Consider the following 42,657-nt stretch of genomic DNA (forward strand, 5'->3'; position numbering starts at 1 on the left):
CCCCCCCCCCGCCCCCCCTCCGGCGGGGGGGGGGCGGGCGGCTAACGCGTCAGTTTGCGGTACTTGATGCGGTGCGGCGTGTCGGCATCCTTGCCGAGCCGCTTTTTACGGTCTTCTTCGTAGTCCGTATAGTTGCCTTCATAAAACACCACGCTGGAATCGCCTTCAAAGGCCATGATGTGCGTGGCCACGCGGTCGAGGAACCAGCGGTCATGGCTGATGACCAGCACGCAACCGGCAAAGTTGTCCAGTGCGTCTTCGAGGGCGCGCATGGTGTTTACGTCAATATCGTTGGTGGGTTCGTCAAGCAGCAGCACGTTGGCGCCAGACTTGAGCATGCAGGCCAGGTGCACGCGGTTGCGTTCACCGCCCGAAAGCACGTCCACTTTCTTCTGCTGGTCTGCACCGTGGAAGTTGAAGCGCGTGCAGTAGGCGCGTGCGTTGACTTCACGGCCGCCCAGCTTGATGGTTTCAGCACCGTCGCTGATGACCTCATACACGGTCTTGCCGGGCGTGAGCGATTCGCGCCCCTGATCCACATAGGCAAACTGCACGGTTTCGCCCACCTTGAGCGTACCGGTGTCGGGCTTTTCCTGCCCCACAAGCATCTTGAACAGGGTGGTCTTACCCGCGCCGTTGGGGCCGATAATACCCACAATGGCGCCGGGGGGAATGATGGCGTTGACGTTTTCCATCAGTTCCCTGTCGCCCATGCCCTTGCTGACCCCCTCAAGCTCAAAGACAACCTTGCCCAGACGCTGCCCCGGCGGAATGTAGATTTCCAGATCGGGCGCGCGCTTTTCGCTTTCGTGCGAAAGCATGGCTTCGTAGGCGTTCAGGCGGGCCTTACCCTTGGCGTGACGGCCCTTGGGCGACATGCGCACCCATTCCAGTTCGCGCTGAAGGGTCTTCTGCCGGTCGGCTTCGGTTCTTTCTTCGTTGGCAAGACGCTTCTGCTTCTGTTCAAGCCAGGAGGAATAGTTGCCCTTCCACGGAATACCCCGGCCACGGTCCAGTTCCAGAATCCAGCCCGCCACGTTGTCGAGGAAGTAACGGTCATGGGTAACGGCGATGACGGTACCGGGGAAGGTGGAAAGAAAGCGTTCGAGCCAGGCCACCGATTCGGCGTCAAGGTGGTTGGTGGGTTCGTCGAGCAGCAGAATGTCGGGCGATTCCAGCAGCAGGCGGCACAGGGCCACGCGGCGGCGTTCACCACCAGAAATCTGCGGAACCGGCATGTCGCCGGGCGGGCAACGCAGGGCGTCCATGGCCATTTCAAGGCGCGAATCCAGATCCCAGACGTTTTTGGCGTCCATGAGTTCCTGCACTTCGGCCTGACGGGTGATCAGCGCGTCCATTTCGTCCGCTTCCATAGGCTCGGCGAACTTGGCGTTGATTTCTTCAAATTCGCGGGCGATGGCGGTGAGTTCACTCACGCCGTCTTCAACAACCTCGCGCACGGTGCGGGTTTCGTCCTTCAGCGGCTCCTGCTCAAGGTAGCCGATGGTGTAGCCGGGGGCCAGCACGGTTTTGCCGTCAAAGGCCTGATCCACACCCGCCAGAATGCGCAGCAGGCTGGATTTACCCGCGCCGTTCAGACCAAGCACGCCGATTTTGGCCCCGTAGAAATAGGAAAGCGAAATATCTTTCAGCACTTCCTTCTGGCCATGGCGCTTGGTGACGCGGATCATGGAATAAATAATCTTGTCCGGTTCGTTGCTCATGATGCTCCTCAAAATTTGGTGACGCTTCCTGCCCTGCTGTGTTTGAGATCAAGCGGGAAGAAGCGCGCGCCAAATGGGCGCGCTGGTAGTGATAACAAACCTGCGGTCAGCAGACCCCAGACTTGCGCCGCCAGAAGGCTGCGCCTCAAGGCGGAAAACACGAACATCCCGTACCAGCGAACCGGCAGAGCCCCCTGCGGAATGCAGGGCGCCGTTTGCTGGGTGCGGCTTGCAAGGTGCTGTCAGCAGGTTAGTGCGTGGGCGGGGTCTTTGGCAAACCATAAGGCCCGCTGGTGCATGGGGCGTGCGTGTAATATATGAGCCTATCCGTTAGCGGATTCTTTTTCAAGTGGCCTTGCGTTGGGGCAAGGAGGCGACAATGCAGACGCGCTCAACCGAGCGCCGCTTGCAAGGGGCCGAGCTCTCTGCCAGTATGCGCACCATCCAGCGCGGAAACAGCCGCGCCACAGGAGGTTGCGTTGACCAGTCTTATACTGCGTGTTGCCAGTACCATCACCCGCTATATGGGCGTGCTCATACTTGTCTGCTCTGCCCTTGCACTGTGGAAGCCCGAACTATTCCGGTGGGTAGCCCCCTACGTGACGCCGCTTCTGGGCTGCATCATGTTTGGCATGGGCATGACGCTGCGCCTCAAGGACTTCAGCCTTGTGTTCTCCCAGCCCCGCGCCCTGCTGCTGGGCCTGATGGCCCAGTTTGTGTGCATGCCCCTGCTGGCCTTTGCGCTTTGCAACATTTTCTCTCTGCCGCCCGATCTTGCCATGGGCGTCATACTGGTGGGCACTGCCCCCGGCGGCACAGCTTCAAACGTGCTTACTTTCATAGCAAAGGGCGACGTGCCGTATTCCGTTGCGCTCACATCGCTTACCACGGTGGTCGCCCTGGTGCTGATGCCCGTGCTCACATGGCTGCTTGGCGGCGTGTGGGTTCCTGTGGATATGGCGGGCCTGTTTATTTCCATTCTCAAGATCGTGGTCATTCCCGTGCTGCTGGGCATTGTGGCGCACCGCTATCTTGCGGGGCTGACCAACAGCGCCCTGCCCTTTTTGCCCCCACTTTCCGCGCTTACCATCACTCTGGTGGTGGCGGGCATTATTGCCATCAACGCGCACAGCATCCTCGGGGCCAGCGTTTCCATTTTTCTGGTGGTTGTGTGCCACAACCTGCTGGGCATGGCCTTTGGTTATGCAGCCGGACGCATGTGGAAGTTTGACGAGGCCCGTTGCCGAGCTCTCTGTTTTGAGGTGGGCACGCAAAATTCCGGTCTTGCCACGGCCCTTGCACTGGCGCACTTTTCGCCCGTTTCAGCCATAGCCGGGGCGCTCTTCAGCGTGTGGCAGAATATTTCGGGTGCGCTGGTTTCCAACTACTTTCACGGCTCAGAAATCAGGCAGAACAAGCCCTGAACGAATCCCCCCTGCCCGCGCAGCCATGCTGACCATGCCGTAACGGCACGGCGGCTTTGACTCTGGCGCGGGCCTGTGCCAGTTTGTTTACAACGCTGGCCAGCACACGCCCATGGGCGATGGCAGCGCACAAAGTTTTTACGTTCAACCACTTACCCACAAGATGGATGAAGGAAGCGCCATGAGCAAGGAAGTCATAAGCACCAGCAATGCCCCCGGAGCGGTGGGCCCCTACAGTCAGGGCATCAAAACCGGCAACCTGTTCTTTTTCTCCGGCCAGATTCCCATTGACCCCGCCGTCGGCAAGATGGTGGAGGACGACGTGACTGCCCAGGCCGAACAGGCCTGCAAAAATGTTATGGCACTGCTTGAATCGCAGGGCCTCACCGCCGACAACGTGGTCAAGAGCACCGTGTTCATTACCGATATGGGCACATTTGCCGCTGTGAACGAAGTGTACAAAAAGTATTTTACGGCTCCCTGCCCCGCGCGTTCGTGCGTGGAGGTCAGCAAGCTGCCCCTTGGCGCTCAGGTTGAAATCGAGGTCATTGCCTCCCTGTAATCTCCAGACCTTGCCTGCGGCGGCAACTCCGCGCGTCAGTCAAACGCGGCCCCTTACTACAGGAGGCCGCGTTGTTTTTTTGCAACGCGGCCTCCAGCACGGGGGCTGGCAGACCTGCGCCGTGCGCTTGTGAGCCGGGGCTTTGCCGATTTACAGAATCTATAAAATAGTGGATTATGCAAAGGATAAACAACAGATGCGAGGCGCACGGCATGGATGACCAACAAGCGGATACAGCAGGGCAGTTTACCCTGCAAATGCAAAAGCTGCTTTTGCAGCACAGCATTGCCGCCTGGCCGCGCCGGGGGCGCACGCTGCTTGAGATAAACTGCGGCAGGGGCGACTTTTTGCCCTTGCTGTGGGAGTGCGGCTTTGACATGACCGCCACCGAATCAGACCCCGACCTGCGGGCCGAAGCTGACCGCATGGCCGACCGGGCCGAAGTTCTGGCCGCTGCAGACGACCACCTGCCCTTTGACGATGGTGAATTTGACTGGGTTGTGCTGCACCTTGTGTCGCACGGGACCCAAAACGCGCTCAATGCCATGGCCGAAGCGCTGCGCGTGGCCTCTGCCGGCGTTGCCCTTACCTTCTGGAACGCGGCTTCGCTGCCCTATATGCTGCACCGCGTCACCAACCGCAAAAATCCGTGGCACGGCCCGGTCTTTTGCTGGTGGCAGGTATGGCGGGCGCTCAGAAGTCTTGCCGCGGGCAGCATCAGCGGCGCAAGTGTGCTTGCGGGGCCGCAGGGAACGTGGAACGCCCAGTGCGTGCTCTCGCGCTGCAACAGGGTTTTGCCCTGGCTGCCCATGGGCGCGTGGGGAATCATTCGCATTGATCTGAACAAGTCGCGCCCGGTTACACCACTGCCCTTACGGCTTGGCCGCAGGCGCATGCGCCGCCCCGAGCCTGTGATGGAATGCGGCCACAAATCACAGACCAAAGCCGTCAACACTGAAAGGTAAGCGCCATGAGTCTGCCCGTCGTTGCCTCAATTGTTGCCTTTATCCGCAAGCACACCTTTGTGCTGGCGGCCATTCTGCTTGTCGTGCTTGCCGCTGTGGGTGGCTACAGCGGCTGGCGGCATTACCAGTACCGCCAGACAGCCGAATTTGCCTTTACGCAGATCAAGGATGCCCTGCACCCCACCAAACCCGCAGATCTGGCGCAACGCATAGATTTCAGCGCCATCACCAGACCGCTGGTGCAGGCTGTGGCGCAGCACTACCCCAATCTCAAAAAAGGTCCCAACCAGCTGCGCGACCTGAGCGACATAATTCAGATTGGCCTGCTCAAGCAGGCCCGTTCCAAGGAAGAACCCGCCAAGGAAGAAACAGACGAGCTCGCGCGCCTCAAAACGCCCCTCTATGTTTTGCCGCCCACCTTTTACACACAGCTTGCGGCAACGCTGACCCTGCAAAACCCCACGGAAACCACGGCCCTTATCGCAGCCAGGGTACGGCACCCGGTACTGAACAAGGAATTTTCGCTTTTGCTGCGCATGGACAAGACCGTCGAAGGCTGGAAGGTTGACGACTTTGTCAACGCCGAAGAAGTGGTGCGCCAGTTCCGCGAGTACCAGGTCGAGCGCATGACAGCACAACGGCAGATCATTCTTGACAAAAATGCCAAGATAAAGACACGCATGGAAGAGATGCTTCCCATAAAGTCCTGCACGGTGAGCGCGGGGCTGATTTCTGACGGCAAAACACTGCTGGTCGTGGTAAATGCCAAGGGCAAAAATACCGGCACGGTCATGATCAACAATATGGACCTTTCGGCAAAAATCTGCACACCTGATGGAACAGAACTGCTGCACCGCTTTCTGAATGCCGTGCAGCCCACGGTTCCCGGCGAAGATTTTGAACGCAACTGGACCATTGAAATGGACGGCGAAAGTGCCCAGGGCAAGGCTATTCTGTCAGGGCGCAAGCTCACCTGCGAGGCCTCGTGGAAAACCCTGGGCCTTGCCAACGGCGAAATATTGCACTTTACCGTGGCGCCCGCCCTGCTGGAAGAATTTCAGTAATTTTCACAGTAACCTGCCCACTATGCCCTTTTCTCGCGCAGGCTAATATGTAATAGTGACACGGTTGGCGGGCCGGGCAAAGCGACCCGTGCCAACCGCACATAAACTCAAGGAGCCGCAAAATGTCGGGCCTCAGCCGTTCCATACACCTTACGGTGCATATCCATAAAGACCCCGCAGCCATGGCCGAACGCGCCGCCCACATTCTGGCGGCTGCCTGCGAAGAAGCCATTGCTGACAGGGGTGTTTTCCGCATTGCCCTTTCTGGCGGGCAAACCCCCACGCCGCTCTTTCGCCTGCTGGCGGGCAAAGACTGGGCCGACCGCCTGCCCTGGGACAAAATGACTTTTTACTGGGTGGACGAGCGCTGCGTTGGCCCCGATCACCCGGACAGCAACTACGGCCTCGCCCGCCGCGAACTGCTCAGCATGGTTCCGGCCACCCACTTTTTCCGCATGCGCGGCGAAGAAGACCCCGTTGAAGCCGCCGTCAAGTACGAGCAGCAGATCAGGGCCGAATTCAATCTTGGTCACCACGAACTGCCCCGCTTCGACTTTATGCTGCTGGGCATGGGCGAAGACGGCCACACCGGTTCCATCTTCCCCAATTCGCCCGCCCTGGCCGAGCGCAAACGCCTTGTGATCGACCAGTACGTGCCCGAACGCAAGGCCGACCGCCTTACGCTCACCCTGCCCGTCATCAACAACGCGCGTTGCTGCATGTTTCTGGTGACCGGCAAGGAAAAGCACGATGTGCTCTCACGCGCGCTGAACCTGCTGGCAGAGCCCACCCTGCCCGCGCAGAAGGTGCGCCCCGGCTTTGGCGAACTTATCTGGGTTGTGGACGAAGCCGCCGCCAGAGGCGAATAGCTGCCGCGCGTCCAGCCAGCCTGTTTGCAACGACAAGCCCCTCTTTCGAGGGGCTTGTTCTGTTTGCGCAACACAATTTGCCAAGCCTGCACACAAAGCAGCGTGCCGTAGCTCTAGGGAGCCGCAGGCGCGCCAGCCGCTTCTGGCTGGGGCAGACCAGCTGGTCTGGTCGCAGCAGAATCCAGTGTTTTGTCCGCTGACTTGGATTCTGGCCTTGCCGCCGATTTGTCTGTCGGTTTAACCACCGGGGCAAGGCTCTGCCCCGCCGACTGTGCCGCGGCATCAGCGCCCGGCAAATGCTCCTGCCCTTGCAGCACGCGAGCCTTGCAGATTATTTCGGGTCTGTATTCAAAATGCATCAGGTCATATTCGTGCCACTTGCCACCCCAGATGAAGCCCTCGTTTTCAAAGGCCGCCACAATGGATGCGGGATAGCTTTTTTGCAGGGGGTGCGGGCGCAGCTTGCTCCACCGCCAGTAGGTGGCGATACCGGGGCTGATATCAAAGGCTATGCCAAAAGCATGGGGGCTCAGCCGGTTTTCGCCCGCAATGCGCCGCCACGCAAAACCACCGTCCATCTTGAGCAGGGTTTTGAGACGCGGCTCGTGGGCAACCTGCGGGGCAAGAACGGCATCGGCGCGATTCATGGCCTGTGCGGCAGCAGGCGAAAGATGCAGATGCTGACCATTCAGCCGGGCCTGCACAAGATGGCTACCCACGGCCTTGGGACTTGCGCCGTAGAGGGTTTGCAGCAGGTCGTATGACCGCCGCCGCCCCGGCGATACGCCAAGCGGGGTTTCGGGTCTTTCCGGTTCAAGAGGGTAGGGCTCGGCCATGCTGACCCGCACGCTCACCACCCACTCCGATTCCTGACCGCTGGCTTCCTGCCCTGCGGCTGCCGCGTACAACACACGACGACCATCGGTAAATACCAGCCACTGGCCCTGTGCATCGGCTACCATGCCCGTAATCTGGGGGTAGGCCCGGCGCAGGCAGTACAAATCCATGCGCCCGGTGTCGTCCAGATCCGCTGGCAGGTCGGCCAGAGAATTGGCCGGGGCATTGGCCGGGCCGTTCATCTGGCCATTTACCTGGGCAGACGCCCCCTGAACCGCCGGGCTTGCAGCAGATGAAGCCCCGGAAACACCGTTAACGGACATGTTTGGGGCCATAGCCGGTTGGGCATGCGCGCCGGAAGCACTGCACAAAAAAATAAAGAGCAATAATATTGGCATGAAGACAGCCTAGCCGCCCCCGGCTTGTCAAGGCAAGAGCTTTTGCGTACATCTGCGCCATGTCTGCCTGGAAATTCTATTTGGTCACCTTTGGCTGCAAGGTCAATCAGTACGAAACCCAATCCCTGCGCGAAGCCTGGCTTGCACAGGGTGGTGTGGAATGTAACGCCCCCGCGCTGGCGGATGTGGTGTGCGTAAACAGTTGCGCCATCACCTCCAAGGGCGAAAGAGACGCGCGTAACGCTGTTTTCAGACTGCGCAGGGAGGCCCCGACCGCGCGCCTTATTCTTACTGGCTGCGCGGCACGGCTTTTTGCCGATTACAAACCCCGCCCCGGTGCCATATGGGCCGCGCCCGACCTTCTGGTTCCACAGGAGGAAAAAAGCCGCCTGCTCAATGGCCCCTGGACAGATCTGGACGGCGACCTTGATGGCGACTGCGCACCCCAGCCCCATGCCGGGCCTCTTGCGGGGACAGCGTCAGCGGCGGATGCAGCTTCCGCATCTGCGCAGGCGGCCTTTCCGCCCTTTCAGATTTCTGCATTCAAGCGGGCGCGTCCCGTGCTTAAGGTGCAGGATGGCTGTGCCCACCGCTGCACGTATTGTATTGTTCCCTCCACGCGGGGCAAGCCACGCAGTCGCCCGGTGGACGAAATTGTTTCCGAGGCGCTCCGCCTGCTTCAGGCCGGGCATACGGAAATCATGGTTTCTGGCATCAATCTGGGCCAGTATGGCCGTGGTACGGATATGGGCGATTTCTGGAGCCTGCTGCGCACGCTCGATGCCGCCCTTGCGCCAGAATTTGCCGGTCAGGCCCGCCTGCGCATCAGCTCGCTTGAGCCCGGCCAGCTTGACCAGCAGGGGCTGGACGCCCTTATGGCCTGCCGCATGCTTTGCCCGCACCTGCACATATCCTTGCAGCACGGCAGTCAGGCGGTGCTCAAGCGCATGGGCCGCGGCCACTACACCCCCGCCATGCTTGAAAGTGCCGTTTCGGCCCTCTCTGCCCACTGGCCTGTCATGGGTCTGGGGGCGGATATTATAGCGGGTTTCCCCGGCGAGACCGAAGACGACATGCGCCAGTTGCTGGAGCTGATCGAACGCCTGCCCATGAGCTACGCGCATGTGTTCCCGTATTCCCGGCGACCCGGCACCGCGGCAAACCGCTTTGACGGGCAGATTCCGCATAGCCTCAAGCTTGAGCGGGCAGCCCGCCTGCGCGAGGCCGTGGCCCGCAAGCAGCAGGCCTTTCTGACAGAGCAGCTCAAGTTGTCACGCGTGCTGGTAGCGGCAGACAACCCGCAGGCATTTGCAGAGCCCGCCACCGATGTGGCTGCTGCAGACGTGACCGATGCCCCCGCAGATGTTACCGCTGCCAAGCCCAAAAAGAATACCATCAAGGGCGTCAACGAATACTACGCAGCCTGCTCCATACGCATGCCCGCGCAAGGTAAGCGCCCCGGCGCAGATGCGGGGCTTTTGCCCGCCCGACCCGTGGCGGTTACCGAAAAAGGACTGGTGGTGGAGCTTATGCCCGCCGAATAACGGCCCCCACCTGCGACAGGGATGATAAATAAAATAAGGAAAGGAAACCGCTGGCTTCCTTTCCTTATTGTTTAATGTGCAAATGCACAGGCTGGCGGGGAGCCCTTCTGTGCTGCTAGATGCTGATCTTTGCGCCCAGCAGTTTGACAAATTCTGCGATCAGGGCGGGGTGGGCGGGCCAGGCGGGGGCGGTTACAAGGTTGCCGTCCACCGTGGCGCTGGAGAGTGTGGCATTAAAGTCACACCAGGTAGCCCCGGCGTCCACCACATCGGGCTTGACCGCCGGGTAGGCGGTGCAGCTGCGGTTTTTCAGCACGCCAGCGGTAACGAGAATCTGGGGGCCGTGGCATACGGCGGCAATGGGCTTTTTGGCGTCGTTGAATTCGCGCACAATTTCAAGAATACGCTGATTCAGGCGCAGATATTCGGGGGCACGGCCACCGGGAATAACCAGGCCTGCATAGTCGGCGGTTTTAACCTGGTCAAAGTCGTAGTTGATGCCAAAATTGTGGCCGCGTTTTTCAGAATAGGTCTGGTCGCCCTCAAAATCATGGATGGCAGTGCGCACGCTGTCACCAGGCTTTTTGCCCGGGCAAACGGCGTGAACTTCATAACCCAGCATTTGCAGCATCTGGAAAGGAACCATGATCTCGTAGTCTTCAACATAATCGCCAGCCAGCACAAGAATTTTCTTCATATGTTCCTCCAAACGGGTTGCTGCCCGTTAACTCGGTCGTCATGACCGATTGTTGCACGGCGGTGGGCGGCAAAACACCACCCTTGCCTTGACCGTATATATACTTATATATGCACACAAAGCATGTGGGCAAGCCCCAGGGCTGCCCGTACCCGGCACGCGCGCTACGCCTGAAAGCGCACGATAAACCTGCGCGCGCCAGCTGCGAGCGTATCAAATAACGCTGTTCTGTTACGGTATGACGCCGCAACCGACACAGTACGGTAATGATTGAGGAGAAAAACCATGCCCATGTATGATTTTGTCTGCACTGCCTGCGGCAACAAATTTGAAGACCTTGTTTTTGGCGACGAAGTTCCCGCCTGCCCCAAGTGCAACTCTACCGCCACAGAAAAGCAGATGTGCGTGCCAAGCCCCCTGAAAACAGGTGCCTTTCCTTACAAGCCCGGGCCGGTGCGCCCCATGGGCAAGGGCATGCCGCCCTCTTGCGCCGCTGGCGGCGGCTGCGGCGGCTGCGGTGGAAATACTGGCGGATCAGACGCTTAACGCGCTGATTTAAAAATAAAAAACTAACCATCCTCAGCGCCGGGCCATGGGCATTTGTTGCATTCGCAAGCCCCTTGCTCTACACTGTCGCATACTTTTAGCAGGAAGGAAGCTATGCTCCGCAGCATGACCGGCTTTGGCCGCTGCCTGGTGGAAAATGATTACACCACCCAGCAGTGGGAGGTTAAAAGCGTCAACAGCCGCCATCTTGACCTCAAGTGGCGTCTGCCCCTCTCTGTGCGCAGTCTTGAGCCACGGCTTGAAAAAGTCGTGCGCCGCTATGCCTCGCGCGGGCGTGTGGATGTAAGCCTGGTTTTGCAGTACGCACCGGGCAACACCCCAGCCATGCGCTTTGACATGGTGCAGGCCACTGCCATGCTGGACAATCTGCAGGCACTGGCCGACGCACGCGGCGACTCCTACGTGCCGGATTTCAACGCGCTGTTGCAGATTCCCTCGCTTTGGGGCGACAGCGGCGAAGAACTGGACGAGGAAATGGCCCGCTGCCTCGAGGAAGGTCTGGCGCTGGCGCTGGAAGACTGGAACGAGGCCCGCTCTGCCGAGGGCCGCTCGCTGGCAACCGACATGCACTCCCGCATTCTGCGCATGGAGGAATGGACGGGCCTGATCGCCGAACGCGCCCCCAATATCAAGGAAGAGCGTGCCAACGCCCTGCGTGAACGCCTGAGCGAAGCCCTGTCGCAAAACGGGCAGGAACTGGAAGAAGGCCGCTTTTTGCAAGAGGCTGTCATTCTGGCCGACCGGCTTGACGTGAGCGAAGAGCTCACGCGGCTCAACACGCATCTGGCACGTCTGCACGACCTGCTGCAAACCGGCGGTGATGCCGGGCGGCGGCTCGATTTTACCCTGCAGGAATGCTTCCGCGAGATCAACACCTGCGGCAACAAACTGCCCGACGTGCAGCTTTCGCGCATGGTGGTGGATTTTAAAAACGAACTGGAAAAATGCCGCGAGCAGGTCCAGAATCTGGAATAAACCATGCCTCGCGAACGTCTTATCAATATTGGTTTCGGAAACTATGTGCTGGCGGGTCGGGTTGTGGGCATTGTAAGCCCTGCATCTTCGCCCATGAAACGCCTTCGTGAAGACGCGCGGGCCGAAGGAAGACTGATTGATGCTACCCAGGGGCGCAAAACACGCTCCATTCTGGTAACAGACTCCAATCACGTAATCCTTTCCTCAATCCAGCCTGAAACAATCAGTCAGCGCTTTGCGCAAGAGGATGGAGACTGATGCCCCGCGAAGGCATAGCACTGGTGCTCAGCGCACCTTCTGGCGCTGGCAAGACCACCCTGGTCAAACGATTGCTGGCAGAGTTTCCGCACATCGGCTACTCGGTGTCGTGCACCACACGACAGCCGCGTCAGGGCGAAGTTGACGGCAAGGACTACATTTTTTTGAGCCACGAAGAATTCGAACTGCGCCGCTCACAAAAATATTTTGCCGAATGGGCCGAGGTCCACGGCAATTATTATGGCACGCCTATTGGCCCGGTAAAGGAACGCCTGCACCAGGGGCTGGACGTGCTTTTTGACATTGATGTTCAGGGTGCGGCACAGCTCAAGCTTTCGCTTTCCGAGGCCACGTTTGCCTTTATTCTGCCGCCCAGTATACAAGAACTTGAAAACCGCCTGCGCGGGCGTGGTCAGGACGACGAGCCGACCATCGCGCGGCGTCTGGTCAATGCGCATTCAGAAATTCTGCAGGCCCGCTGGTATGATTCGGTGATTGTTAACGACAATCTTGATCAGGCCTACGACTGCCTGCGCGCGGTCTATGTGACGGCCAGCCTTGCGCCAGGCCGCAACCCGCAGCTGCTTGATGAAATTCTGTCCCGCTGAGCAGAACGGGAACTGAAACAGACACAGCGCCCCATTGCCGCAAACCGCAAGGGGCAGATATATGACAGGAAGTACCATGCCAACGCCGCACCACATGCCGCAACTTGCGGTAGCCCTTGATGTACCCGAAAAACAGAGGGCTCTCGCTCTGGCCAGCCAGCTGCGCGGCACGGTTCCCTGGTGCAAGGTGGGCATGGAACTGTTTACCCATGTGGGCCCCGGCCTGCTGGAAGAGCTTTCTGCCATGGACTTCAGCGTTTTTCTCGACCTCAAGTTTTACGACATCCCCAATACTGTGGCTCAGGCTGTCAAGGCTGCGGCTGCTGTGGGCGTGAACATGCTGACCCTGCACTGTCAGGGCGGCGAGCGCATGTGCCGGGCCGCCGCAGAAGCTGCAGCCAACGCCGCCGCAGGCGTTTCTGGGGCGCGCCCCCTTCTGTTTGGCGTAACCGTGCTCACAAGTTTTGCGCCGGGTGAAATGCCCGGCATCACGGCACAGCCCTCGGACTTTGCCCTTGATCTGGCCCGTCAGGCTGGCCCGTGGGGGCTCGATGGCGTGGTGTGCTCGGGTCACGAGGCTGCGGCTATCAAGGCCAGCTGCCCTGGCCTGCGCTGCCTTTGCCCCGGCATCCGCCCCGCAGGCTCTGCGGCTGGCGACCAGCGCCGCGTCATGACGCCCGCTCTGGCCGTGGCAGCAGGAGCCGACTATCTGGTTGTGGGCCGGCCCATAACGGCCGCCGCCGACCCGCTGGCAACGGCAAAACTGATTGTGGCCGAAATGGCCTCCTCTCTCATTCAGAAGCAGAATTGAGGAAAAGTATGGCCACTCAACCCCACAACGCACAAGATTCCCACGGCAAAGCTGATGTCCGCGGGGTTTTTTCCACCCAGGAAGTCCGCAGGGTCGGCACGGGTACCACCACGCGCAAAACCGTGCAAAAGACATTCTGGTTTATTGAGCAGAACGGCAAGGATATCGACTGCCAGCCGCTCAATACCAACTATATTCCCAGTGGTCCCAAGCGCAAGATCACCATGGACGAGCTTATCGCCAAGTTTTCGCCCGAGCCGGAATTTTATCTCAACTCCGTGTTTCCCAAGATGCAGGAGATGCAGCGTAACGTTGACAACGGTGATACGCACCGCGAAAAAGGCGAAAATTTTGCCGCTGAATACGAATATTCGCGCGCCCTCAAGATTGATGAAGAAAACGTGCGGGCCAATTTTGGCATCGGCCTTACCTATCTTGAACGTGGCGACAATGCCAAGGCTCAGGATATTTTTCAGCGGCTGGTAAAACTTGAGGCCACGTTTGAACCTGAGCACAAGCACCTGTTCAACGAATTTGGCATCAACCTGCGCAAAAGCAAGATGCTGCAGGAATCGCTGGAATACTACAACAGGGCTCTGGAACTTTCGCCCAACGACGAAAACCTGTACATGAACATTGCCCGTGTGCTGCTTGAGCTCAAAGATATTTCGCAATGCGTGGACTATCTGCTCAAAGCCCTGGAACTTGCACCCCGGCACGAAACATCGCTCAAGTTTCTCGCATGGCTCATCCAGAAGCAGCTCGTGCCTGCCGACAAGCTGGAAGGGGTGCGCACCGCTCTTAAAATGGCTCAAAACGGGGCTGCCCCCAAGCCCAAAGCAGCAGGCTAACTGAGTGAAAAACTGGCTGTTCCGCGAGCCGCAGCAAAACGCCTGCCCCACGCCCCCAAGGCAATGGGCAGACGCTCTTTCTATTTCGCCCCTTTTACTGGAAATTTTATGGCGTCGTGGTCTTTCTGAAAAAGAAAGCATGGACGCCTTTTTGACCGCCCGCCTCGATTCTCTCACCCCGCCCGACCGGTGGCCTCAATTCCCGGATGCCGCGCAACTGCTGGCGACCGAACTGCTGGCGGGAAAAAGGCTTGCCGTGTGGGGCGACTACGATGTGGACGGCGTCACGGCCGCCACGCTTGTGCTCGACGTGCTTGAAAGCCACGGCATCACCGCCAGCTCGCATATCCCCGACAGACGCAGCGAGGGCTACGGCCTCAATGTTCCCCATATTGAAGCGCTGGCAGCAGAAGGCTGCGGCATACTGCTTACGGTAGATTGCGGCATTTCAGATGTGGAGGCAGTGCGTCGCGCCAGAGAACTGGGCATGACAGTGGTTGTTTCAGACCATCACCTGCCACCCGCAGAGCTGCCCCCGGCAAATGCCATCTGCAACCCCAAGGTTTGCACCACAGAAGACCTGCCCTACCCGCACCTTGCGGGGGTTGGCGTGGCCTTTTACCTCATGGGTGCCGTCAACGCGGCCCTTGCCCCGCATACGGGCAAGAGGCACAACATGGGTGACAGCCTTGACCTTGTGGCACTGGGTACGCTGGCAGACGTAATGCCGCTTACCGGAGAAAACAGGGTACTGGTACGCGGCGGCCTCGCCCGCATAACCCGCGCGCTGCGCCCCGGCATGGCTGCCCTCAAGGTTGCCAGCGGCATGAATGCAACGGCGGCCCTCAGTGCTGGCCAGGCGGTTTTTCGGCTTGCACCGCGCATCAACGCTGCCGGACGCATGGGCAAGGGCGAGCTGGCCCTGCAGCTGCTGCGCGAAAAAGATCACGCTGCGGCGGCGGTTATGGCCAAAGAGCTGGACGAGCTCAATCTGGCCCGGCGGCAGGAAGAAGAACGCATTTACGCAGAAGCCAAACAGCAGGCATCCGATCTGCTTTCACGCGGGCCGAGCACCGGCCTTGTGCTGTACGGCAAAGACTGGCACCCCGGCATTGTGGGCATTGTGGCCTCGCGCATTGTGGAAGATTACTACCGCCCCACCATCATCGTCTGCGAAGACCAGGGCAAGCTTAAAGGTTCGGGCCGCTCTGTGCGCGAATTTGACCTGCACGGCGGGCTGAACCGCGTGGCCGACTGCCTGCTGACTTTTGGCGGCCACAGGCAGGCCGCTGGCGTGCGACTTGAATCCGCGCGACTTGAAGAATTTCGCGCCCGCTTTGATGCCGTGGTAGAAGAGGCCCTTGGCCCCACCCCGCTCTTGCCCAGCCTTACACTGGAATGCGAACTGCCTTTCAGCCATGCAGGCGACCAGGGATTTCTTAAAGAACTTGAATTGTTGCAGCCCTTTGGCCCCGGCAATCCCGAGCCTGTTTTTCAGTCACCCCCGCTGCTGGTCAGAGAACGCTCATATCTTGGCCGTGGCAGGGAGCACGTGATGCTGCGCCTCACCGACAGCGCCAGCGGCATTACCCTTTCGGCCAAGGCCTGGCGCATGGCCGACAGTCTGCAAGAATCACTGGTCAACAAACACATACGCATTGCCTACACGCCGCGCCTTGATACCTATAACGGGGTTGCCTCCGTTGACATTGGCATCAAGGACTGGCGGCCAGCCTGACCATCTCCCCTGCTGTAAGTTAATAAAAAAGGGCAGCCAGACCAAACAGGTCTGGCTGCCCCTTGGGCTTTTCTGTGCAGCAGACGCGCTAGCCCAGCTTCATTTCTGCAATCAGATCGCTCAGGGCCTGAGCCTGCCGGGTAAGATCTGTCACTGCCTTGGCGGCCTCGTCCATGGCACTGGCCGTCTGGCCAGAAATATCGTTGATCTTCACAAGGGTCTGGTTGATCTCGTCACTGGTGGCCGACTGCTGCTCGCTGGCAGTGGCAATGGCGCGCACCTGATCGGCGGCCAGCTCAACACCGTTAACAATATGCACCAGCGCCTCGCCCGACTGCCCGGCAAATTCTGAGGCAACTTCCACCTGCCGCAGGGCTACTTCCATGGCCTCCACGCTCTTGGTAGTGCTGGCCTGAATGGCCGATATGGCGTTGCCCACATCATGGGTAGAGGCCATGGTTTTTTCGGCCAGTTTGCGCACCTCGTCGGCCACCACGGCAAAACCGCGTCCCGCATCGCCCGCCCGCGCAGCCTCAATGGCCGCGTTGAGCGCCAACAGGTTGGTCTGGTCAGCAATGTCTGAAATAACGCCCATGATACGGTCAATGGACTGGGCATGCGCGTTGAGCTCGGCCATGTCTTTCTTGAGCCCGTGAGAAACTTCGCGCACCTGACCAATGCTTTGCAGGGCCTTTTGCACAATCTCTGAACCGCTTTCAGCGCTATTGCGCGTTTCTTCCGAGGTGTTTGAAGCCGCGGAAGCATTACGGGCCACTTCCTGCACAGTGGCGTTCATCTGGTTCATGGCTGTGGCAGCTTCCGCAAGCCTCTGGGCAGACTCGGAAACAGCCTGTTCAGACTGCCCGATCTGATCGGAAAGACGCGTTGATGCCGAGGCAAGCACAGTGGCCACGCCTTCAAGCTGACCGGCAGCCGCAAGCATGCCTTCGCGACGGGCGCTCTCGGCCTTGCGGGCGGCTTCTTCCGCCTGCTCTGTGGCACTACGGGCCTGATCTGTGGCCTGCTGGGCAGCAGCGGTTTTTTCTTCGCTCTCGCCCAGCAAACGTTTGATATTGGCCATCATGCGTTCCATACCAAGAGAAAGTACGCTGAATTCGTCACCTCTCTGCTCGGCGGTACGCAGCAGTCTTTCTTCAGAAGAAGTACACTCAAGCCGCCCGCCGGCAATAGCCTCGGCCAGGCCAGAAAGCCCGCCAAGCAGGTGCACCATGCCCCGCACGATCAGGAAAATAACAATGCCTACCAGCAGGGCGCAACCCACGGCCACCAGAACGTTGTTGACCAGCATGGTACTGATAGGTGCGAATAGTACTTTTTTGTCCAGTTCAAGGCAGAGAATCCAACCTTCTTCCGGCATGTCTGTATAATACAGTATTTTTTCGCGCCCTTCGCTGTTAACAAATTCCAGCCTGCCCTTCCGGTTTTTGAGAACCTCGGCAATCCAGGGCGAATTTTCTTCTTTTTTGCCAATACGCTTCAGGTCGGGGTGCTGTACGATAATGCCGTTGGTATTTACCACAAAGGCCAGCCCCACATCACCCATATCAATCTTGTTGGTGGTGGCGTTAGCCAGCTTGTCGTTATCTGTGCCGCCATAAATGACGCCCACGATCTTGCCCTTGTCCATAACAGGCATGCCGATGATGGTGGTCATTTTCTGAGTGGCCACGCTCACCAGCCCGATAGAGCTGACCTGCCCCTTCAGGCCATTGATGAAATAGGCGCGCTTGGAAAAATCCTCGCCAATGGTGCTGCTGAATTTTTGGGTGTCGCCCTTCTTGCTGTGGGCAATTACCTTGCCGTCCGGGGCAATAAGCCCACAGGTGGCAATGTTGCTGTTGACCGCGGTAAAATTCTTGAGGGCATCAATGGCGTGGAGGAAAAGTTCATCGTTATGGTCAATGACCGCGTTTTTTGAATACGCCTCAAGATACAGACGAAGACGGCGGTTTTCTGCAATCTGGGCCAGGGCTTCCTTCATGGACAGGAAAACGGCATTGAGCCCCACCTCCTGCCCTTTAAGGATGGCGGCAATATCCTGCCGCGTTTGCTGCCGCAGGGCGTTCTCCGACATCTGATGGCTCACGCCCGCAACCAGACCGAGTCCCAAGAGGGATGGAATAAGGATGCACAGGCACATCTTTGTCAAAAGACCCAGCTTCATGCTTCTTCCTCCTGCGGCTATCACCCTTTGGGGGATTTAAGGGATTATCCTCAAGTATTCGTCACAAATCCGATTTTCAATAGGGTGTGGTTACTTATTTGCGACCCGAAAAAAGCGACACTTTCCTGACCATGAACAGTTCTGTCTTTCATGGCAGTGGGATGGACATTACAGGATTTAAACAAAAAAGCCCCTGCCGATGGGCAGGGGCTTGAACAGGCCAGAAACAGACGGATCTAAGGCATGGTGTACACGCGTTCGGTATTGAACACGCTGCCTTCCTTTTCCAGACCCTGGGCAGCGGCCTTGCCATACCACACGGCGGCCTCGGAGGGGTTTGTGCCCACGCCCACGCCAAATTCGTAGCATGCGCCCACATACCGCTGGGCTTGTGCAAACCCCTGATCGGCAGAGCGCTTGGCCCAGACAAAAGATTGCTCGGGATCCTTGGCAAAGCCATAGCGCCCCTGGCTGAAGTACAGTGCAATGTTGAACTGGGCTTCGGCATTGCCAGCAGCGGCGGCGCGCCCCATCAGGTCGGCCACGGCGGCCTCATTCTTGGGCACGCCAGCGCCCAGCTCGTACAGATAGGCCAGCTGCACCTGGGCTTCGGGATAATTCTGCTCGGCAGCAATGCGAAACCACTTGGCGGCGGTGTCCATGTCCTGGGGAACACCCAGGCCGTTTTCGTAGCAACGGGCAAGCAGCACCTGGGCGCGGGGGTTGCCCTCGCTGGCCAGAGGCTGCACCATCTGCACAACCTTATTATATTGTCCGATATTATACGCAGTCCAGGCTTCATCCAGCGTTTGATCTGCGGTTTTGGCGGGGGCCGCCAGCACCGTGCCAGCCATGCCCAGGCTCAGGGCAAGTATTGCAGCCAGCAGAATTGCAGAACTCATTTTTTTCATAAGGCGTCTCCTTTGCTTCCGGTTTTGATTCCGGTATGGCACGGGCAGACAGTAGTACCACCAGAGCCAGATGGCAAGCCGACACTTGACGCGGGTGCTGGCAGAAGGCACAAACACGGCAGGCGATGGGCCTGTACAAGCCTTTTTTCTGCGCCCGCGAGGAGATTTGCATGGCTGTTCCCCCACCAAGGCATGACCATTCCGATAATTCTGACCCCAACAACACTCCGGCGCTGCCCGAAAGCTCTGCCGACAAAAACAACGCCCGCGTGGTTGATGCGGAAATTGTGCACGGCAACGAAGATGAACGCCGGGAAAGGCGCGCGGATTCTGCCTGGAACGGCAATTCGCCGCTTGACGCCTCGAACCTGTTTGGCGGTGGCGCCCATGATTCACATGATGGGCAGCAGCGCTTTCGGGGCAGATTTTTTTATCGTGGCAGTTTTGGCCAGTCTGGCAACTTGGGCGGCTTCAATTTTGGCCGCGTGTGGACAGGCGGCGGTCAGGACCAGTTTGGCTGCCTGCCCCCCTGCGTGACCTTTGCCCTGTTTATGGTCTGCCTGGCCCAGTTTGGCTTTTTTGCGGGCCTGGGTTTTGTTTTTTTCCACACCATTGGCGCAGTTGTAGGCGTTGTGCGTGATTTGCGGCAGTTCAGCGCGGGCCGCGTACCCAACCCGTGGGTATGGCGGGCGGGCAACTGGGCCGTGTCCTTCTTTTTGACTGCCTGGATTTCAGGAGCCTTTCACTAACCAGACACCCTCATGAACGAACCCGCCACAGATTCCGCGCACGACTCTGAGCATGATTCTGCTCCCAACCCTGCGCCTGAAGCAGTAGCCGCCGCCAGCTGCACCACAGCAGACACAGCCACATGGCTGGTGTATCTGCTGGAGTGTGCCGATGGCACACTGTACTGCGGGGTCACCACCAACCTTGATCGCCGTCTTGGTCAGCACAACGGGCAGAACCCCGGCGGCGCGCGTTATACACGCGGAAGGCGCCCCGTGCGGCTGATTGGCAGCCGAACCTGCGACAGCAAAAGCCAGGCACTGCGGCTTGAAAAGGCCGTTAAATCGCAGGCACGAACCCACAAACTGCAATTTCTGCTTTCTGGAGATATGGTGTAATGCTGACCCCTGATGCGATGATGGCCTTTTTTGTTGCCGCTCTGCTGCTTGGCATTGCGCCGGGACCTGACAATATTTTTGTGCTCACCCAGTCTGCCCTTTTTGGCGTGGGTGCTGGCGTGGTGACCACTATGGGTCTGGTGACCGGCCTGTGCGTGCATACGGCAGCTGTGGCACTGGGCGTGGCCGCCATTTTTCAGACCTCTGCACTGGCATTTACGCTGCTTAAAACCGTGGGGGCGGGCTACCTGCTGTGGCTGGCATGGCTTTCTTTTCGCGCCGGGGCCTCCACCGAAAAAATTGCCCAAGCCGAGGGTGCCACCACTGGTGCGGCCTTTCCCGGCTACATGACGCTCTACCGGCGGGGTATAGTGATGAATGTCACCAACCCCAAGGTTTCGCTCTTTTTTCTGGCCTTCTTGCCCCAGTTCTGCGATCCATCGCGGGGCAGTGTGGCCGTGCAGGTGCTGATACTGGGCGTGCTGTTCATGCTGGCAACCATCGTGGTTTTCTGGACCGTGGCCGCTCTGGGCGGACGGCTGGCTGTGTGGTTCAACCGGTCGCAGCGCGGGCAGGTCATCATGCAGCGCGTGGCTGGCTGCGTTTTTGTGGCGCTGGCCGCCGCGCTGCTGCTCAGCAGCCGCTAATGCAAAACGCGTCGCCCTGCTTGCCGGTTCTGTCCATATTTAAGGATGCGTATGCGTAACACTACCGCCATATTCAGCTGTTCGCGCCGCCATGTTCTGGCGGCTCTGTGCGCCCTGCCGCTGAGTGTACTGCTCGAACCGCTGGCACCTGCCTCTGGCGCTGCCCCTATACAAAATGAAGCCCTGCAAAACGGGCTTGCCAGGCTGGAAGCTGCAAGCGGCGGCAGGCTTGGGGTGGCGGCACGACAGGCCGCGGGCGGTAAAATTCTGGGCTACCGGGGCGACGAACGCTTTCCCATGTGCAGCACCTTCAAGACTATGGCTGCCGCGGCCATTCTGCGCGACAAACCGCAGATACTGAACCAGCGCATCCACTATACCCGGGGCGACATCCAGCCATGGTCGCCAATTACAGAAAAGCACCTTGAAGACGGCCTGACCGTGGCCGAACTGTGCGCGGCCATGCTGCAGCACAGCGACAATACCGCCGCAAACCTCGTGCTGGCGCAGCTAGACGGCCCGCAAGGGCTCACCGCCTTTGCCCGCAGCCTCGGCGACGCAACATTTCGCCTTGACCGCTGGGAGGTAGAACTTAACTCTGCCATTGCAGGCGACGAGCGCGACACCACCACGCCCCTGGCCATGAGCAGCACCCTGCAGGGCCTGCTTTGCGGCCAGCTGCTGCCCGCGCCCGCCCGAAAGCAGCTGGTAAACTGGATGCTCGACTGCGCCACCGGGGCTGACCGCATTCCCGCTGGCGCACCCTCGGGCTGGCAGGTGGCACACAAAACCGGCAGCGGCGAAAACGGCACTGCCAATGACACGGGCCTGCTGCTGCCATCTGACAGGGCAGAAAAAAAGGAAAATCCGCTTGTTGTGACAGTCTACCTCACGGGGTCAAAGCTGCCCTCGACGGAAAACGACAAAATTATTGCCGCAGCCACGCGTTTGCTCTGCGCCGCTAATGGGCTTGATAGGCCGCACGACAATATGTATTGACATGATTAACCAGTGAAGGTATGAAGTCCGACTTTCGAGGTACCACATGCAGAACTATCGCATTTCTCTCAACGATCTTCCCCCAGAGGGCAAGGAATTTACCCTGGACGAAGCTGCCATCTGGCAGGAGCCCATGGAAGAATTCCGTCTGGATTTCCGCGTGAGCAAACCCCTGTGCGCGCGCATTCTGGTTTTGCCCATGGACGGCGGCTGGCTTGTGCGCGGCACGCTTGAGGGTGAAGTTGTTCTGCCCTGCAGCCGCTGCGCGGAAGATTCTGTTGCCGCCATTGCAGCGCGCTTTGAAGACTTTGAAAGCATGCCCGGCATGAGCGACGACGAAGCCGAAAACGACGACATCGTTGCCGCTGGCGAAATGGAAGACAGCACCGACGGACGCATTGTGTTTGAACGCAATTCGCCCATGCTTGATCTTGCCGCCATCTGCTGGGAAGAACTCATGCTGGCCCTGCCGGTAACCCCCCTTTGCCGCAATGACTGCAAGGGCCTGTGCGCCGGGTGCGGGGTTAATCTTAATGAAGGTATGTGCGCCTGCACAGAAGAGGAAGGCGACCCCCGCATGGCGGCATTGCGCGGCCTCACTCTGCACAAAAACTAGACAATCACAATTTTTTTTACTAATCTGCTGTGTCTTGCGGGCGGGGTAGTGCGCCAAGCCGCCAAACCCGCACAAACATTCCGCAAGACAGGAAAAGGAGACTACCATGGCCGTTCAGCAAAATAAGAAATCCCGTTCCCGCAAGGGCATGCGCCGTTCCCATGATCGCGTGGCCGTGCCTGCCGTTATCTACTGCTCCTGCGGCGAACCCACCGTTCCGCACAGCGTGTGCCCCAACTGCGGTACCTACAAGGGCCGCCAGGTGATCGCCAAAAGCGAAAACGAATAATGAACGAGCGCCCCATCATTGCCGTGGACGCCATGGGCGGGGACTTTGGTCCCGCTGTGGTCGTGCCGGGAGCTATTGAAGCTGCAAGGCTTTATGATCTGCATGTCCAGCTTGTGGGTGATACCCCCAAGCTGGAAGCCGAGCTTGAAAAGCTCGACCTTACCGACGTGCATTTCGACATAGTTCATGCCGATGATGTGGTGCATATGAACGAAAAGCCCTCGGACATTCTGCGCCGCAAGAAAAACGCGTCCATCCAAGTGGCCTGCCGTCAGGTCAAGGATGGCGCGGCGGATGCCGTTGTCAGCGCCGGACACTCCGGCGCTACGGTGGCTTGCGGCATGTTCATCATGGGCCGCTTGCCCGGGGTGGAGCGCCCTGCTCTCGCCACCCTGCTGCCCACGGAAAAAAACCCCGTGGTCGTGCTGGACGTGGGAGCAAACGTGGATTGCCGCCCCTACCACCTGTTCCAGTTTGGTCTCATGGGTGATGCTTTTGCCCGTGACCTTCTGGGCTATGCCTCTCCGCGTGTGAGCATTCTCAGCATTGGCGAAGAAGAGGGCAAGGGCAACAGCCAGGTCAAGGAAGCCTATGACCTGCTGAAAATGGCCCAAAACCTCAACTTTGCAGGCAATGCCGAAGGCCGCGACATCTTTATTGGCAATATCGACGTGGTTGTCTGCGATGGCTTTGTGGGCAACGTGGTCGTGAAAATGAGCGAAGGGCTGGCCACTTCTCTGGTGCGCATGCTCAAAAAGGTGTTTACGTCCGGCATATTGCCCGCCATCGGCGGCATGCTGGCCAAAAACGCCTTTAAACGCTTTGCCCGCACCATCGACTATGCCGAATACGGCGGTGCCCCCCTGCTGGGCCTTCAGGGCCTGGCCATTGTCTGCCACGGGCGTTCAAGCGCCAAGGCCATGACAAACGCCATCAAGATGAGCGGAACCTTTGTTCGCAAGGGTACCAACAGCCGCTTGGGCGAAACGATTCTTGCCAATGAGGAACTGACACGTTTCTCCCGCGCTATCTAACCACACGGTATTTCTATGAATCCATCTTGTCATCTGCTTGCCTTGAGCGCCTATGTGCCGGAAACGGTGCTGACCAACAACGATCTTGCCAAGGTGGTAGACACCAACGACGAATGGATTGTTACCCGCACCGGCATTAAACAGCGCCACAGGCTGGACGATGCCGACAACGCCTCTGACCTCGGATTGCGGGCCGCTCGCAAGGCCCTGGCCGAAGCTGGCGTGGATGCGACCGAACTAACCCATGTGGTTGGGGCCACCTGCACGCCCGACGTGCTCTCGCCTTCCGTTGCCTGCATCATTGCCGGGCAGCTGGGCGCAGGCAAGGTGATGGCCTTTGATATCAGCGCGGCCTGTTCCGGTTTTCTTTACGGGCTTTCCATCTGCCGCGCCCTGCTGGCTCAGGACCCTCAAGCCAAAATTCTTTTTGTCTGCACCGAGGCGCTTACGCGCCGCGTCAACTGGGCAGACCGCTCCACCTGCGTGCTCTTTGGCGATGCGGCGACCGCCTGCATCGTGAGCAACGCGCCCACCGACGGCATGGCCCGCATTGAAGATGTGGTTTGCCACAGCGACGGCGTGCAGCGCGATCTTATCGTGGTTGGCGGCGGCACGCGCAGCCGTTACGGGCTGGGCGAACCGGTGGCGGAAGATTTCTTTATCACCATGCAGGGCCGCGAAACCTACAAACACGCCGTGCGCAACATGGTGCACGTGTGCGAAGAAGTGCTTGCGCGTAACGGCCTTACAGGTGCAGATGTGGACCTGCTGGTTCCGCATCAGGCAAACATGCGTATCATCGAGGCTGTTGGCAGCCGCCTTGACATGACTGGCGAACGCGTGTTCACCAACGTTGAAAAGTACGGCAATACCTCCTCTGCCTCCATTCCTCTGGCACTGGCCGAGGCGCGGGCCGAAGGGCGCATCCGCCCCGGCAGCCGCGTGCTTATGACAGCATTTGGTGCGGGCCTCACCTGGGGTGCGGCTTTGTTACGCTTTTGAGGCAATGCGTCAGCGGGATTGCCGCGCTGCGTAGTGCCATGTATACTGATAATCAGTCGGGCTAAGCCGTGTGCGGGCAGTGTTGCTGCCCAACACGCGCAGCAGGGCGCTTTCCGCGCATACGGCCAAACCCCTTTATTCATATGACTTAGACAAAGGCGAAATGAGCATGAGCACAGCGCAATCCATCCTCGCAGCCGGAGTGCCCACGGCCCTGGTTACCGGCGGTTCGCGCGGCATTGGCCGGGCCATAGCCCAGATCCTTGCCCGTGACGGCTTTCAGGTTATTCTCACCTACGTCAGCAAACCCGAAGAAGCAGAAAAAGTAGCGGCCGATATATGTGCCCAGGGCGGCAAGGCTGTTGCCTTTGCCCTCGACGTGAGCAACAGCGAAGCTGTGGCCGACTTTTTTGCATCGCAGATCAAGGACAAGGTTGACCTTGCCGTGCTTGTGAACAATGCCGGCATCACCAAGGACGGATTTCTTGTTCGCATGAAGGACGAGGACTTCGACCGGGTTATTGCCGTCAACCTTCGTGGCGCGTTTGTCTGCACGCGCGAAGCTGCCAAAATAATGAGCAAGACCCGCAAGGGCCGCATCATCAATATTTCTTCCGTGGTGGGACAGATGGGCAACGCCGGGCAGGCCAACTATGCTTCGGCCAAGGCCGCTCTGCTGGGGCTCACCAAGTCCTGCGCCAAAGAACTGGCCGCCCGCCAGATTACGGTCAACGCCGTAACCCCGGGTTTTATCGAAACGGACATGACCGCAACGCTCAATGACGAAGTGCGCGCAAGCTATACCGATAGCATTCCGCTCAAGCGCATGGGCAGCGCCGAAGATGTGGCCGAAGCCGTGGCATTTCTTGCCTCGGAGAGAGCTGGCTACATCACCGGGCAGGTGCTGGGAGTGAACGGCGGCATGTACTGCTAGGCATTACCTACGGAAGACACCCGGTTAGGGCCGGGGTTAAGCAGACCACTAATTTATCTGGAGGATACCATGTCTGACGTTACAGAAAAAGTTAAAAAGATCATCATCGACCAGCTCGGCGTGAGCGCCGAAGAAGTGAAGCCCGAAGCTTCCTTCGTTGAAGACCTCGGCGCCGACTCCCTTGACCTGACCGAACTGATCATGGCCATGGAAGAAGAATTCGACATCGAAATCGCCGACGACGATGCCCAGAAGATCCTGAAAGTTCAGGATGCCATCAGCTACATCGAAAACAAGCAGTAACATAGGCTTGTTTGCAGTATAGACGCGCGGGGGGGTCTGCCCCCCGCCTCAAAGGAGCATGCATGACCCGTCCCCGCGTAGTAATCACCGGCGTAGGCGGCGTGACGCCCCTCGCCAATGATATTGAGAGCACCTGGAAAAAACTGCTCGCAGGCGAGTCGGGCATCGCGCCCATCACGCTGTTTGACGCTTCCGCCTACGATTCCCGCATTGCTGGTGAAGTAAAAAACTTCGTCGCCGAAGACTACATGCCCATGAAGTCGGCCCGGCGCATGGACCGCTTCACCCAGTTTGCAGTGGCATCGGCCAAGATGCTGCTTGAAGACTCCAAGTTCGAAATCACCGACGCAAACGCCTACGATACCGGCGTTATCCTTGGTGTTGGTCTTGGTGGTCTGCACACCATCGAAACCTACCACAGCAAGCTGCTGGAATCTGGCCCCCACAAAATTTCGCCCTTCATGATTCCCATGCTTATTTCCAACATGGGTCCCGGTCAGATATCCATCTTCACCGGCGCCAAGGGTCCGAACATTGTCACGACCACAGCTTGCGCCTCGGCCATTCACGCTCTTGGCACCGCCTACAGCGAAATGATTCTGGGACGCGCCACCGCCGTTATTTCCGGCGGCGTCGAAGCCACTGTCACCCCTCTGGGCGTGGCTGGCTTTACCGCGCTCAAGGCGCTTTCTTCGCAGTTCAACGATGAGCCCGCCAGGGCTTCGCGTCCCTTTGACGCCAAGCGTGACGGTTTTGTCATTGGCGAAGGTGCTGGCCTGCTGCTGCTTGAAACGCTGGAATCGGCCCAGGCGCGCGGCGCAAAGATCTATGCAGAAATGGTGGGCTACGGCGCCTCTGGCGACGCCTACCACATGACTGCCCCCTGCGACGACGGCGCAGGCATGGCCCGCGCCATGCAAAACGCCCTGCGTGAGGCTGGCATCGACGCTTCGGCTATCGGGCACATCAATGCCCACGCCACGTCCACCAACCTCAACGACAGCACTGAAACCAAGGCCATCAAAACCGTGTTTGGCGCGCATGCCGGCAAGGTCAAGATTTCGGCCACCAAGTCCATGACCGGGCACCTGCTTGGCGCTGCTGGCGGCATTGAGTCCGTGTTCACTGCCCTTGCCCTGCACGACGAAATGCTGCCTGGCACCATCAACCTTGAGAATCCTGATCCCGCGTGTGACCTCGACTACATGGCCGATGGTTCCAAGCACATTGCCTGCGAATACGCCATGTGCAATTCCTTCGGCTTCGGCGGAACCAACGCAAGCGTGATCTTCAAGAAGTGGCAGCAGTAACCAGCACAGTTTCAAACGGTTTCTGCCCCCCTGTTTGATAATCCTCTGCCCGCCGTTGTGGCGGGCAGAACATTTCAAAAGGATGCGACGTCATGGACGAAATCCTGCTGCAAGACCCGGAACTGGCGCGAGCCATCGCCCTTGAATCCGACCGCCAGATGAGCAAGCTTGAGCTCATCGCTTCTGAAAACTTTGTTTCCCGCGCCGTGCGCGAAGCTCAGGGCAGCGTGCTTACCCACAAGTATGCAGAAGGCTACCCTGGCAAGCGCTATTACGGCGGCTGCGAATACGTTGACCTGGCCGAAACCCTGGCGCAGGACCGCGCCAAGCAGCTTTTTAACTGCGAATATGCCAACGTGCAGCCGCACTCCGGTTCGCAGGCCAACATGGCCGCCTACCTTGCCTTCATGAAGCCCGGCGACACCATTCTGGGCATGAATCTTTCGCACGGCGGGCATCTCACCCACGGCAGCCCGGTGAACTTCTCTGGCCGCCTGTTCAACATCGTTTCGTACGGTGTGCAGCGCGAAACGGGCCGCATCGACTATGACGAAGTGGCCTCTCTCGCTCGCGAGCACAAACCCAACGCCATCGTGGCCGGTGCCAGCGCCTACCCCCGCGCCATCGACTTTGCCCGCTTCCGCGAGATCGCCGACGAAGTTGGCGCCAAGCTGGTGGTGGACATGGCCCATATCGCCGGCCTTGTGGCCGCCGGTTTGCACCAGAGCCCGCTTTCTTATGCCCACATCACCACCACGACCACGCACAAAACCCTGCGCGGCCCCCGTGGCGGCATGATCCTTTCTACCGAAGACATGGGCAAAACCCTGAACAGCCAGATTTTCCCCGGTATTCAGGGCGGCCCGCTCATGCACGTTATCGCCGCCAAGGCTGTTGCCTTTGGTGAAGCCCTGCGCCCCGCTTTCAAGAGCTACCAGCAGCGCGTTGTCACCAACGCCGCAGTGCTTGCCAAGTTCCTGATGGATGCCGGTTACGAACTGGTTTCCGGCGGTACGGACAACCATCTTATGCTGGTTGACCTGACCAACAAGGACATCACGGGCAAGGATGCGGAACACGCTCTTGACCTGGCGGGCATCACCGTCAACAAGAACACGGTTCCCTTTGAAACCCGTTCGCCCTTTGTTACTTCGGGCGTGCGCCTCGGCACGGCTGCCCTTACCACACGCGGCATGAAGGAAGACGACATGCGCACCGTGGGCGCGTTTATTGCTGAAGCCATCGAAAAGCGCAACGACGAAGCAGCCTTGGCCAAGATAAGCAAGAACGTTGAGGAATTTGCCCGCCAGTTCCCGCTATTTGCCTGCTAACGGGCAGACATTCGGGCAGCTTTTCCTGTGCCCTACCCTGATAAATCTCAGGGAACCGGCACAGGAAAAGCTGCACTTTTTTGACAAAGCCCCGGTTTTGAGAAAAACAGGGGCTTTGCCTTGCGCGGCAGGTGCGATAATCTGGGTGGCGCGCAAGCGCAGCCTGACCGGTATCACGGCAAAATGGCCCGACACGGCAACTTGGCAATTTCCCAAGCCGCCTGTATAGTGCAGTGAATCTTTTGGTGGGTGCTATATGCAGCGAATGCCGTGGCCGGAATATTTTATGAACATTACGTACCTTGTAAGCGGGCGATCTACGTGCACGCGGCGCAAGGTGGGTGCTGTGGCGGTGAAAGACAAGCGGATTCTTGCCACGGGGTACAATGGTGCTCCGGCGGGGGTTCCGCACTGTCTTGAGGTGGGCTGCCTGCGCACACAGCTGGGCATTCCATCGGGCCAAAGGCACGAAATATGCCGAGGATTGCACGCAGAACAGAATGTCATCATTCAGGCTGCCGTGCACGGCATCAATATCAGCGGCGCAGAAATTTACTGCACCACACACCCGTGCGTGCTGTGCAGCAAAATGCTTATCAACTGCGGTATCCGCCATATTTATTATGCAGAATATTACCCCGACGAACTTGCGGAACAGATGCTCAAGGAAGCCGGCGTAACAATGGAAAAACTGGATTTTACACCGCCTGTCATCAGTGCCCAAGCCGGAGAAGGCAGCCATGTCTGAAATGGATTATGTTCCCTTTATGCGTGAAGCCATTGCCCTTGCAGAAAAGGGCCGGTGGCATGCCTGCCCCAACCCAACGGTGGGGGCGGTGCTGGTGCGTGACGACCAGATTGTTGCGCGTGGCTGGCACCATGCCGCAGGGCAGGACCATGCGGAAGTGGACTGCATCAAGGACGCTGCAGCCCGTGGCGTTAACCCGGCGGAATGCACGCTGGTGGTTACCCTTGAACCGTGCTGCCATCAGGGCAAAACGCCCCCCTGCACCGATGCGGTGCGGGCCGCTGGCATCAGGAAGGTTGTAGTGGGCCTTGCCGACCCCAATCCCCAGGCCTGCGGCGGCGCTTGCCAGCTGCGTGCCAGCGGCGTTGAGGTTATTGAAGGCGTGTGCGAACAGGAATGCCGTGATCTTGTGGCCGACTTTCTGGTCTGGCAGCAGCACAAGCGTCCCTATGTAATGCTCAAGATGGCCGCCACGCTTGATGGCCGCATTGCCACCCGCAAGGGGCAGTCCAAGTGGATCAGCTGCGAACAATCGCGCAGCGAGGTTCAGGAACTGCGCGCGGGCATCGGCATGTGCGGCGGCGCCATTCTTGTGGGCGGCGGCACCTTCCGGGCCGATAACCCGCAGCTCACCGTGCGCGGCGAAAATGCAGGCCCGCAGCCTCTGGCCTGCGTGCTTACCTCGCGCCTGCCCCAGCCCGACGCTGATTTTCACCTGCTCAAAGACCGTCCGGAGCAGACCGTGTTCATGGTTTCCCCGGCGGCGGCGGCCTCAACCACGGCCAAGGCCCTGCGCGATATTGGCGTGCGGGTTCTGGCTCTTGGCCCCGGCATGCACGGCGGGCCTGATTTTCCCGGTTTGCTGCGCGCGGTGTGGGAAGAGCTGCACTGCCCCTACCTGCTTTGCGAAGGCGGCGGCCATTTGGCCCTGAGCCTGCTTGAAGCGGGCCTTGTGGACGATTTTCGCCTGCACCTCGCACCCATGATTCTGGGCGACGAAGACGCCCTGCCGCTGTTCTCTGGCCGTGCACCCCTGAGCCTTGAAGAAGCCCTGAGCATGCGCGTGAGCAACACGCACCTGTGCGGCAACGACGTACACATTCACCTGCGGCCGCTGGACGCCGCCAAAGCGTAGGCTGAAGGCATGTTCACCGGCATAATCCAGGGACAGGGCGAGATACTCGCCCTGCGCGACAGCGGCACGGAACGCAGGTTTACCCTGCGGCCCCTGTTCGACCTGCCTTCTATTGTGGATGGCGAATCCATTGCCGTAAACGGCGCCTGCCTGTCGGTTGAAAGCCACAGTGAGGGCGTGTTTACGGCCTATGCCTCGGCAGAGACCCTTTCGCGCACCACCCTTGGCAAGCTAAAGGGCGGCGACATGGTCAATATGGAGCGGGCGCTGGCCATGGGCGACCGCCTTGGCGGGCACCTTGTGAGCGGGCATGTGGATTGCCTTGCCACGGTGCGCAGTGTTACGGGCGCTGGCCAGTCGCTGTGCTGCCGTCTTGCCTTTCCCAGGGAATACGGAGTCGAGGTAATTGCCAAGGGCTCGGTGGCTCTTGACGGCATAAGCCTGACCATCAACGCCTGCGGGCCAGATTTTCTTGAGGTCAACATCATTCCCGATACGCAAAAACGCACCACCATGCGCAACTGGCGACCGGGCACGCTGGTGAATATGGAAACCGACCTCATCGGCAAATATGTGCGCAGCCTGCTGGGAGCCTGGGTTCCTGACGGTGGCGCGGCAGGTAAAAGCACGGGTGCTGCTGCCCAGGCCGGTGGCCTGAGCCGCGAGATGCTGCTGCGCAACGGCTTTATCTGACAATAATTTCCCATTACCGAAAAATTACTATAAAACGCGTTTGCGCGCGGGCAGTTCGCCGCCGCGCCAAGGAGTAGTCATGAGCACTGTCACCACTATCGCTGGACAGCTGGACGCCAAAGGGCTGAAAATTGCCATTGTGGCCACCCGTTTCAACGATTTTATTGTGGACCGCCTTGTGGGCGGCGCGCAGGATTATCTGGAACGTCACGGCCTCGACACCGCCAACATCACTCTGGTGCGCATTCCCGGTGCCTTTGAAATGCCGCTGGTCTGCCAGAAGCTTGTCAATTCCGGCAAATACGACGGCGTGCTGGCTCTTGGCGCTGTTATTCGCGGCGGCACCCCCCACTTTGACTATGTGTGCGCCGAAGCCAGCAAGGGCATCGCCCAGGCCATGATGCACTCTGGCGTGCCCATTGGTTTTGGCCTGCTGACCTGTGATACCATTGAACAAGCCATTGAGCGCGCCGGTTCCAAGGGCGGCAACAAGGGCGTGGAAGCGGCCGCTGCCATGCTGGAAACCATCCGCGTTATGGAGCAGTTGTAATCCATGGCAAAAGCCAAATCAGCCACCCGCAGGGGCGAACGAGAACTGGCCTTTCAGGTTCTGTACGGCCTTTCCTTTACGCCTGCGCGTGATATCGACGATCTGCGGCGCTTTTTTCGCGTTTCTCCCGACTATCTTGCCCGCTGGCAGGATCAGGAACCGCCCGCCTATCCCTCTGGCTTTGCCTGGGAACTGGTGGAAGGCGTGTGGAGCAAAAGCGACGAACTTGATGCATCCATCACCACATTTTCGCGCAACTGGCGCGTTGACCGCATGGGCCGCGTAGAGCTGACCCTGCTGCGGCTGGCGGTGTACGAAATCATGTTCCGCAACGATGTTCCCGCCAAGGTTGCCATCAACGAGGCGCTGGAACTCAGCCGTCAGTTTGGCGAAGGCAATGCCAAAAGCTTTATCAACGGCATTCTTGATGCCGTGGCCAAAGCTTTGGATACCGGGGGGATTACACGCCCCGCCGCCGATTCTTCCACCATATCCGAGTAAACCGGTAAAGCCCCATGACGCACGAACGCTATAATCCGCAAGCTATCGAAGAAAAATGGCAGGCCCGCTGGCAGGCCGAAAACGCATTCGCCTGTACCGACAAAAGCGACAAGCCCAAGTACTACGTGCTAGAGATGTTCCCCTATCCTTCGGGCAACATCCATATGGGCCATGTGCGCAACTATGCCATTGGCGACGTGGTGGCGCGCAGCAAGCGCATGCTGGGCTTTAACGTGTTGCATCCCATGGGTTGGGATGCCTTTGGTCTGCCCGCTGAAAACGCGGCCATCAAAAACAACACCCACCCGGCCAAGTGGACCTACGCCAATATCGACAACATGCGCGCCCAGCTCAAACGTCTGGGTTATTCCTATGACTGGGATCGCGAAATCGCCACCTGCCGCCCGGAATATTACCGTTGGGAGCAGATGTTCTTTTTGCGCCTGCTTGAAAAAGGCCTTGTGTACCGCAAAAAGGCCGCGCAAAACTGGTGCCCCTCGTGTCACACGGTGCTCGCCAACGAACAGGTCATCGACGGCCTGTGCTGGCGTTGCGACAGCCGCGTGGTGCAGAAGGACCTGACCCAGTGGTTCCTCAAGATCACGGCCTACGGCGACGAGCTGCTGCAAGACCTGCAAACCCTCGAGGGGGGCTGGCCCGATCGCGTTATCGCCATGCAGCGCAACTGGATTGGCAAATCCACCGGTGCCGCCATCACCTTTGGCATTGAAAATGCCGCCCTGCTGGCCGAGGGAGTCAAGGGTATCGACGTGTTCACCACGCGCCCCGACACGCTCTTTGGCGTTACCTTCATGACTCTCGCCCCTGAGCATCCCATGGTGGAAAAGCTCATCGAAGGGTATGAAAAAGCTGATGAAGTGCGTGCATTTGTGGAACGCATCCGCAACATGGACCGCATCGACCGGCAGTCTGATTCGCTGGAGAAAGAAGGTATCTTTACCGGCGCGTACGCCCTGCATCCCTTTACCGGGCAGCGCGTGCCGCTGTGGCTGGGCAACTTTGTCCTTGCCGATTACGGCACAGGCGCTGTCATGGGCGTACCCGCGCATGACCAGCGCGACTTTGAATTTGCCCGCAAGTACGACCTGCCCATCCGCGTGGTCATCAGCCCCAAGGACGAGCAGATCAACCCCGAAACCATGACCGAGGCCTACACCGCCGAGGGCTTCATGGTTAACTCAGGCTCCTTTGACGGCACCGCCAACGAAGAAGGCAAGGCCGCGGTGGCCCAGGCTCTGGAAAAAGAGAACAAGGGCAAGGCCACCACGCAGTTCCGCCTGCGCGACTGGAACATCTCGCGCCAGCGTTACTGGGGCGCGCCCATTCCCGTCATTTATTGCGACAAGTGCGGCGTGGTGCCTGAAAAAGAAGAAAACCTGCCCGTGCTGCTGCCCATGGATGTAAAGATTCGCGAAGACGGTCGCTCTCCCCTCCCGGAAACGCCCGAATTCGCCAGCTGTGTCTGCCCCAAGTGCGGCGGCGCTGCCCAGCGCGAAATGGATACAATGGATACCTTTGTGGAATCCTCGTGGTATTTCGCCCGCTACACCAGCGCCCGCAATACCGAGGCCCCCTTTGATGCCGATGCCCTCAAGTACTGGCTGCCTGTGGATCAGTACATCGGCGGTGTTGAACACGCCATTCTGCACCTTTTGTACTCGCGCTTTTTCACCAAGGTGCTGCGTGATATGGGCTTCTTCCCCGCTGGGCTTGATGAGCCTTTCGCCAACCTGCTCACTCAGGGCATGGTGCTCAAAGACGGCAGCAAAATGTCCAAATCCAAGGGTAACGTGGTTGCCCCCTCGGACATGATCGACAAATACGGCGCGGATACCGTGCGCCTTTTCTGCCTGTTTGCCGCGCCAGCAGAACGAGACTTTGACTGGTCAGACTCGGGCATTGAAGGTGCTTCGCGCTTCATTGGTCGCGTGTGGCGCCTGTTTGATGACGAAAAAGAACGCTTGCTGCCCCTCAAGGCCTGCCAGGCAACGGCAGACGACGCCCAGACCGATGAAACACGCGACCTGCGCCGTCGTGAACACCTTACTGTCAAAAAGTGCGGCGAAGACATGGGCGACCGCTTCCAGTTCAACACGGCCATTGCCGCAGTGATGGAACTGGTCAACGCCATGTATCTTTCGCGCGAAAAGCTGGGCGACAGTGAGGGCGAACGCCGAGTGTTCTCCTCGGCCATGGCTTCTGTACTCACCCTGCTTTCGCCCATCACACCCCATGTTTGCGAAGAACTGTGGCAGCGTCTGGGGCACAACACGGCTCTTGCAAACGAGCTGATACCCGCGTGGGACGAAACCGCTACCGTGCAGGACATGCTTACCGTGGCCCTGCAGGTCAACGGCAAGCTGCGCGGTACGGTGCAGATTCCCGCCGCGGCCGACAAGGCCGCCATGGAACAGGCCGCCCTGGCCGATTCCTCTGTGCAGCGCCACATTGATGGTCTTACGGTGCGCAAGGTGGTTGTGGTTCCCGGCAAGCTGGTGAATATTGTTGCCAACTAGGGCCACCACAAAATAATACAGCCACCGCTGTCTTTATAATGACGAAGGGGCGTTTTTTCGCAGATGAAAAAACGCCCCTTCTTTCTGTTACCCCTTCCCCGCTATGCCTTTTGTACTTATAATAATTTTCGTTGGCTGTTCTGGCTGGCAAAAAGTACGAAAATCAACAGGGTACCATGCAACAGGTTGCAGCCCGCCTGGCTTTTCGCAGCGTTGAGGTTTCAGCGCCATAGCCGTACTGGACGATTTTTCAGCATTTTCAGCAATCTTCAGCACCACGGAATCACATGAGCGCGGCACATCCCGGTTTTACCTTTCTCGTTTGCCCAGACGGGCAGTTGCTGCGCGCGCGCATGGAGCAGCTTCTTTCTTCATTCCCGCCCGTATCAGGCCAGTGGGAACGCCACGTGTACTGGGGCGACGAGGAACCCTCGCCCCGCTTTTGGGAGCAGCTCACCCTGCAGGGTCTTTTTGGCGCGCCCCGCGTGCTGGTAGTTCGGCAGGCAAACCTGTGGCCCGCCGCTGTGTGGAAGAAGGTTTCGCACGCTCTGGCCCGCCCCTCTGAGCAGTGCTGGCCGTTTTTCTGTATGGAAGTGGCGTGGGACAAGGGCCAGCCGAAGATTCCGGCCCACATTGCCAAGCTGCGCTGCATGGCCTTTGCCGACCAGCAAGGCTGGATCTGGCGGCAGGACGGCCTGAACGAAAGGGCCGTGAAAAAGCACGTGCTGCAACGCTCGCACGAGCTTGGTCTGCGTTTTGAGCAGGATGCCCTGGAACAGTTTTGTGCATCGGTGCCGCCAGATGCACAGGCCATTGAAAACGAACTGCACAAGCTGCAACTGCTGCGCAATGCCGCGCAGGATGTTGCTCACGAGAACCCGCAAACCCCGGAATCGGGCAACATCACCCTGGCCATGACCGCCACAGCCTCATGGAACCCGGAATGCAATGTTTTCGACTGCATCCGTCACATGGAGGCGGGCAACCTCAGCGCTGTGTGGAAGGAACTTTCGCGCAGTCAGGATGGCGACAGCCTGTTGTTTTCACTGCTGGCCCTCCTGGCCCGCGAACTGCGACTGCTCTGGCAGTTGTGGGCGGGCGAAAAGGTGCGGGTACACCCCAACGAGGCGGCCTTTAAAAAGCAGCTGGCCACCCGCCTTGGTCCGGCAGTGCTGGCCGAGTGCATGTCTACGATCATGGATGCGGAATTACAGGTGAAGAGTGGTCGCCGCTCGCCCGGGCAAAGCCTCGACTACCTTGCGGCCCGCATGACCGATCTTTTTGCAACAGGCCGCACCCGCGCCTGAAACGTTTTCTGAACCAGCCTCTTGATCTGGCAGTCTCATCTGCGACTGCAACATAGCGCGGCCCGCAGCAAACGCCAGACTCACAGCGTCAGTTTGCAGCAGCGGTCTTGCCAAAGGTCATTTCGTGCATACCATGCTGAGACGTCAGCAGACGCTATGCCACAGCTGATGTCCATTTTTGCTTGGATCAGTGCACCACAAAGGGTTTACGGGTATGGCCCGCCTTTAGTCGGCCCTGCCCCTTGCGCAACCATCAAGACTGCTTAACTTATGACAGCAAAGCCAACTTCCACCCCGCCCACATGCCTGGGGCACCGTGAGCGGCTGCGGCAGAGACTTGAAATCGAACCCACGGCAGTGGCAGATTATGAAGTACTGGAGCTGCTGCTTGGTTATGGCCTGACCCGCAAGGACACCAAGCCGCTGGCCAAGGAACTGCTGCAGCGGTTCGGCAGTATAAAGGGCGCACTGGACGCAAGGCCGGAGGAACTGCTTGAAGTTCCCGGTTTTGGACAGGGATTGGTAGCCTTGTGGCGGGTTCTGGGCGAAACAAGGGCGCGCTATGCTGCTTCGGAAGTGCGCCAGCGTGAGGTTCTGGCAACGCCAGAGGCCGTGGCCCGCATGGCGCAGGCCCGGCTGGGAACAAATCCGCACGAGGAATGCTGGCTTGCACTGGTAGACAGGCGTAACCGCCTGATGGCCTGGGAACGTTTGCGCAGGGGCGGCATTGCAGAAGTTGCAATATATCCGCGGGACGTACTTGAAGCGGCCCTGCTGCGTAAAGCCAGCGGTATCATTCTGGTGCACAACCATCCCGGCGGCAATCCCGCGCCCTCGCAGGAAGACCGCCTGCTCACAGAAGAACTGCAAAGACTGGCACCCCGCATGGGGCTGCGCTTTCTGGATCATGTCATCGTTACGGATGGAGACTGCTACAGCATAACGCAATCGCAACGCATTTGAATCGAAAGCAGTCGGGGAGAATATATATGGCTGACATCAATGAAAAAGATATTTTGCTGCACCAGGGTGAACCCGCTGAGGCAGAACCTGCCATCGACGCGGAACAGGGCAAAACCGAGCTGAGCGCTGCCGAAGCGCTGGAGCATGAAGGTGGCCTCAACACGGCCGCGCAGAGTATCCCCGATACTCTGCCCGTACTGCCCGTGCGCGATGTGGTGATTTTCAACTACATGATTCTGCCGCTGTTTATCGGGCGCGACAAATCCGTTCAGGCGGTGGACGCAGCCCTCAAGACAGGCCGGCACCTTCTGGTGTGTGCGCAAAAGGAAGAATCCACCGAAGATCCCAAGCCCGAAGACCTCTATGAAGTGGGCACGGTGGTGCAGGTCATGCGCATGCTCAAAATGCCCGATTCGCGGGTAAAGATTCTTGTGCAGGGCGTCAGCCGCGCCCGCGTAACCGGCTACCGGCAGGTTGAGCCTTTCCTTGAGGCGCGCATAGAAACCCTGCCCGAGCAGATCCCCGTGGTGGACGCCACGGTGGAAGCGCTGCTGCGCTCTGTGCGTGAGCAGAGTGAAAAGGTGCTGACCCTGCGCGGTCTTTCGTCGCCCGACGTACTCTCCGTTTTGCAGGGCGTGGATGACCCAGGCCGACTGGCCGACCTCATCGCCGCCAATATGCGCATGAAAACCGCCGATGCCCAGCGCATCCTGGAAGCGGAAAATCCCATCGACCGCCTCATGCTGGTCAATACCCAGTTGCAGCGCGAGGTGGAAGTTGCCACCGTGCAGGCGCGCATCCAGAGTTCGGCCCGCGAAGGCATGGACAAGGCACAGAAAGATTATTTTCTGCGCGAACAGCTCAAGGCCATTCGCAGCGAGCTGGGCGACAAGGATGAAGACGGCGAGCAGGAACTGGAAAATCTCAAGCTGGCCCTCGATAAGGCCGGGCTGCCCAAAGACGTGCGCAAGGAAGCCGACAAGCAGCTGCGCCGCCTTTCGAGCATGCACGCCGATTCTTCCGAGGCCAACGTTGTACGCACCTACCTTGACTGGCTGGTGGAACTGCCGTGGAAGAAGCTCTCGCGTGACAGACTCGACATCGTCAACGCCAAGGAAATTCTGGACGAAGACCACTGCGGGCTGGAAAAAATCAAGGACCGTATCCTTGAATTCCTGAGCGTGCGCAAGCTTAACCCGCAGTCCAAAGGCCCCATCCTTTGCTTTGCTGGCCCTCCTGGCGTAGGTAAAACCTCGCTGGGCCGTTCAATCGCGCGGGCGCTGGGCCGCAAGTTCCAGCGGCTTTCGCTGGGTGGCATGCACGACGAGGCAGAAATTCGCGGCCATCGTCGCACCTATATCGGGGCCATGCCCGGGCGCATCATTCAGGCGCTCAAGCAGGCTGGCACTCGCAATCCTGTGATTGTACTTGATGAAGTGGACAAGCTGGGTGCCGATTTCAGGGGTGACCCTTCGTCGGCCCTGCTGGAAGTGCTCGACCCGGAACAGAACAACACCTTCAGCGACCACTACCTGAATGTACCCTTTGACCTTTCAAAGGTTATGTTTCTGTGCACGGCCAACCATCTGGAAACCATCCCGGCCGCCCTGCGCGACCGTATGGAAGTCATTTCGCTGCCCGGTTACACCATGCAGGAAAAGGCCCAGATTGCCCGTGTTCACCTGCTGCCCAAAAAGATTGCAGACAATGGACTTGCCCTCAAGGATGTGGAGCTGACCGAAGCAGCACTTGAAAAGGTCATCAAGGAATACACCCGCGAGGCTGGCCTGCGTAACCTTGAACGCGAGCTGTCGTCCATTTGCCGCAAGTTGGCCCGCCGTAAGGCCGAGGGTAAAAAGCCCCCCTTCACGGTAGACGTGGCCGATGTGGAAAAACTGCTGGGCGCTCCGCGCTTTATTGAAGACGAGAAGGAAAAGAAGCTTATGCCCGGCATGGCTCTGGGCCTGGCCTGGACCCCTGCTGGCGGCGAGGTGCTTACAGTCGAAGCTACAGTTATGAAGGGCAAGGGCGGCCTTACCCTTACCGGACAACTTGGTGACGTGATGAAGGAAAGCGCGCAGGCGGCCCTGAGCTACATTCGCAGCCGTGCGGATGACCTGGGTGTGGAGCACGACTTTGTGACCAAGTACGACCTGCACGTGCATGTGCCTGCGGGGGCTACCCCCAAGGACGGCCCCTCTGCTGGTGTTACGCTGACTACCGCGCTTATTTCCGCGCTCAGCGGGCGTAGTGTTCGCGCCGATCTGTGCATGACCGGCGAAATAACCCTGCAGGGTCGGGTGCTGCCCGTTGGCGGCATCAAGGAAAAGATTCTGGCTGGTGTGGCCCGCGGCCTCAAGCATGTGGCCATTCCGCACCAGAATGTCAAAGATCTTGAAGATGTGCCCAAGGAACTGCTCAAGCGCATCACCGTGCACCTGGTGCACCACTATGACGAGCTGCTGCCTCTGGTTTTTGAAACCAAGGGAGGACGAGGCAACTCTGCAGCTGGCAAAACCGGCGGCAAGGGCAAAAGCAAGGTGGAAGAACCCGCCGGTGCCGCCGCCAAGGCCAAGCCGGCAGGCGGCAAAACCAGCAAAAGACCTGCTGAAGCCGGAGCCTGAGATCTGTGCGTCTCAAACAATATATAGATGAAGCAACTGCGCAACTGACAAAGGCGGGGGTAGACAGCCCCCGCCTTTGCGCAGAAGTGCTGGCGCGTGAAGTATTGGGGGACGATACTGCTGGCTCTGCCCGCCTTTTCTGTATTCTTGAGGCCGGACGCGAGATCGAAGCGGATGCACTGGAGCGGCTGCATGCACTGGTTGCACAGCGCAGCACTGGCCAGCCGCTGGCACAGATCGTTGGCCGCAAGGAATTTTATGGTCGTGACTTTTCAGTTACCCGCCATACGCTTATTCCCCGACCAGAAACAGAACTGCTGGTAGACACGGCCATTGAGCTGCTGCCGCAGACCCCCCTGCACTTTGCCGACCTTGGCACGGGTACGGGATGCATTGGCCTTACACTGCTGGCGGAAAGCCCAAACTGGAAAGGGCTGCTCATGGATCTCTGCCCTCACGCCGCCGGGGTTGCCGCCACAAATGCACGACTACTGGGCGTGCAGGACCGGGCGACAATTCTACGCGCTGACATGCAGCGTGCGCCGCTCAAGGCAGAATCATTACAGTTGGTTGTGAGCAACCCACCCTACATTGCCGAGGCCGAACGCCATATGGTTATGGATGAAGTGCTGCACAACGAACCCCACAGCGCCCTGTTTTCTGAAAACAACGGGCTTCTGCACCTTGCGGCTGTTATCAATGCAGCCGCCCATGCCCTTAAGAACGGTGGATGGGTACTGCTTGAACACGGCGCCGCTCAAGGAAAAGCCGTGCACGATCTGCTCGCAGCAAGCGGTATTTTCAAAAAAATTGAAAATAAACGGGACATTGCCCAATTAGACCGTTGCACATTGGCTCGAAAAGGGCTATAAGGCCAAATCGTTTCCGCGCTGATAGCGCGAAAAACGGTAAAAAGCAGCACGGCTCACCATAATTTGAAAAAAATTGAGCCAAAGCGAAAATTTTGCTTGCCAAGCAAAATGAAAGTCGCTAATAAGCTGTGTTGCCGCTGGCGTAGCTCAACTGGCAGAGCAGCTGATTTGTAATCAGCAGGTTGCGGGTTCGAGTCCCATCGCCAGCTCCACAAGAAGCTGAACGAAGATCGGACTATCCGACTTTGCGGCACGAGTGGAGGGGTTCCCGAGTGGCCAAAGGGAACAGACTGTAAATCTGTCGTCGTAAGACTTCGGTGGTTCAAATCCACCCCCCTCCACCACCACTTTTCCGTCGCCAAATACTGGACGGTTGGTGGCTGGTTTGAATAAACTGCCTTGGCTGTAGGAGACAGGAAGCCTGTCGGGGAACTACGGTAGCGTGCGGGAATAGCTCAACGGCTAGAGCATCAGCCTTCCAAGCTGAGGGTTGCGGGTTCGAATCCCGTTTCCCGCTCCAAAATCCTGCCTGATTCCGCCTCCCCCTCAGTCACCTTGTCCGCCAATGCACGTTCCCTGGTGTCCAGGGACTGAATGCGGATAGCGGGCCGCCCAACGGAACTTCCCACTGCCGCAGCCGTTACGCGAGGAGCAGGCGTTACAGCTCAATACAAATTCAAAATAGAATTTAGTAACGCAGGTAAAACGCAAACATTTTTTTCTCCAGGGAGACGTACAATGGGCAAGGAAAAATTTGAACGCAAAAAGCCCCATGTAAACATCGGCACCATCGGCCACATCGACCATGGCAAGACCACCCTTACCGCCGCCATCACCAAGATCGCCGGCCTGAAGGGCTCGGGCAAGTTCATTTCGTATGACGAAATCGACAAGGCCCCCGAAGAAAAGGAACGCGGCATCACCATTTCCACCGCACACGTGGAATACGAAACCGCTAGCCGTCACTATGCCCACGTTGACTGCCCCGGCCACGCCGACTACATCAAGAACATGATCACCGGCGCTGCCCAGATGGACGGCGGTATCATCGTGGTCGCCGCCACCGACGGTCCCATGCCCCAGACCCGTGAGCACATTCTGCTTGCCCGTCAGGTCGGTGTGCCCCAGCTCGTGGTGTTCCTGAACAAGTGCGATCTGGTTGACGACGAAGAACTGCTGGAACTCGTGGAACTCGAAGTTCGCGAACTGCTTTCCAGCTACGACTTCCCCGGCGACGAAGTTCCGGTTATCCGCGGTTCCGCCCTTAAGGCTCTGGAATGCGATAGCCCCGACGCGCCCGAGGCCAAGTGCATTCTTGACCTGCTGCAGGCTTGCGACGACTTCATCCCCGAACCGGAACGCGACATCGACAAGCCCTTCCTGATGCCCATCGAAGACGTGTTCTCCATCTCCGGCCGTGGTACTGTTGTTACCGGTCGTGTGGAACGCGGTATCATCAAGGTTGGCGAAGAAGTGGAAATCGTGGGCATCAAGCCCACCGTCAAGACCACCTGCACCGGCGTTGAAATGTTCCGCAAGCTGCTTGACCAGGGTCAGGCTGGCGACAACATTGGCGCCCTGCTTCGTGGCACCAAGCGTGACGACGTGGAACGCGGCCAGGTTCTTGCCGCTCCCAAGAGCATCACGCCCCACAAGAAGTTTAAGGCTGAAGTGTACGTTCTCTCCAAGGAAGAAGGCGGTCGTCACACCCCGTTCTTCTCTGGCTACCGTCCTCAGTTCTACTTCCGTACCACGGACATCACCGGCATCATCAACCTGCCCGAAGGCGTTGAAATGGTTATGCCTGGCGATAACTCCCAGTTCATCGTTGAGCTCATCAACCCCATCGCTATGGAATCCGGTCTGCGTTTCGCCATTCGTGAAGGTGGCCGCACCGTTGGTTCCGGCGTGGTGACCGAAATCATCGAGTAGCATATGCGTATCAATATCATTCTGGCCTGCACCGAGTGCAAGCGTCGCAACTACAGCACCCGGAAGAACAAGAAAAACACTACCGGTCGGCTGGAAATGAAAAAATATTGTCCCTGGGATAAGAAGCACACTGTGCATCGCGAAACCAGGTAATATAAACTTCCGCCGGGGGGGGGTTAACCCCCCCGACCGTGTGCAGAGGACTAGCTCAAACC

At 58.8% G+C, this 42,657-nt stretch carries 42 protein-coding genes and 3 tRNA genes; 40 read left to right on the forward strand and 5 right to left on the reverse strand.

The features are described 5' to 3' along the window. Window positions 1-41: 41 nt before the first annotated feature. Window positions 42-1,724, reverse strand: coding sequence for an energy-dependent translational throttle protein EttA (gene ettA, locus F8N36_RS12370; RefSeq protein ID WP_291333129.1), 1,683 nt, complete (start codon window positions 1,722-1,724; stop codon window positions 42-44). 479 nt (window positions 1,725-2,203) lie between these two features. On the opposite strand from ettA, the gene F8N36_RS12375 reads away from it, so the two are divergent. The 5 genes from F8N36_RS12375 to pgl all read left to right on the forward strand — a co-directional run bounded on the left by F8N36_RS12375 (window position 2,204) and on the right by pgl (window position 6,608). Further along, window positions 2,204-3,148, forward strand: a complete 945-nt coding sequence (locus F8N36_RS12375; RefSeq protein WP_291333130.1) for a bile acid:sodium symporter family protein — start codon at window positions 2,204-2,206, stop codon at window positions 3,146-3,148. Between the two features lie 181 nt (window positions 3,149-3,329). Then, on the forward strand, window positions 3,330-3,710 hold the full coding sequence (locus F8N36_RS12380; protein ID WP_291333131.1) for a RidA family protein: 381 nt from the start codon (window positions 3,330-3,332) through the stop codon (window positions 3,708-3,710). Window positions 3,711-3,922: 212 nt separating this feature from the next. Next, window positions 3,923-4,675, forward strand: coding sequence for a methyltransferase domain-containing protein (locus F8N36_RS12385; protein ID WP_291333132.1), 753 nt, complete (start codon window positions 3,923-3,925; stop codon window positions 4,673-4,675). A gap of 5 nt (window positions 4,676-4,680) precedes the next feature. Next, window positions 4,681-5,739 carry a translation initiation factor IF-2 gene (locus F8N36_RS12390; RefSeq protein WP_291333133.1) on the forward strand — a complete coding sequence of 353 codons (1,059 nt, stop codon included), beginning with the start codon at window positions 4,681-4,683 and terminating at the stop codon, window positions 5,737-5,739. 122 nt (window positions 5,740-5,861) lie between these two features. Then, the gene (gene pgl, locus F8N36_RS12395; RefSeq protein WP_291333134.1) at window positions 5,862-6,608 is read left to right on the forward strand and encodes a 6-phosphogluconolactonase; all 747 of its coding nucleotides are present in this window, start codon (window positions 5,862-5,864) and stop codon (window positions 6,606-6,608) included. Between the two features lie 113 nt (window positions 6,609-6,721). Here the strand turns inward: pgl and F8N36_RS12400 are convergent, their stop codons facing one another. Further along, window positions 6,722-7,780, reverse strand: a complete 1,059-nt coding sequence (locus F8N36_RS12400; RefSeq protein WP_291333135.1) for a M15 family metallopeptidase — start codon at window positions 7,778-7,780, stop codon at window positions 6,722-6,724. Window positions 7,781-7,902: 122 nt separating this feature from the next. Between F8N36_RS12400 and F8N36_RS12405 the strand changes: the two genes are divergently transcribed. Beyond that, complete coding sequence (locus F8N36_RS12405; RefSeq protein WP_291333136.1) at window positions 7,903-9,387, forward strand: radical SAM protein; 1,485 nt, start codon at window positions 7,903-7,905, stop codon at window positions 9,385-9,387. A 115-nt stretch (window positions 9,388-9,502) separates the two neighbouring features. Here the strand turns inward: F8N36_RS12405 and F8N36_RS12410 are convergent, their stop codons facing one another. Next, window positions 9,503-10,084 carry a DJ-1/PfpI family protein gene (locus F8N36_RS12410; protein ID WP_291333137.1) on the reverse strand — a complete coding sequence of 194 codons (582 nt, stop codon included), beginning with the start codon at window positions 10,082-10,084 and terminating at the stop codon, window positions 9,503-9,505. Window positions 10,085-10,369: 285 nt separating this feature from the next. Between F8N36_RS12410 and F8N36_RS12415 the strand changes: the two genes are divergently transcribed. The 7 genes from F8N36_RS12415 to recJ all read left to right on the forward strand — a co-directional run bounded on the left by F8N36_RS12415 (window position 10,370) and on the right by recJ (window position 15,892). Next, window positions 10,370-10,630, forward strand: coding sequence for a zinc ribbon domain-containing protein (locus tag F8N36_RS12415; protein WP_291333138.1), 261 nt, complete (start codon window positions 10,370-10,372; stop codon window positions 10,628-10,630). A gap of 114 nt (window positions 10,631-10,744) precedes the next feature. Continuing rightward, window positions 10,745-11,626: a YicC/YloC family endoribonuclease gene (locus F8N36_RS12420; protein WP_291333139.1), complete on the forward strand. Its 882-nt coding sequence runs from the start codon at window positions 10,745-10,747 to the stop codon at window positions 11,624-11,626. Between the two features lie 3 nt (window positions 11,627-11,629). After that, the gene (locus F8N36_RS12425; protein ID WP_291333140.1) at window positions 11,630-11,884 is read left to right on the forward strand and encodes a DUF370 domain-containing protein; all 255 of its coding nucleotides are present in this window, start codon (window positions 11,630-11,632) and stop codon (window positions 11,882-11,884) included. Continuing rightward, the gene (gmk, locus tag F8N36_RS12430; RefSeq protein WP_291333141.1) at window positions 11,884-12,492 is read left to right on the forward strand and encodes a guanylate kinase; all 609 of its coding nucleotides are present in this window, start codon (window positions 11,884-11,886) and stop codon (window positions 12,490-12,492) included. Before F8N36_RS12425 ends, gmk begins: the two co-directional genes overlap by 1 nt. Before the next feature lie 94 nt (window positions 12,493-12,586). Next, entirely contained in the window at window positions 12,587-13,303 is a 717-nt protein-coding gene (gene pyrF, locus F8N36_RS12435; protein WP_291333374.1) for an orotidine-5'-phosphate decarboxylase, read from the forward strand. Window positions 13,304-13,311: 8 nt separating this feature from the next. Then, window positions 13,312-14,154: a tetratricopeptide repeat protein gene (locus F8N36_RS12440; protein ID WP_291333142.1), complete on the forward strand. Its 843-nt coding sequence runs from the start codon at window positions 13,312-13,314 to the stop codon at window positions 14,152-14,154. Window positions 14,155-14,158: 4 nt separating this feature from the next. Then, window positions 14,159-15,892 (forward strand): single-stranded-DNA-specific exonuclease RecJ, encoded by a 1,734-nt coding sequence (recJ, locus tag F8N36_RS12445; protein WP_291333143.1) that lies wholly within the window; start codon window positions 14,159-14,161, stop codon window positions 15,890-15,892. An 88-nt stretch (window positions 15,893-15,980) separates the two neighbouring features. Here the strand turns inward: recJ and F8N36_RS12450 are convergent, their stop codons facing one another. Together F8N36_RS12450 and F8N36_RS12455 are read right to left on the reverse strand one after the other, a co-directional pair. Continuing rightward, entirely contained in the window at window positions 15,981-18,077 is a 2,097-nt protein-coding gene (locus tag F8N36_RS12450; protein WP_291333144.1) for a methyl-accepting chemotaxis protein, read from the reverse strand. Between the two features lie 236 nt (window positions 18,078-18,313). Beyond that, a complete protein-coding gene (locus tag F8N36_RS12455; protein WP_291333145.1) occupies window positions 18,314-18,988 on the reverse strand; it encodes a tetratricopeptide repeat protein in 675 nt (224 codons plus the stop codon). Window positions 18,989-19,158: 170 nt separating this feature from the next. Here F8N36_RS12455 and F8N36_RS12460 point away from each other — a divergent pair, with 170 nt between their 5' ends. The 27 genes from F8N36_RS12460 to rpmG all read left to right on the forward strand — a co-directional run bounded on the left by F8N36_RS12460 (window position 19,159) and on the right by rpmG (window position 42,595). Further along, window positions 19,159-19,737 (forward strand): hypothetical protein, encoded by a 579-nt coding sequence (locus F8N36_RS12460; protein ID WP_291333146.1) that lies wholly within the window; start codon window positions 19,159-19,161, stop codon window positions 19,735-19,737. Window positions 19,738-19,749: 12 nt separating this feature from the next. Beyond that, entirely contained in the window at window positions 19,750-20,115 is a 366-nt protein-coding gene (locus F8N36_RS12465) for a GIY-YIG nuclease family protein (RefSeq protein WP_366247050.1), read from the forward strand. Further along, on the forward strand, window positions 20,115-20,762 hold the full coding sequence (locus F8N36_RS12470; RefSeq protein WP_291333147.1) for a LysE family translocator: 648 nt from the start codon (window positions 20,115-20,117) through the stop codon (window positions 20,760-20,762). The genes F8N36_RS12465 and F8N36_RS12470 overlap by 1 nt, the downstream gene beginning before the upstream one ends. A gap of 51 nt (window positions 20,763-20,813) precedes the next feature. Then, window positions 20,814-21,761: a class A beta-lactamase gene (bla, locus tag F8N36_RS12475; RefSeq protein ID WP_291333148.1), complete on the forward strand. Its 948-nt coding sequence runs from the start codon at window positions 20,814-20,816 to the stop codon at window positions 21,759-21,761. A 46-nt stretch (window positions 21,762-21,807) separates the two neighbouring features. Continuing rightward, on the forward strand, window positions 21,808-22,377 hold the full coding sequence (locus tag F8N36_RS12480) for a DUF177 domain-containing protein (protein ID WP_291333149.1): 570 nt from the start codon (window positions 21,808-21,810) through the stop codon (window positions 22,375-22,377). A 106-nt stretch (window positions 22,378-22,483) separates the two neighbouring features. Next, the gene (gene rpmF, locus F8N36_RS12485) at window positions 22,484-22,666 is read left to right on the forward strand and encodes a 50S ribosomal protein L32 (protein WP_022658456.1); all 183 of its coding nucleotides are present in this window, start codon (window positions 22,484-22,486) and stop codon (window positions 22,664-22,666) included. Further along, a complete protein-coding gene (gene plsX / locus F8N36_RS12490) occupies window positions 22,666-23,700 on the forward strand; it encodes a phosphate acyltransferase PlsX (protein ID WP_291333150.1) in 1,035 nt (344 codons plus the stop codon). Before rpmF ends, plsX begins: the two co-directional genes overlap by 1 nt. A gap of 15 nt (window positions 23,701-23,715) precedes the next feature. Next, window positions 23,716-24,702: a beta-ketoacyl-ACP synthase III gene (locus tag F8N36_RS12495; protein ID WP_291333151.1), complete on the forward strand. Its 987-nt coding sequence runs from the start codon at window positions 23,716-23,718 to the stop codon at window positions 24,700-24,702. A 169-nt stretch (window positions 24,703-24,871) separates the two neighbouring features. Continuing rightward, window positions 24,872-25,636 carry a 3-oxoacyl-[acyl-carrier-protein] reductase gene (gene fabG / locus F8N36_RS12500; RefSeq protein ID WP_291333152.1) on the forward strand — a complete coding sequence of 255 codons (765 nt, stop codon included), beginning with the start codon at window positions 24,872-24,874 and terminating at the stop codon, window positions 25,634-25,636. A 69-nt stretch (window positions 25,637-25,705) separates the two neighbouring features. Further along, entirely contained in the window at window positions 25,706-25,939 is a 234-nt protein-coding gene (gene acpP, locus F8N36_RS12505) for an acyl carrier protein (RefSeq protein ID WP_291333153.1), read from the forward strand. 62 nt (window positions 25,940-26,001) lie between these two features. Further along, the gene (fabF, locus tag F8N36_RS12510) at window positions 26,002-27,249 is read left to right on the forward strand and encodes a beta-ketoacyl-ACP synthase II (RefSeq protein WP_291333154.1); all 1,248 of its coding nucleotides are present in this window, start codon (window positions 26,002-26,004) and stop codon (window positions 27,247-27,249) included. Window positions 27,250-27,341: 92 nt separating this feature from the next. Beyond that, window positions 27,342-28,580, forward strand: a complete 1,239-nt coding sequence (gene glyA, locus F8N36_RS12515; protein ID WP_291333155.1) for a serine hydroxymethyltransferase — start codon at window positions 27,342-27,344, stop codon at window positions 28,578-28,580. A gap of 256 nt (window positions 28,581-28,836) precedes the next feature. Beyond that, entirely contained in the window at window positions 28,837-29,328 is a 492-nt protein-coding gene (locus F8N36_RS12520; RefSeq protein WP_291333156.1) for a cytidine/deoxycytidylate deaminase family protein, read from the forward strand. After that, window positions 29,321-30,463, forward strand: a complete 1,143-nt coding sequence (gene ribD, locus F8N36_RS12525; RefSeq protein ID WP_291333157.1) for a bifunctional diaminohydroxyphosphoribosylaminopyrimidine deaminase/5-amino-6-(5-phosphoribosylamino)uracil reductase RibD — start codon at window positions 29,321-29,323, stop codon at window positions 30,461-30,463. The genes F8N36_RS12520 and ribD overlap by 8 nt, the downstream gene beginning before the upstream one ends. Window positions 30,464-30,472: 9 nt before the next feature. Beyond that, complete coding sequence (locus F8N36_RS12530; protein ID WP_291333158.1) at window positions 30,473-31,156, forward strand: riboflavin synthase; 684 nt, start codon at window positions 30,473-30,475, stop codon at window positions 31,154-31,156. A gap of 79 nt (window positions 31,157-31,235) precedes the next feature. Next, window positions 31,236-31,706, forward strand: a complete 471-nt coding sequence (gene ribE, locus F8N36_RS12535) for a 6,7-dimethyl-8-ribityllumazine synthase (RefSeq protein ID WP_291333159.1) — start codon at window positions 31,236-31,238, stop codon at window positions 31,704-31,706. A gap of 3 nt (window positions 31,707-31,709) precedes the next feature. Then, window positions 31,710-32,207: a transcription antitermination factor NusB gene (gene nusB / locus F8N36_RS12540; RefSeq protein WP_291333160.1), complete on the forward strand. Its 498-nt coding sequence runs from the start codon at window positions 31,710-31,712 to the stop codon at window positions 32,205-32,207. Between the two features lie 14 nt (window positions 32,208-32,221). Beyond that, entirely contained in the window at window positions 32,222-34,744 is a 2,523-nt protein-coding gene (gene leuS / locus F8N36_RS12545) for a leucine--tRNA ligase (protein WP_291333161.1), read from the forward strand. A 287-nt stretch (window positions 34,745-35,031) separates the two neighbouring features. Then, on the forward strand, window positions 35,032-36,051 hold the full coding sequence (locus F8N36_RS12550) for a DNA polymerase III subunit delta (RefSeq protein ID WP_291333162.1): 1,020 nt from the start codon (window positions 35,032-35,034) through the stop codon (window positions 36,049-36,051). Window positions 36,052-36,321: 270 nt separating this feature from the next. Further along, window positions 36,322-37,014: a DNA repair protein RadC gene (gene radC / locus F8N36_RS12555; protein ID WP_291333163.1), complete on the forward strand. Its 693-nt coding sequence runs from the start codon at window positions 36,322-36,324 to the stop codon at window positions 37,012-37,014. A 119-nt stretch (window positions 37,015-37,133) separates the two neighbouring features. After that, window positions 37,134-39,638, forward strand: coding sequence for an endopeptidase La (lon, locus tag F8N36_RS12560; protein ID WP_366247054.1), 2,505 nt, complete (start codon window positions 37,134-37,136; stop codon window positions 39,636-39,638). A gap of 5 nt (window positions 39,639-39,643) precedes the next feature. After that, window positions 39,644-40,510, forward strand: a complete 867-nt coding sequence (prmC, locus tag F8N36_RS12565; protein WP_291333165.1) for a peptide chain release factor N(5)-glutamine methyltransferase — start codon at window positions 39,644-39,646, stop codon at window positions 40,508-40,510. Between the two features lie 136 nt (window positions 40,511-40,646). Continuing rightward, a tRNA-Thr gene (locus F8N36_RS12570) sits at window positions 40,647-40,722 on the forward strand. Window positions 40,723-40,768: 46 nt separating this feature from the next. Next, window positions 40,769-40,854 (forward strand) — tRNA-Tyr (locus tag F8N36_RS12575). Window positions 40,855-40,954: 100 nt separating this feature from the next. Beyond that, window positions 40,955-41,030, forward strand: a tRNA-Gly gene (locus tag F8N36_RS12580). A gap of 218 nt (window positions 41,031-41,248) precedes the next feature. Next, window positions 41,249-42,442: an elongation factor Tu gene (tuf, locus tag F8N36_RS12585; RefSeq protein WP_291333166.1), complete on the forward strand. Its 1,194-nt coding sequence runs from the start codon at window positions 41,249-41,251 to the stop codon at window positions 42,440-42,442. Window positions 42,443-42,445: 3 nt separating this feature from the next. After that, window positions 42,446-42,595, forward strand: a complete 150-nt coding sequence (gene rpmG, locus F8N36_RS12590) for a 50S ribosomal protein L33 (protein WP_022658437.1) — start codon at window positions 42,446-42,448, stop codon at window positions 42,593-42,595. Window positions 42,596-42,657 lie beyond the last annotated feature (62 nt).

Source organism: Desulfovibrio sp. (assembly GCF_009712225.1).
Lineage (GTDB): Bacteria > Desulfobacterota > Desulfovibrionia > Desulfovibrionales > Desulfovibrionaceae > Desulfovibrio.

Coding starts and splice junctions, on each gene's coding strand:
- ettA (WP_291333129.1), bottom strand. CDS start 1,724: ATGAGCAACGAACCGGACAAGATTATTTATTCCATGATCCGCGTCACC.
- F8N36_RS12380 (WP_291333131.1), top strand. CDS start 3,330: ATGAGCAAGGAAGTCATAAGCACCAGCAATGCCCCCGGAGCGGTGGGC.
- F8N36_RS12385 (WP_291333132.1), top strand. CDS start 3,923: ATGGATGACCAACAAGCGGATACAGCAGGGCAGTTTACCCTGCAAATG.
- F8N36_RS12390 (WP_291333133.1), top strand. CDS start 4,681: ATGAGTCTGCCCGTCGTTGCCTCAATTGTTGCCTTTATCCGCAAGCAC.
- pgl (WP_291333134.1), top strand. CDS start 5,862: ATGTCGGGCCTCAGCCGTTCCATACACCTTACGGTGCATATCCATAAA.
- F8N36_RS12400 (WP_291333135.1), bottom strand. CDS start 7,780: ATGGCCCCAAACATGTCCGTTAACGGTGTTTCCGGGGCTTCATCTGCT.
- F8N36_RS12405 (WP_291333136.1), top strand. CDS start 7,903: ATGTCTGCCTGGAAATTCTATTTGGTCACCTTTGGCTGCAAGGTCAAT.
- F8N36_RS12410 (WP_291333137.1), bottom strand. CDS start 10,084: ATGAAGAAAATTCTTGTGCTGGCTGGCGATTATGTTGAAGACTACGAG.
- F8N36_RS12415 (WP_291333138.1), top strand. CDS start 10,370: ATGCCCATGTATGATTTTGTCTGCACTGCCTGCGGCAACAAATTTGAA.
- F8N36_RS12420 (WP_291333139.1), top strand. CDS start 10,745: ATGCTCCGCAGCATGACCGGCTTTGGCCGCTGCCTGGTGGAAAATGAT.
- F8N36_RS12425 (WP_291333140.1), top strand. CDS start 11,630: ATGCCTCGCGAACGTCTTATCAATATTGGTTTCGGAAACTATGTGCTG.
- gmk (WP_291333141.1), top strand. CDS start 11,884: ATGCCCCGCGAAGGCATAGCACTGGTGCTCAGCGCACCTTCTGGCGCT.
- pyrF (WP_291333374.1), top strand. CDS start 12,587: ATGCCGCAACTTGCGGTAGCCCTTGATGTACCCGAAAAACAGAGGGCT.
- F8N36_RS12440 (WP_291333142.1), top strand. CDS start 13,312: ATGGCCACTCAACCCCACAACGCACAAGATTCCCACGGCAAAGCTGAT.
- F8N36_RS12450 (WP_291333144.1), bottom strand. CDS start 18,077: ATGAAGCTGGGTCTTTTGACAAAGATGTGCCTGTGCATCCTTATTCCA.
- F8N36_RS12455 (WP_291333145.1), bottom strand. CDS start 18,988: ATGAAAAAAATGAGTTCTGCAATTCTGCTGGCTGCAATACTTGCCCTG.
- F8N36_RS12460 (WP_291333146.1), top strand. CDS start 19,159: ATGGCTGTTCCCCCACCAAGGCATGACCATTCCGATAATTCTGACCCC.
- F8N36_RS12465 (WP_366247050.1), top strand. CDS start 19,750: ATGAACGAACCCGCCACAGATTCCGCGCACGACTCTGAGCATGATTCT.
- F8N36_RS12470 (WP_291333147.1), top strand. CDS start 20,115: ATGCTGACCCCTGATGCGATGATGGCCTTTTTTGTTGCCGCTCTGCTG.
- bla (WP_291333148.1), top strand. CDS start 20,814: ATGCGTAACACTACCGCCATATTCAGCTGTTCGCGCCGCCATGTTCTG.
- F8N36_RS12480 (WP_291333149.1), top strand. CDS start 21,808: ATGCAGAACTATCGCATTTCTCTCAACGATCTTCCCCCAGAGGGCAAG.
- rpmF (WP_022658456.1), top strand. CDS start 22,484: ATGGCCGTTCAGCAAAATAAGAAATCCCGTTCCCGCAAGGGCATGCGC.
- plsX (WP_291333150.1), top strand. CDS start 22,666: ATGAACGAGCGCCCCATCATTGCCGTGGACGCCATGGGCGGGGACTTT.
- F8N36_RS12495 (WP_291333151.1), top strand. CDS start 23,716: ATGAATCCATCTTGTCATCTGCTTGCCTTGAGCGCCTATGTGCCGGAA.
- fabG (WP_291333152.1), top strand. CDS start 24,872: ATGAGCACAGCGCAATCCATCCTCGCAGCCGGAGTGCCCACGGCCCTG.
- acpP (WP_291333153.1), top strand. CDS start 25,706: ATGTCTGACGTTACAGAAAAAGTTAAAAAGATCATCATCGACCAGCTC.
- fabF (WP_291333154.1), top strand. CDS start 26,002: ATGACCCGTCCCCGCGTAGTAATCACCGGCGTAGGCGGCGTGACGCCC.
- glyA (WP_291333155.1), top strand. CDS start 27,342: ATGGACGAAATCCTGCTGCAAGACCCGGAACTGGCGCGAGCCATCGCC.
- F8N36_RS12520 (WP_291333156.1), top strand. CDS start 28,837: ATGCAGCGAATGCCGTGGCCGGAATATTTTATGAACATTACGTACCTT.
- ribD (WP_291333157.1), top strand. CDS start 29,321: ATGTCTGAAATGGATTATGTTCCCTTTATGCGTGAAGCCATTGCCCTT.
- F8N36_RS12530 (WP_291333158.1), top strand. CDS start 30,473: ATGTTCACCGGCATAATCCAGGGACAGGGCGAGATACTCGCCCTGCGC.
- ribE (WP_291333159.1), top strand. CDS start 31,236: ATGAGCACTGTCACCACTATCGCTGGACAGCTGGACGCCAAAGGGCTG.
- nusB (WP_291333160.1), top strand. CDS start 31,710: ATGGCAAAAGCCAAATCAGCCACCCGCAGGGGCGAACGAGAACTGGCC.
- leuS (WP_291333161.1), top strand. CDS start 32,222: ATGACGCACGAACGCTATAATCCGCAAGCTATCGAAGAAAAATGGCAG.
- F8N36_RS12550 (WP_291333162.1), top strand. CDS start 35,032: ATGAGCGCGGCACATCCCGGTTTTACCTTTCTCGTTTGCCCAGACGGG.
- radC (WP_291333163.1), top strand. CDS start 36,322: ATGACAGCAAAGCCAACTTCCACCCCGCCCACATGCCTGGGGCACCGT.
- tuf (WP_291333166.1), top strand. CDS start 41,249: ATGGGCAAGGAAAAATTTGAACGCAAAAAGCCCCATGTAAACATCGGC.
- rpmG (WP_022658437.1), top strand. CDS start 42,446: ATGCGTATCAATATCATTCTGGCCTGCACCGAGTGCAAGCGTCGCAAC.